This window comes from Parabacteroides sp. (genome assembly GCF_977054455.1).
Genome location: NZ_CDRTCT010000006.1, coordinates 1 through 57,671 on the forward strand (window position 1 = coordinate 1; position 57,671 = coordinate 57,671).

The 57,671-nt window shown below is 48.3% G+C and carries 43 protein-coding genes (1 of these 43 running past the window's edge); 24 read left to right on the forward strand and 19 right to left on the reverse strand.

Going from position 1 to position 57,671, the window contains the following annotated elements; translation table 11 throughout:
- Window positions 1-271: 271 nt before the first annotated feature.
- Together ACW6QF_RS03910 and ACW6QF_RS03915 are read right to left on the reverse strand one after the other, a co-directional pair.
- A complete protein-coding gene (locus ACW6QF_RS03910) occupies window positions 272-553 on the reverse strand; it encodes a Txe/YoeB family addiction module toxin (protein ID WP_298549942.1) in 282 nt (93 codons plus the stop codon).
- Complete coding sequence (locus ACW6QF_RS03915; protein WP_298549943.1) at window positions 535-786, reverse strand: type II toxin-antitoxin system Phd/YefM family antitoxin; 252 nt, start codon at window positions 784-786, stop codon at window positions 535-537. Before ACW6QF_RS03915 ends, ACW6QF_RS03910 begins: the two co-directional genes overlap by 19 nt.
- A 366-nt stretch (window positions 787-1,152) precedes the next feature.
- Between ACW6QF_RS03915 and ACW6QF_RS03920 the strand changes: the two genes are divergently transcribed.
- The 3 genes from ACW6QF_RS03920 to ACW6QF_RS03930 all read left to right on the forward strand — a co-directional run bounded on the left by ACW6QF_RS03920 (window position 1,153) and on the right by ACW6QF_RS03930 (window position 3,631).
- Window positions 1,153-1,710 carry a DUF3575 domain-containing protein gene (locus ACW6QF_RS03920; RefSeq protein WP_008154165.1) on the forward strand — a complete coding sequence of 186 codons (558 nt, stop codon included), beginning with the start codon at window positions 1,153-1,155 and terminating at the stop codon, window positions 1,708-1,710.
- Between the two features lie 8 nt (window positions 1,711-1,718).
- Window positions 1,719-3,185 (forward strand): DUF3868 domain-containing protein, encoded by a 1,467-nt coding sequence (locus ACW6QF_RS03925; RefSeq protein WP_456086897.1) that lies wholly within the window; start codon window positions 1,719-1,721, stop codon window positions 3,183-3,185.
- 101 nt (window positions 3,186-3,286) lie between these two features.
- The gene (locus ACW6QF_RS03930; protein WP_298549945.1) at window positions 3,287-3,631 is read left to right on the forward strand and encodes a hypothetical protein; all 345 of its coding nucleotides are present in this window, start codon (window positions 3,287-3,289) and stop codon (window positions 3,629-3,631) included.
- Window positions 3,632-3,812: 181 nt separating this feature from the next.
- On the opposite strand, the gene ACW6QF_RS03935 is transcribed toward ACW6QF_RS03930, so the two are convergent.
- Genes ACW6QF_RS03935 through ACW6QF_RS03945 form a run of 3 tightly spaced genes read right to left on the reverse strand, consistent with a single transcriptional unit; the run spans window position 3,813 to window position 7,251 of the window.
- On the reverse strand, window positions 3,813-4,442 hold the full coding sequence (locus ACW6QF_RS03935) for a thiamine diphosphokinase (protein WP_456086898.1): 630 nt from the start codon (window positions 4,440-4,442) through the stop codon (window positions 3,813-3,815).
- Window positions 4,426-5,040, reverse strand: a complete 615-nt coding sequence (pnuC, locus tag ACW6QF_RS03940; protein ID WP_298549947.1) for a nicotinamide riboside transporter PnuC — start codon at window positions 5,038-5,040, stop codon at window positions 4,426-4,428. Before pnuC ends, ACW6QF_RS03935 begins: the two co-directional genes overlap by 17 nt.
- A 3-nt stretch (window positions 5,041-5,043) precedes the next feature.
- On the reverse strand, window positions 5,044-7,251 hold the full coding sequence (locus ACW6QF_RS03945; RefSeq protein ID WP_456086899.1) for a TonB-dependent receptor: 2,208 nt from the start codon (window positions 7,249-7,251) through the stop codon (window positions 5,044-5,046).
- A gap of 390 nt (window positions 7,252-7,641) precedes the next feature.
- Here ACW6QF_RS03945 and rimP point away from each other — a divergent pair, with 390 nt between their 5' ends.
- From rimP to ACW6QF_RS03990, 9 genes are all read left to right on the forward strand, one after another.
- Complete coding sequence (rimP, locus tag ACW6QF_RS03950; RefSeq protein ID WP_456086900.1) at window positions 7,642-8,109, forward strand: ribosome assembly cofactor RimP; 468 nt, start codon at window positions 7,642-7,644, stop codon at window positions 8,107-8,109.
- 7 nt (window positions 8,110-8,116) lie between these two features.
- The gene (gene nusA / locus ACW6QF_RS03955; RefSeq protein ID WP_298549950.1) at window positions 8,117-9,415 is read left to right on the forward strand and encodes a transcription termination factor NusA; all 1,299 of its coding nucleotides are present in this window, start codon (window positions 8,117-8,119) and stop codon (window positions 9,413-9,415) included.
- A gap of 20 nt (window positions 9,416-9,435) precedes the next feature.
- A complete protein-coding gene (infB, locus tag ACW6QF_RS03960; protein WP_456086901.1) occupies window positions 9,436-12,426 on the forward strand; it encodes a translation initiation factor IF-2 in 2,991 nt (996 codons plus the stop codon).
- Between the two features lie 2 nt (window positions 12,427-12,428).
- Complete coding sequence (locus ACW6QF_RS03965) at window positions 12,429-12,920, forward strand: CvpA family protein (RefSeq protein WP_298549952.1); 492 nt, start codon at window positions 12,429-12,431, stop codon at window positions 12,918-12,920.
- Between the two features lie 35 nt (window positions 12,921-12,955).
- The gene (sufB, locus tag ACW6QF_RS03970) at window positions 12,956-14,401 is read left to right on the forward strand and encodes a Fe-S cluster assembly protein SufB (RefSeq protein WP_456086902.1); all 1,446 of its coding nucleotides are present in this window, start codon (window positions 12,956-12,958) and stop codon (window positions 14,399-14,401) included.
- Window positions 14,402-14,574: 173 nt separating this feature from the next.
- On the forward strand, window positions 14,575-15,327 hold the full coding sequence (sufC, locus tag ACW6QF_RS03975) for a Fe-S cluster assembly ATPase SufC (RefSeq protein WP_298549954.1): 753 nt from the start codon (window positions 14,575-14,577) through the stop codon (window positions 15,325-15,327).
- 74 nt (window positions 15,328-15,401) lie between these two features.
- A complete protein-coding gene (locus ACW6QF_RS03980) occupies window positions 15,402-15,812 on the forward strand; it encodes a GxxExxY protein (RefSeq protein WP_298549955.1) in 411 nt (136 codons plus the stop codon).
- A gap of 76 nt (window positions 15,813-15,888) precedes the next feature.
- Window positions 15,889-17,232: a Fe-S cluster assembly protein SufD gene (gene sufD / locus ACW6QF_RS03985; protein ID WP_456086903.1), complete on the forward strand. Its 1,344-nt coding sequence runs from the start codon at window positions 15,889-15,891 to the stop codon at window positions 17,230-17,232.
- A gap of 9 nt (window positions 17,233-17,241) precedes the next feature.
- Window positions 17,242-17,622 carry a VOC family protein gene (locus ACW6QF_RS03990; RefSeq protein ID WP_298549957.1) on the forward strand — a complete coding sequence of 127 codons (381 nt, stop codon included), beginning with the start codon at window positions 17,242-17,244 and terminating at the stop codon, window positions 17,620-17,622.
- 34 nt (window positions 17,623-17,656) lie between these two features.
- Here the strand turns inward: ACW6QF_RS03990 and ACW6QF_RS03995 are convergent, their stop codons facing one another.
- The 10 genes from ACW6QF_RS03995 to ACW6QF_RS04040 form a co-directional block, all read right to left on the reverse strand.
- A complete protein-coding gene (locus tag ACW6QF_RS03995; RefSeq protein WP_298549983.1) occupies window positions 17,657-18,223 on the reverse strand; it encodes an RNA polymerase sigma-70 factor in 567 nt (188 codons plus the stop codon).
- Window positions 18,224-18,278: 55 nt separating this feature from the next.
- Entirely contained in the window at window positions 18,279-18,776 is a 498-nt protein-coding gene (locus ACW6QF_RS04000; RefSeq protein ID WP_456086904.1) for a Gfo/Idh/MocA family oxidoreductase, read from the reverse strand.
- 10 nt (window positions 18,777-18,786) lie between these two features.
- A complete protein-coding gene (locus ACW6QF_RS04005; RefSeq protein ID WP_456086905.1) occupies window positions 18,787-21,072 on the reverse strand; it encodes a GH92 family glycosyl hydrolase in 2,286 nt (761 codons plus the stop codon).
- Between the two features lie 180 nt (window positions 21,073-21,252).
- On the reverse strand, window positions 21,253-22,737 hold the full coding sequence (locus ACW6QF_RS04010; protein WP_456086906.1) for a RagB/SusD family nutrient uptake outer membrane protein: 1,485 nt from the start codon (window positions 22,735-22,737) through the stop codon (window positions 21,253-21,255).
- Between the two features lie 14 nt (window positions 22,738-22,751).
- Window positions 22,752-25,952, reverse strand: coding sequence for a SusC/RagA family TonB-linked outer membrane protein (locus ACW6QF_RS04015; protein ID WP_456086907.1), 3,201 nt, complete (start codon window positions 25,950-25,952; stop codon window positions 22,752-22,754).
- A gap of 279 nt (window positions 25,953-26,231) precedes the next feature.
- A complete protein-coding gene (locus tag ACW6QF_RS04020; protein ID WP_456086908.1) occupies window positions 26,232-29,000 on the reverse strand; it encodes a glycoside hydrolase family 2 TIM barrel-domain containing protein in 2,769 nt (922 codons plus the stop codon).
- Window positions 29,001-29,170: 170 nt separating this feature from the next.
- A complete protein-coding gene (locus ACW6QF_RS04025) occupies window positions 29,171-30,643 on the reverse strand; it encodes a RagB/SusD family nutrient uptake outer membrane protein (protein ID WP_456086909.1) in 1,473 nt (490 codons plus the stop codon).
- Between the two features lie 20 nt (window positions 30,644-30,663).
- Complete coding sequence (locus ACW6QF_RS04030) at window positions 30,664-34,029, reverse strand: TonB-dependent receptor (RefSeq protein ID WP_456086910.1); 3,366 nt, start codon at window positions 34,027-34,029, stop codon at window positions 30,664-30,666.
- A 115-nt stretch (window positions 34,030-34,144) separates the two neighbouring features.
- Window positions 34,145-35,359, reverse strand: a complete 1,215-nt coding sequence (locus ACW6QF_RS04035; protein WP_456086911.1) for a FecR family protein — start codon at window positions 35,357-35,359, stop codon at window positions 34,145-34,147.
- Window positions 35,360-35,439: 80 nt separating this feature from the next.
- Window positions 35,440-36,024 (reverse strand): RNA polymerase sigma factor, encoded by a 585-nt coding sequence (locus ACW6QF_RS04040; RefSeq protein ID WP_456086912.1) that lies wholly within the window; start codon window positions 36,022-36,024, stop codon window positions 35,440-35,442.
- A gap of 507 nt (window positions 36,025-36,531) precedes the next feature.
- On the opposite strand from ACW6QF_RS04040, the gene ACW6QF_RS04045 reads away from it, so the two are divergent.
- The 12 genes from ACW6QF_RS04045 (at window position 36,532) to ACW6QF_RS04100 (ending at window position 53,274) form a co-directional block, all read left to right on the forward strand.
- Window positions 36,532-37,479 (forward strand): FecR family protein, encoded by a 948-nt coding sequence (locus ACW6QF_RS04045; protein WP_456086965.1) that lies wholly within the window; start codon window positions 36,532-36,534, stop codon window positions 37,477-37,479.
- 260 nt (window positions 37,480-37,739) lie between these two features.
- Window positions 37,740-41,027 (forward strand): TonB-dependent receptor, encoded by a 3,288-nt coding sequence (locus ACW6QF_RS04050; protein WP_456086913.1) that lies wholly within the window; start codon window positions 37,740-37,742, stop codon window positions 41,025-41,027.
- A gap of 13 nt (window positions 41,028-41,040) precedes the next feature.
- Window positions 41,041-42,588, forward strand: coding sequence for a RagB/SusD family nutrient uptake outer membrane protein (locus ACW6QF_RS04055; RefSeq protein ID WP_456086914.1), 1,548 nt, complete (start codon window positions 41,041-41,043; stop codon window positions 42,586-42,588).
- Window positions 42,589-42,718: 130 nt separating this feature from the next.
- Window positions 42,719-44,215: an arylsulfatase gene (locus ACW6QF_RS04060; RefSeq protein ID WP_456086966.1), complete on the forward strand. Its 1,497-nt coding sequence runs from the start codon at window positions 42,719-42,721 to the stop codon at window positions 44,213-44,215.
- Between the two features lie 20 nt (window positions 44,216-44,235).
- A complete protein-coding gene (locus tag ACW6QF_RS04065; RefSeq protein WP_456086915.1) occupies window positions 44,236-46,290 on the forward strand; it encodes a family 20 glycosylhydrolase in 2,055 nt (684 codons plus the stop codon).
- A gap of 257 nt (window positions 46,291-46,547) precedes the next feature.
- Window positions 46,548-49,208 carry a glycoside hydrolase family 2 TIM barrel-domain containing protein gene (locus ACW6QF_RS04070; RefSeq protein WP_456086916.1) on the forward strand — a complete coding sequence of 887 codons (2,661 nt, stop codon included), beginning with the start codon at window positions 46,548-46,550 and terminating at the stop codon, window positions 49,206-49,208.
- 104 nt (window positions 49,209-49,312) lie between these two features.
- The gene (locus tag ACW6QF_RS04075) at window positions 49,313-50,101 is read left to right on the forward strand and encodes a glycoside hydrolase family 16 protein (protein ID WP_456086917.1); all 789 of its coding nucleotides are present in this window, start codon (window positions 49,313-49,315) and stop codon (window positions 50,099-50,101) included.
- A gap of 300 nt (window positions 50,102-50,401) precedes the next feature.
- Window positions 50,402-51,616 (forward strand): aminotransferase class V-fold PLP-dependent enzyme, encoded by a 1,215-nt coding sequence (locus ACW6QF_RS04080; RefSeq protein WP_456086918.1) that lies wholly within the window; start codon window positions 50,402-50,404, stop codon window positions 51,614-51,616.
- A 23-nt stretch (window positions 51,617-51,639) separates the two neighbouring features.
- Window positions 51,640-52,044: a VanZ family protein gene (locus ACW6QF_RS04085; RefSeq protein WP_298550045.1), complete on the forward strand. Its 405-nt coding sequence runs from the start codon at window positions 51,640-51,642 to the stop codon at window positions 52,042-52,044.
- Between the two features lie 53 nt (window positions 52,045-52,097).
- Window positions 52,098-52,355 carry a hypothetical protein gene (locus ACW6QF_RS04090; RefSeq protein ID WP_298550028.1) on the forward strand — a complete coding sequence of 86 codons (258 nt, stop codon included), beginning with the start codon at window positions 52,098-52,100 and terminating at the stop codon, window positions 52,353-52,355.
- Complete coding sequence (locus ACW6QF_RS04095) at window positions 52,355-52,672, forward strand: type II toxin-antitoxin system RelE/ParE family toxin (protein ID WP_298550026.1); 318 nt, start codon at window positions 52,355-52,357, stop codon at window positions 52,670-52,672. The genes ACW6QF_RS04090 and ACW6QF_RS04095 overlap by 1 nt, the downstream gene beginning before the upstream one ends.
- 2 nt (window positions 52,673-52,674) lie before the next feature.
- On the forward strand, window positions 52,675-53,274 hold the full coding sequence (locus tag ACW6QF_RS04100) for a ribonuclease HII (RefSeq protein ID WP_456086919.1): 600 nt from the start codon (window positions 52,675-52,677) through the stop codon (window positions 53,272-53,274).
- Between the two features lie 13 nt (window positions 53,275-53,287).
- Here ACW6QF_RS04100 and ACW6QF_RS04105 read toward each other — a convergent pair whose 3' ends face one another.
- The 4 genes from ACW6QF_RS04105 to ACW6QF_RS04120 all read right to left on the reverse strand — a co-directional run.
- Window positions 53,288-54,457, reverse strand: coding sequence for a 6-bladed beta-propeller (locus ACW6QF_RS04105; protein WP_456086920.1), 1,170 nt, complete (start codon window positions 54,455-54,457; stop codon window positions 53,288-53,290).
- 20 nt (window positions 54,458-54,477) lie between these two features.
- Window positions 54,478-55,629 carry a 6-bladed beta-propeller gene (locus ACW6QF_RS04110; RefSeq protein WP_456086921.1) on the reverse strand — a complete coding sequence of 384 codons (1,152 nt, stop codon included), beginning with the start codon at window positions 55,627-55,629 and terminating at the stop codon, window positions 54,478-54,480.
- A 162-nt stretch (window positions 55,630-55,791) separates the two neighbouring features.
- Window positions 55,792-56,955: a 6-bladed beta-propeller gene (locus ACW6QF_RS04115; RefSeq protein WP_186929978.1), complete on the reverse strand. Its 1,164-nt coding sequence runs from the start codon at window positions 56,953-56,955 to the stop codon at window positions 55,792-55,794.
- A 513-nt stretch (window positions 56,956-57,468) separates the two neighbouring features.
- Window positions 57,469-57,671, reverse strand: the end of a protein-coding gene (locus ACW6QF_RS04120; RefSeq protein WP_456086922.1) for a SufE family protein. The gene runs 223 nt beyond the window's last position; the window shows 203 of its 426 coding nt (coding positions 224-426); its start codon lies off the right edge, out of view — the gene reads right to left on this strand; the stop codon is at window positions 57,469-57,471.

Below are 57,671 nucleotides of genomic sequence, written 5' to 3' on the forward strand. Positions count from 1 at the left end.
AAATGGGGGGAATACGCCCCATCCTGACCTGTTTATACGTGTATCTCGGATTATATCGTCCGAGAATCGAATATTTTGGAAAATTCCGCAAAAATCGGTCGCCTGAAAATAATCCGACTCTCGGAACTACTAAAACAGAGGCTGCGCCGTAAAACTTAATTACGACACAGCCTCTTGTTCAGTTACAGTTCTTGTTGTTGTAGCCTTTATCATTTAGCCCGGTTGCGTATGCTGATATTATCACTTTGGGATGCGAGAGTATCCAATTCTTCTATTTGTCGTCATAATGACCTATGGCGGAGACGATGTAGATGGTAATGGTTTCTTCTTTTACTCTATAGATAAGCCTGTCTTTTTTATTTATTTGTCTTGACCAATATCCGGAAAGTTCATATTTAAGGGGTTCGGGCGAACCTATGCCGTCATAAGGCGTTTCCGCTAACTCCTTAAATATCCTCTCAATTCGTTTGATCGTTTTCCGGTCTCCCGATTTGTAATGGGCTGCAAGTTCTTTCTTGGCTTCGTTTTCAATTTCTATAGAATACTTTCCCATATATTATCAATATCGTTGATTTTTGTCGTATTTCCTTCGCGAATGGCTCTTTCGGCATCTCTGATCTTGTTTATCAGAGCAGAACTTGTCGACAATCTATCTGACTCGGTAATGGGGATAAGCATATAAGCCTTGTCTTTTCCTCTTTGGACAATAATTTGTTCATTCTGATCTGCCAAGTCAAAGTACAACTTTTGATTGTCATTAAATTCACGACTGCTAATAATCCTCATAAAAACCTCTCTTTCGTTTTAATCATATATCAAACTTTTGCGAATATACGGAAAAGTTTTAATCATACATCAAACTTTTGGCTGCTTTTTGTCTTCTTGATCCTTTTTATGGTGAAGCCTGTTGGATGATTTTATCGGCATGATAATATTTCCGTGTGTTAATCGGTATTTCTATCGTCCCGCCCCTTTTTCATCGGTATTTATATCAAACGCCTTGTTCTTGGTAGCTTTGCCTGTGAAACTTGAAACGTGCACCTACCGCGTGGGGTAAAGACTTATTATATTTTTGTGTCGGGATAAACTGTATTATCTCCTTTGTTGTTTAATATAGGATAGAAAAATAAAAGATAATTAAAAATGAAGTGTATGAAAAAAGTACTTTTCCTCTTTTTGCTTCTGGCCGGAATGACGAATGTCTATGGGCAGAAGTTTGCGGTAAAGTCAAACTTGCTGTACGACGCGACTGCGACGATCAACCTCGGTGTTGAGATGGGATTGAGCAAGAAGTGGACGCTGGACTTGTCCGGTAACTACAACGGGTGGAAGTTCGGCGACGACATGCGTTGGAAACATTGGATGGTCCAGCCGGAAGCACGTTATTGGCTATGTGAGAAGTTTAACGGCCATTTTCTCGGGGTGCATGCCCATTATGCCGATTATAATGTCGGCGGGATCAAGTTCCTGAGTAAAAATATGGAGAATTACCGGTACCAGGGCAACCTCTACGGAGCCGGACTGTCCTATGGCTACCAGTGGCTGCTGAGCAACCGTTGGAGCATGGAGGCGGTGATCGGTATCGGATGGGCGCACCTGGACTATGATAAATATCCGTGTGCATCGTGCGGTACGGTTCAGAAGAGCGAGACGAAAGATTATTTCGGGGTGACGAAGGCTGCTCTTTCTATCATTTACTTTATTAAATAATCGGCGCTATGAAGAAAACAATGAAATTATATATGGCGGCAGCTCTGTTGGCTGTCGTTTCGCCGGCTATCCTGGCTCAGGCTCCGGTAAAAGTGGTTTGTAACGAATTGAAGCAAAAAGGAAACGAATTGCTGATCGATGCCGTGATCACGGTCGATGGCAGCCGGATCAAATCCCGTGAGAATCTCTCCCTGACACCGGTCTTGGAATCGGCTTCGCAGAAAGAGGGCTTGCCTTCCATCTTGCTGAACGGGCGGATCAGCCAGAAGGTGTATGACCGCGAGATCGCGTTGAACAATTTGCAGGATGAGCCTCGCTTCCTGGTCGTGCAGGCCGGAAAGAGCGAAAGCGTCATCAACTATAAGACGGTAATCCCGTTTGAAGCGTGGATGAAAGACGCCCGTTTCGTGCTGGTCCCGAACATGTGCGGTTGCGGCAAAGAGGCGCAGGGCACGCCGCTCGTGATAGCCGACAAGGTCCTGACCCGTCCCGACAAACGGTATGAGGTACAGCCTACCCTGGCTTATATCTCTCCGGAAGCGGAAACGGTAAAACATCGTGCCGAGGTGGGGACTGCTTATCTGGATTTCCAGGTGGGCAAATATGCGATCCTGCCGGACTTCCGTAACAATGCGGTGGAACTGGCGAAGATCGACAATACGATCAGTACGGTCGTAAACGATAAGAACATCACGCTCGAAGGCATTATCCTGAAAGGTTTTGCTTCGCCCGAAGGCAGCTACAAGTCCAATACGGTCCTGGCCGGCAATCGTGTGAAAGCGCTTTCCGAATATATAAGGAAGAAACATGACTTCAAACCGGAGCTTTTCACGCTGGAAAACGGTTCCGAAGATTGGGAAGGCCTGAAAGCGAAAGTGGAGGCCGACCGGAGCGTCCCTTCGCGGGAGGCTGTGCTGGCTATCATCGACAGCAATGACGACCCGGACAAGAAAGACGCCAAGCTGGCAGCTCTGGACGGAGGGGCTCCTTACCGGTATATGTTGAAGAATATCTATCCTTCGTTGCGCCGTTCCGACTACCGTGTCGCTTACCAGGTGCGTTTCTTTACGGTTGAGGAAGGCCGCGAGATTATCAAGACGCGTCCGCAGCAGCTGAGCTTGAGCGAAATGTTCGCGGTGGCCAACAGCTACGAGATCGGCAGCAAGGACTATAACGAGGTGTTCGAGATTGCGGTCCGCATGTACGGCGATGATCCTGTCGCCAACCTGAACGCAGCCAATATCGCCTTGTCGAAGCATGACCTGGAGGCAGCCCGTACGTATCTGGCTAAGGCTGGCAACAGTCCCGAAGCGGTACATGCCCGCGGCGTGTTGAATCTGCTGGAAGGAAACCTGGATGAGGCAGGAAAGTTGTTGGAACAGGCAAAAGCTGCCGGAGTGAAGGGAGCAGCGGCCAATTTGGACGAATTACGTAAGAAAGAGGCGGATAATCAACTATTTGATAGTTTTGAGTAGCATAATTGATACTTTTGCATGGTAGCGGATATATAGTTAGCCTGTATCTTTGCGATAAAAGTTTGCATATAAAAGATTGAGTATTTTAAAGAATTAAGATTATGGAACGTATAGCAGATGTCGAAAATGTTTTGATGAATGAGATAGACAACCAGCATGGTGTCTACTTATATCTCGAAGGTAATGCATGGTGCGCGTATGAACGTTCTGCTTATTATCTGGCCAGACTGAATGTGCCGGTGGTATTACAGAAAGAAGTAATCCGCGAGGGGTACGATGTGGTTTTGTTAAAAGCACTGTTTGCGGTGGATGACATGTGTTTGCCGCTTGCTCCCAAAACGGAGTTGAAAAGGGTGGCAGATGACAAGTTGCAGTTCCACATCTATGACAGTATTGATGGTTTTCCCGAATGGAAAGCTTCTCAATTGAATAAGTTGCCTGCGTGACAGGTGGTTGATTCGCATTTTTATTAAACAGCCGTGAGGCTTGAATAAATACTAAGTTGTAAAATTGAGGGTGTATTTTGTCCCGAAGGCTGATCGCAAGATCCCCTTCGGGACTTTTTTATTCTAAGAATATTTGAAACATACAAATGATGATTTATCTGCCGAAATTGAACTGCATTATTTAGAGGGTGCGGTAAACTATGATCCGGGCGTCCGGTGAGAGGGTGACGGTGAAGTTGTTGCCTGTCGCCTCGTTTAATGTGCCTTGCCACCAGGCGGTCAGTTGGCGATTGTGGATGGGCCAGCGCAGCCCGGATGTCGAGATCCTGCCGGATGGGGCAAGGGAGAAAAGGGACACTTGGGTTCCGGGCTCGCTGTCCAGTGTTGTCGTTTGCTGGATAGGGGTGAAGATTCCATAATCCGATAGCATCTCTACCCGGCGGAACAGCGGGGCGTAGTCCATCAGCAGGGAGATATTGCCTAACGTATGGTCTTCGCGCAGCCCGGTAGCCCCTAAGATCAGGACTTCCTGTTGCCCGGACCGGCGGGCGAAGCGGACGGATTTTGTCAGGTCGTTTATTTCCTGGTCTTCCACGATATGGATGCGGTCGGCATAGCGTTGGCGGAAGCGGGACGGGATGCTGTCCAAGTCGCCGACAATCGCTGTCGGAATGATGCCTGCTTTATCCAACGCCTCGACGGCTCCGTCACAGGCGATGACAACAGAGGCTTCGTGCAGGAGACGAAGCGGTAAAGCTGTTTGCGGAAAGCTGCCGTTTGCCACGACTACGCAATTATAAGGTGCTATCATTTGTTCTTATTCCTTTCTTTTTCCATGTGTATAATCCGACTGCCGCCAATATGGCGTAGCAAATATAGAGAAACATTGTGGGATAAAGTCCACGCAGGCAATAAAGATAGACGGAGACGCAGTTAACGATGATCCAGAATATCCAGTGTTCGACGATCCGGCGTGCCAGCATCCAGGTGGCGACGATCCCGACAGCAGTGGTAAAAGCATCGCCTGCCGGGATCGGCGAATCGGTGAAATGATGCAGGGCATAATAGAGCAACGCAAACAGGACGACAATGGAAAAACTGATCCCGGCAAAAAGACGGGGCGTCATGTCGCGGTAGAGGATCACCTCCTGGGGAGCTGCTTCTACGGCTTCCGCTGTTTGTTCTTGCCCGCCCCTGCGGCGTGTCCATTGCCAGAAACCGTATATGCTGATGGCTACATAATAGATGTTCAATCCCATATCCGCATATATCTTTGAAAAGAAAAAGACAAAAACATAGACAAGGGAAGTCAGGAAGCCGACGACCCACATGGCGCGATGCTGCCTTATCTCCAGAAAGAGATAGAGCAGACCGGTCAGTACTCCGAAATATTCCAGCAGTTGTTCCATCGTTTAAAACCTGAATGTTACCCGTGCCATTGCGTTAGTTCCCGCCTGGGTGAAATAACCGTCCTCTTTATAGCGTTCGCCGTCGACCATTGCCGAGTAGACCCAGGCGTTGGTCTCATATTGCTCGTTGAACAGGTTGTTAACCGTGACATCGAGTGCGATCTCCTTCATGAACTTCGGCTTGAAAACATATCCGACACGCAGGTTGCTTACGAAATAAGGATCGATGGAGCGGTCTTTGCAAGAGGTGTTGTCGATATACTGGCGGCCGACAAACTGGGAGTTGAAACTTGCACTGAATTGTTTCCAACTGAAATTGAACATGCTGTTGGCGATGATGTCCGGCGAAAAGGCGATAGTGGTCGTCCCTAAGTTGTTGCGGTCCTCACGCAGGTAGTTCCAGTCGGCATCGTAGACCTCGATGCTTTCGGTGAACTTCTTGATCTTGTTCCGGCTTAAAGTCAGGTTCCCGTTCCAGTCCAGCCAGCGGGCTATTTCTACGCCTCCGGTCAATTCGATTCCCATCCGGTAACTGTCTTTGATATTGGAGGTGAGCGCTTCGCCGATTTCGCTGATCTTGCCGGTCAGGACCAGCTGGTTGCTGTAGTCCATGAAGTAGAGGTTGGCTCCGATGTGGAAGCGGGAATTGCCGAAACCGTAGCCGGCTTCGTAATCGTAGAGTGTCTCATGTTGCGGACGTTCGTCCGGGCCGGCTTCGGTGAAATTGTCGCGGTTCGGTTCGCGGTTGGCTACCGAGAAAGATACGAATGCGTTGTGGCCTCCCTTCTGGAAGTTAATGCCTGCCTTGGGGTTGAAGAAGTTCCAGTGTTTGTCGACATCCACGTGGTCGCCGGCTTTGTCGTCGCTGCCTTTGATGGTGTAGTGGATGCCCCGGTATTGCATGTCCAGATATCCGTTCAGGTTGGGATGGAACTGGTAATTGGCTTTGGCGTACATATTATAGTCCAGTTTGTCGCCCGTGTTCCGGTAATATTCGTAGTCCGGTTCGGGAAGGCTGTTTGATTGCTTCGCCCATATGACACGTCCGAAGTGGTCGCCGTCGTAGCGGTTGATGGCGGCTCCGGCGGAGAATTGCAAGCGCTCTCCCCGGTAGTTGGCACTGTAGATGGCTCCGTAGAAGTCGTTTTCCAGCCATTTGCGGCGGACAAGGTCTGTCTTGGCGAGGGTGTCTCCCTCGCTGTTTATATAAGGAGGCAGTTTGTAGCTTTTGAATTTGGCTCCGCTTTTATAATCTTCGTAGTAACCGGCTCCATGCGTGTAATGGAGTGTCAGGTTCATGTTCCAGAGGTCGCTCAGGCGTTGGCTGGCGGTCAGATGGTAGTTCTGCTGTCGGTAGTTGTCCGTCTGGTTTTTGTAATATTTGGTGACGCCGTTTTCCTCATATTCCCCGCAAGGGTTGTAGGTGCGGTCTGCATTCAGCAGATAGGAGGGGACACCGGTCCACGCCTGGTAGGTCTTCTCGATGCTGCCGAAGGTCTGGAGGCGGATCAGGGTATTATCCCCGTAATAAGCCGCTGAGGCAAAGTAGGAGTGCATGTTGGCATCGGCCCGGTCGATGTATCCGTCGCTTTGGATATTGGAATAGCGGGCATCGAAAACGAAATGGTCCTGTAGAAGTCCGGTTCCGAGCTTGACCATGTTTTTGACTGTTCCGAACGAACCGGCCGAGACTGAATATTCGGCATAAGGTTTCAACTCCGATTTCTGTGTCTGCATGGCGACGGTGGCCCCGAAGGCGGCTGCTCCGTTGGTCGAGGTCCCGGCTCCACGCTGTATCTGGATGTTATCGACCGAGGAGGCGAAGTCCGGCATGTTTACCCAGAAGACCGTGTGAGACTCGGAGTCGTTTACCGGTACGCCGTTGACAGTGATGTTGATACGGTTGGCATCCGTCCCGCGGATCCGGAATCCGGAATACCCTATACCTGTTCCGGCATCCGATGTCATGATCACGGATGGCGATTGGAGGATCAGGAAAGGGATTCCCTGCCCGTCGTTCCGGCGGTTCAGCTCGTCCTTTGTCAATTCACTGTAGGCGACAGGCGTACCTTTGGCTACTTTGGTTGCGGTCACGACCACTTCGTCCAGCGAGATGTCTTTTGAGATTTTCAGCGAGTCGGCAGGCCCGATCGTTTTGCCTTGTGCTGACAATGCCACTAATGATGAGGCGATAATAAGAACATTTTTCATCCTTTTTTCTTTTTGATAACCTGAATTTTAAAAGGAATAGCAGAGGTGAGCTGTTTTTACTGAAGATACACTTTTCTCCCTTCGTCGGCATTACCCGTGCAGGTTCAATGGGTATAATCTCAGCCTGCCTTCCTGTTCCTGGGCGTCATTTCGGCAAGCACCCCTTATATTCGGGGGCAAAGGAACGAAAAAAACGGGTAATGACCAAATGTTCTGACATACGCTTGCTTTTGAGACATATGTGCAATATGTACGCGATAAATCCCATAACATGCAGAAAAAATATATATTTATTTGAAAACTCACTGATTATTTGTATATTTGCAGGCGATTAAGCGAAGATGAGGAGGGGGCGGGCAGTCCCCTTCTTTTGTTCTTAACTGTATGTATATGATTGAAAAGGACGTGATAAGTCAGTTGGTAGAAGAAAAATTAGCTTCTTCCGGCAATTATTTAGTAGATGTAGTAATTAAACCAGGTAACCTGATTATCATAGAAATAGATAATGATGAGGGTGTTTGTATCGACGACTGCGCGGAGTTGAGCCGCTATGTGGAAGGTCACCTGGACCGGGATGTGGAAGACTTCGAGCTGGAAGTCGGTTCCGCAGGGATAACATCTCCGTTTAAAGTGCTTCGCCAGTATGTGAAAAATATAGGCAATGAAGTGGAAATGCTGCTTAAAAACGGCACGAAGCTGACCGGCGTATTGAAGTCGGCCGACGAAAACGGGGTGGTAGTCACTGTTGAAAAACAAGTGAAGCCCGAAGGAGCCAAGCGTAAAGTGACTGTCCGGGAAGACCAGTCATATACATTCGATGAAATAAAATATACAAAATACCTAATAAGATTCAAGTAAAAAGATTATGGCCAAGAAAGAGGAAACAATCAGTATGATTGACACACTTGCTGAGTTCAAGGAGTTGAAAAATATAGATAAAGATACGATGATCAGCGTGTTGGAAGACTCATTCCGCAACGTGATCGCTAAAATGTTCGGTACGGATGAAAATTACGACGTAATTATCAACCCGGAAAAAGGGGACTTCGAAATCTGGAGAAACCGTACGGTTGTCGCCGATGACGAACTGGAAGACGAGAATCTTCAGCTGACATTGACCGAGGCCCGTAAGATCGATGCCGACTGTGAAGTGGGCGAAGAGGTGACCGACGAAGTGCATTTTGCCGATTTCGGACGTCGCGCCATCCTGAACCTGCGCCAGACGCTGGCTTCAAAGATACTTGAATTGCAAAAAGACAGCTTGTTTGCTAAATATAAGGATAAAATCGGCAACATCATCGCAGCCGATGTTTACCAGGTATGGAAGAAAGAGATCTTGTTGTTGGACGACGAGGGTAATGAGTTGCTGCTCCCGAAAACAGAACAGATCCCGACAGATTTTTACCGCAAAGGTGAAACCGTACGTGCTATCGTACAGCGGGTGGATAACTACAACAACAATCCGAAGATCATTCTTTCCCGTATAGACAAATTATTCCTGCAGCGTTTGTTCGAACTTGAAGTACCGGAAATCAACGATGGCCTGATTACCATCAAGGCGATCGCACGTATTCCGGGAGAGAGGGCAAAAGTGGCCGTAGAGTCGTACGATGACCGTATCGACCCGGTCGGCGCCTGCGTCGGAATGAAAGGTTCCCGTATTCACGGTATCGTTCGCGAGCTGAGAAACGAGAATATCGATGTTATTAATTATACATCCAATGTATCGCTGTTTATCCAGCGTGCATTAAGCCCGGCAAAAATTTCCTCTATACGAGTGAACGAAGAAGAACGTAAGGCAGAGGTTTATCTTCGTCCTGAAGAAGTTTCATTGGCTATCGGTAAAGGCGGTCTGAATATCAAACTTGCCTGTATGCTGACCGAATATGCCATCGATGTCTTCCGTGATGTGGAAGGTGCAGATGAAGAGGACATCTATCTGGATGAATTCTCGGATGAAATTGACAGCTGGGTAATCGAAGCACTGAAGAATATCGGGTGCTATACGGCGAAGAGCGTATTGGCTATGAGCCGCGAAGAGATAATAGAACGTGCCGACCTCGAAGAACAGACTGTTGACGAGGTACTTGCTATCTTATCTGCCGAATTTGAAGAGGAACAGGAGGAAATCCAAGAACAGGATGAAACCCAGGAACAGGAATAAGTATTACGACAAAGTTTGATATGCCCATAAAATTAATACAAGTACAAAGGAAATTAAATGTAGGAATCAACACGGTGGTTGAGTTTCTACGCAAGAAAGGGTTCGAGGTGGAGGACAACAATCCCAACACGCGAATCGGTGATGAACAGTATGCTTTGCTCGTAAAAGAGTTTGGAAAAGATTTACCGAACGGCGGACGTGAGCGTGAGCGGGTTGTGCCCGAACGTCCTCACAGGGAGGCTTCTTCTGTGAAAGAAGAAAAGGGTTCGGAAATAAAGACTGTAATACCGGAAGAATTCAAGCCTAAAATCGTGACGAAGGGCCGGATCGATCTGGACAGACCGCATAAAAAAGCGCAGGAGGCACAGCAACAGCCTGTTTCCGCTCCTGTGGAAAAGAAAGCGGAGAAGCCTGTGGAGGCGACCTCTGCTGCAAAAACTGCTGAAGCTCCGGTTCAGGAGGTGAAAGCCCCTGAAGTAAAAGCTCCCGAAGTAGAGGCACCAGAGGCGAAAGTGCCTGAGGTGAAAATCCCGGAAGTGAAACAGCAGCCTGAGGAGATAAAAGAAGAAAAAGTTATAGTTGTGGAAAAGGAACCAGCAGAAGTGATCAAACCGGAGCCTGTACAGGAGCCGGAAGCTGCAAATGTAGAGTCAACGACCGCGAAATCCGAGGAACCGGCGGCATCTGCCGGCAACGGTTCTGAAGAGGAATTATTCCGGTTGAATACTCCGAAGTTCGAGTCGAAAATCAAGGTGACCGGGAAGATTGACCTGAACGCGTTGAATCAGTCTACCCGTCCGAAGAAAAAGACGAAGGAGGAACGCAAGAAAGAGCGTGAAGACAAGCGTGAGAAGTTCGCCGGTAACAAGCCGGGACAACAGTCGGGTAACGGGCCTTTCAACAAGGGACCGAAAGATGCGACGTCAAGGCCCGGCGCTCCCGTCAAACCGGGAGAAGGCGGTGCAGACGGAAAGAAAAAGCGTAATCGTATCAAAAAAGATCGCGTAGACGTAAATAATACGCCGGGAACCAATGCACGTCCGTCACGTCCGAACGACGATCGTAAGCCGCGCCTGCGCAAGCCGGTGAAGGCGGAGATCAGCGAAGAAGATGTACAGAAGCAGGTAAAGGAAACCCTGGCCCGCCTGACCAACAAGGGCAATAAGAATAATAAAGGCGCCAAGTACCGTCGTGACAAACGCGATGCTTTCCAGAAGCGTGAACACGAACTGATGGAACAGGAAGAAATGGAAAGCAAGGTATTGAAGCTGACGGAATTCGTGACAGCCAACGACCTCGCCAACATGATGGATGTTCCTGTGACGCAGGTTATCGGTACTTGCATGAGTATCGGCATCATGGTTTCCATCAATCAGCGCCTGGATGCGGAAACAATTAATATCGTAGCCGAAGAATTCGGTTTCCAGACCGAATATGTAAGTGCCGAAGTGGTGGAAGCCATCAAGGCCGATGAAGAAAACGACAACGAAGAAGACTGGGTTGCCCGTCCGCCTATCGTTACGGTGATGGGACACGTTGACCACGGTAAGACTTCTTTGCTGGATAACATCCGTAATGCAAACGTAATTGCCGGTGAAGCCGGAGGTATCACGCAGCACATCGGTGCTTACAACGTGAAGTTGCAGAGCGGACGCCGTATCACGTTCCTGGATACGCCGGGTCACGAGGCCTTTACCGCCATGCGTGCCCGTGGCGCCAAGGTGACGGATATCGCGATTATCATTGTGGCTGCCGACGATAATGTCATGCCGCAGACCGTTGAAGCGATCAACCATGCTTCGGCTGCCGGCGTACCTATCGTATTTGCCATCAATAAGATCGACAAGCCGCATGCCAATCCTGACAAGATCAAGGAGGAGCTGGCTAACATGAATTACCTGGTTGAAGACTGGGGGGGTAAGTACCAGAGCCAGGAAATTTCAGCCAAGAAGGGTATCGGGGTAGAAGACCTGCTGGAAAAAGTATTGCTGGAAGCCGACTTGCTCGACTTGAAGGCGAATCCGAAGAGACGTGCCGTTGGTTCCATCATCGAGTCTTCACTCGACAAAGGACGTGGATATGTTTCTACCGTGTTGGTTGAAAACGGGACGCTGAAAGTCGGTGACATCGTACTGGCCGGAACCCATTTCGGTCGTGTAAAAGCGATGTTCAACGAACGTAACCAACGTATCGAACAGGCCGGTCCTTCCGAACCGGCTCTGATCCTCGGTCTGAACGGGGCTCCGCAAGCCGGCGATACGTTCAACGTACTGGAAACAGACCAGGAAGCCCGCGAAATCGCCAACCGTCGCGAACAGTTGCAGCGTGAGTTGGGTCTGCGTACGCAGAAGATGCTTACGCTGGATGATATAGGTCGCCGTATCGCAGTCGGCAACTTCCAGGAACTGAACGTGATTGTGAAGGGTGACGTGGACGGTTCCGTTGAAGCGTTGTCAGACTCCCTGATCCGTCTGTCTACAGAGGAAATCCAGGTGAACGTGATCCACAAGGCTGTCGGCCAGATCTCCGAATCGGATGTCGTACTGGCTGCCGCTTCCGATGCGATCATCATCGGGTTCCAGGTGCGTCCGGCATTGCCCGCGCGTCGTCTGGCAGAGAAAGAAGGAGTCGAAATCCGTCTGTACTCGATCATCTACGATGCGATCGAAGAAGTGAAGAGCGCAATGGAAGGTATGCTTTCGCCGGAAATCAAGGAAGAGATCACGGCCAACGTGGAAGTGCAGCAGGTATTCAAGATCACGAAAGTGGGTACGATTGCCGGATGTATGGTACGTGAAGGCAAGATCAAGCGTTCGAACAAGGTGCGCGTGATCCGTGACGGCATCGTGGTTCACTCCGGTGAGTTGGAATCTTTGAAACGTTTCAAGGACGATGTGAAGGAAGTGGTTGCCGGTTTGGATTGTGGTTTGAACATTGTGAACTACAATGATATCCAGGTTGGCGATATCATCGAGGCATACGAAGAAACGGAAATCAAGAAGACATTGTAAACATGAACTGGTTGGACATTACATTGCTATGTCTGGCAGGAATAGGATTTGTGAAAGGCCTGTTTGATGGAGTCATCAAACAGGTTGTTTCGCTTATAGCCCTTTTGGTCGGGATCTTTTTTTGTACGAAGGCGGCACTCTGGCTACGTGGATATATATTGGCATTGGGCTGGTTCCCCGAACAAGGGGTGACGGTGCTCAGCTACGTGGCGGGGTTTCTGCTGATCGTGGGTGTCATATTGTTGGCGGGTGAGATTCTGACCCGTGTCGTGGGGGCGACGCCGCTGAGCGTCCTGAACCATCTGGCAGGCGGTGTCTTGGGGCTTTGCTTTATGATGGCGTTTGTCAGTCTCCTGCTGAACGGCATGGAGATGATAGACCGCGGATCGGTCCTGATCCCGCGCGAGGCAAAGGTTGAATCCCGTTTTTACAATCCAGTCAAAGAAATAATCCCAACTATTTACTTCCGTAATTTGTTTTTTAAGGAGGAATAGGTTTCATAAATTGAACAATATATATATAATGTATAATGGAAGATTCGAACGACATACTAAATGAGGTAACGACCGGTGATTACAAATACGGATTCGTTACCGATATAGATACGGAGGTGATTCATCGCGGATTGGATGAAGAGACCGTCCGTATTATTTCTGCCAAGAAGAATGAACCGGAATGGCTGCTTGAGTTCCGCTTGAAAGCTTTCCGCCACTGGCAGACACTGGAGATGCCCACCTGGCCTCACCTCACGATCCCGCCGATCGACTATCAGGATATCATCTACTATGCCGCCCCGAAGAAGAAGGAAGGCCCGAAGAGCCTGGACGAGGTCGATCCGGAACTGATGAAGACGTTCGACAAACTGGGTATCCCCCTGCACGAACGTGCTCAGCTCAGCGGGATGGCGGTCGATGCCGTGATGGACAGTGTCTCCGTAAAGACGACATTCAAGGAAACGCTCGCCGAGAAAGGCATTATCTTCTGCTCTTTCAGCGAAGCCGTCCAGCATCATCCCGATCTGGTCCAGAAATATCTGGGAAGCGTGGTCAGCTATCGCGATAACTTCTTTGCTGCTTTGAACTCGGCGGTATTCTCGGACGGTTCGTTTGTCTATATCCCGAAAGGCGTGCGTTGCCCGATGGAGCTATCCACCTATTTCCGTATCAATGCCGCCAACACCGGACAATTCGAACGTACCCTGATCGTGGCGGACGATGAAGCCTACGTCAGTTACCTCGAAGGTTGTACCGCACCGATGCGCGACGAGAACCAGCTTCACGCCGCCATTGTCGAAATCGTGGCGCATGAACGTGCCGAAGTGAAATATTCTACCGTCCAGAACTGGTATCCGGGCGATAAGGAAGGAAAAGGGGGAATCTATAACTTCGTGACCAAGCGCGGACTGTGCAAGGGCGAAGGAAGCAAGATTTCCTGGACACAGGTAGAGACCGGTTCCGCCATCACTTGGAAATATCCGAGCTGCATCTTGACCGGCGATAATTCGGTAGGCGAGTTCTACTCGGTGGCTGTCACCAACAACTACCAGCAGGCCGATACCGGCACGAAGATGATCCACCTCGGGCGGAACACCCGCAGCACGATCGTTTCGAAAGGCATCTCCGCCGGACATAGCCAGAACAGCTATCGCGGCTTGGTGAAAGTCTCTCCCCGTGCCGAAGGCGCCCGCAACCATAGCCAGTGCGACAGCCTGCTGCTCAGTTCGACTTGCGGCGCCCATACCTTCCCCTATGCCGATATCCAGAACGAAACGGCGGTAGTGGAACACGAGGCGACGACAAGCAAGATCAGCGAGGAGCAGTTGTTCTATTGCCGGCAGCGCGGTATCTCGGTCGAAGAAGCTGTCGGCCTGATCGTAAACGGATATGCCCGCGAGGTGATGAACAAGCTCCCGATGGAGTTTGCCGTAGAAGCACAGAAGCTGCTGACCATCTCCCTGGAGGGGAGCGTGGGGTGATGCACCGTTGTATCGAGGTTGCCGCGAAGCTATGCGGTGTGATACCGCAAACGTATGCGGTGAAGTGCCGCATAGCTATGCAGTAAGATGCCGCACAGCTATGCGGCATCCTCGATACAGCCCGGAAGGGGCATGAAGAGAAAGGAAGCGTTTAACAAGTAATCAGTATAGATATGTTAGAGATAAAGAACTTGCATGCCAATGTCAATGGCAAAGAGATATTGAAAGGGATCAACCTTTCTGTCAAGGCGGGTGAGGTACACGCCATCATGGGACCGAACGGTTCCGGGAAAAGTACCTTGAGCAGTGTATTGGTCGGTAATCCGGCATTCGAGGTGACGGAAGGGGAGGTGATCTTCAACGGCAAGAACCTGCTGGATCTTGAACCGGAAGACCGAAGCCGCGAAGGGATTTTCCTGAGCTTTCAGTATCCGGTGGAGATTCCGGGTGTCAGCATGGTGAACTTCATGCGTGCCGCCTTGAACGAACATCGTAAATATAAAGGGCTGGAACCTGTTTCGGCTACCGACTTCCTGAAACTGATGCGTGAGAAGCGTGCGATTGTCGAACTGGACAATAAACTGGCGAGCCGCAGCGTGAACGAAGGTTTTTCGGGCGGTGAGAAGAAGCGGAACGAAATCTTCCAGATGGCCATGCTCGAACCGAAGCTGGCGATCCTCGACGAAACGGACAGCGGCCTGGATATCGACGCCCTCCGGATCGTGGCGAACGGTGTCAACCAACTCCGTACGCCTGAGAATGCGGCTATCGTCATCACGCACTACCAGCGCCTGCTGGATTATATCAAGCCTGACGTAGTCCATGTCCTCTACAAGGGCCGCATCGTCAAGACCGCCGGTCCCGAACTGGCCCTCGAACTCGAAGAAAAAGGCTACGACTGGATCAAGAAAGAGATGGGAGATTAAGAATTTGGATTGTATGAAGAACCAGGTTCGCGGATGACGCGGATCGGGCGGATTTTAACGGATTATTATTGTTTATGAAATTGCTTTGTAAAGAGATTACGGATCAGGTATTATCGGCATTTTATGCCGTGTATAATGAGCTTGGTTTCGGTTTTCTGGAAAGTGTTTATCAGAATGCTCTTTATAAGGAACTTTGTTCGATGGGACTGAAGTGTGAGCCTCTGAAAATTATAGAGGTCTATTATAAAGGTGAAGTTGTAGGTAAATACATTGCAGATATGGTTGTGGAAGATGAAGTAATATTGGAACTAAAGGCCTCAAGTGTGCTTACCGAAGCACATGAAATGCAGTTGCAAAATTATTTGAAGGCTACCCGCATCGAAGTGGGGCTGCTACTGAACTTTGGAGCACATCCGGAATTTAGGCGGAAAGTCTTTGCCAATAATCTGCACGATAGATATAAACAAAGGAATCAAATTAAATAGTAATCCGTTAAAATCCGCCCAATCCGCGTCATCCGCGAACCTGGTTCTTCTATTACAGGTAATAATTAAATAGCACATGAAAGCAGAACAACAATATATAGACCTCTTTACGCAGTGTGAATCGCTGATATGTAAGCATGCGGCAAGCGTGATGAATGCACCGCGTGCGAAGGCTTTGGCTGATTTGGAGCGGCTGGGGTTTCCGCAGGTGAAGAGTGAAGATTATAAATATACGGATGTGGCGCAGGCTTTTGCCCCGGACTATGGGGTGAATATCAATCGCCTCGACATACCGGTCAACCCCTATGACGTGTTCCGTTGCGATGTTCCCAATCTGAGTACCTCGCTTTATTTTGTGGTGAACGACACTTTCTACGACAAGGTGTTGCCCAAAGCCCATCTTCCTGAAGGTGTTTATGCCGGTGGAATGCGTACTTTCATGGAGAAATACCCTGAAGTGGCTTCCCGCTATTACGGTAAGGCGGCTCCGAGCGGTAAGGATGGCATCATCGCCTTGAACACGATGCTGGCTCAGGACGGCTTTGTGCTCTACGTGCCGGAAGGTGTCGTCGTGGAGCGTCCGATCCAGTTGGTGAATATCTTCCGCAGCGATGTGGACACGATGGCGAACCGCCGTATCCTGGTGATTATGGAGCCTCGTTCGGAAGCCAAGCTGCTGGTGTGTGACCATAGCATCGACGATGTCAAGTTCCTGGCTACGCAGGTGGTCGAGATCTTTGCGGGCGAAGGCGCCTTCTTCGATTATTACGACCTCGAAGAGAGCAGTGTGTCGACTACCCGTTTTGCCTCCGTGCATGTGAAGCAGGAAGCGGGAAGTAACGTCTTGGTGAACGGCATTACGCTGAATAACGGCCTTACCCGCAACAACTATTATATCGAACTGAACGGTGAACAGGCTGAAGCGACCTTGTGCGGTATGTCCATCCTGGACAAGGAACAGCAACTGGACACATACAGCCATATTACGCATGCCGTACCTCATTGCACCAGCAACGAACTGTTCAAGAATGTCTTGGACGACCATGCGACCGGTGCGTTCAGCGGCCGTATCTTAGTGAAAGAAGACGCACAGAAGACAGCAGCCTATCAGACGAACCGCAATCTTTGTGCGACCCGTGAAGCCCGCATGTACAGCAAGCCCCAGTTGGAAATCTATGCCGACGATGTGAAATGCTCGCATGGCATGACCACCGGGCAGTTGGACGAAAACGCCTTGTTCTATATGCAGAGCCGTGGCATTCCCCGCGACGAGGCACGCATGTTGTTGAGCGTAGCTTTCACTTCGGACGTGATCGACTATGTACGTCTGGATGCCTTGAAAGACCGCCTGCACAAATTAGTAGAAAAACGTTTCCGCGGAGAACTGGCGAGATGCGCCGGTTGCCGGATTTGCAAATAAGAATAACATATGCAATTGACTCATATCGCTATCTGGACGAACGAACTGGAACGTTCGCGTGATTTCTATATCAAGTATTTCAACGGGAAAAGCAACGAGAAGTATGTGAATCCGAAGAAAGGCTTTGCCTCTTATTTCGTCACCTTCGAGGGAGGGACATCGCTTGAAATCATGCAGCGGACCGATATAACGAGGGAAACGGCAGACGTGTTCATCGGTCTTGCCCATTTTGCCTTTTCTACCGGATCGAAAGAGAAGGTGGATGCCATGATCGAACGGTTCCGTTCGGACGGTTACAAGATCGCAGGCGAGCCGCGTACCACGGGTGACGGCTACTATGAAGGGGCAGTCTTGGATCCGGACGGCAACCTCATCGAGGTGATTCGATAAAACCCGGTTGTCGCGTGTGGGTGGAAAGCCCGGATCAATCCATGTAGGATAAGAATACTAACAGCGGCATGTAATCTTTCAGGTTGTCGTGTAGCTTTTTCAGGGCCTGGGTGATATGGTATTCCACGCCTTTGGTTGTCATGCCGAGCGTTTCTGCTATTTCTTTGTAGGGTTTGTTCTCGTAACGGCTCATGATGAAGATACGGCGGGTCTGTTCGGGCAGGGTGGCCAATGTCTTGTTCACGATCTCCTGCGCCTCGGCTGTAAACAGTTCTTCCGGGTTGCAGGCTTCGAGGGTGGAGATACGGGTGTTCAGTTCCCATTCGGCATGGTTCTTCAGGTGTTCGCTGGCATCTTCCCTGACTTGTAAATGTTGCAGGTAGTTGAGGCATTTGTTTTTGATGATCGTGAGTATATAGGCCGGGACATTGGAACCGGCCTTCAGCGTGTTCCGGTTTTCCCAGTATTGCATCAATGCCTCTATGGTGAAATCTTCGGCTACGGCCATATCCCTCACATACATATTAGCAAAGCGGATGAACCGTCCTTGATAATCTGCGAATAATTGATTGAAAGCCTTTAAATCTTCTGAATATTCCATCATACCCTATCGATTAGAGCGTAAATATAGTAAAAATTTAAAGGATTAGATCTATTTATTTCAGATAGATTATTTTTCCGGTACTTGCTGATTCTTTCGCTGCATCGAGAATTTCCATCACGATCAGATTATTCTGTAAGGTGGATTGGGGATCTTCTTCTGCGATCCCTTTTACCACTGCGCAGAAATAGGAGAACGGTTTCTCGACCATGATGTGAATCTTTTTGGGTGCGAAGAACCGGACGACGTCCTGGTGATAGTAAGTTGCGTTGAAGCAGGCGACGGCTTCTGGATGTTGTTGGTCGTAAAGTTCCTGCATAGTGGGATATACGATTTCCATGCTGAAGCCGAACCGTTTTGACATACGTTCCGCCAATTGCTTGTCAGGTTCGACAATGCCGACTATGACATAAGGTTTGTTTTGATTGTTTAAAACACCTCCCACATGCGAGTGGGTTAGCCCGATGATTCCTAATCTGACGGGTGCATCCTGCTCTGCCTTTGCCGACAGGACGGCAAGGCAGAGCAGGAGTATGTGAATGATTCTTTTCATATGTCGTTCGTTATAAGCCAAGTGAAGGAGGAAGCGATCCGGTGGAAGAGGCCCATTCTTTGTTGGGAGTATCGCCCATGACAAACGAGAGTTTGCCTCCGTTCATGATGTCCGTGTGGAGGATATAGCTCTTGTCGTATGGCTGGCCGTTGAGTGTGGCGGACTGGATATAGATATTCCTGTCCGATGCCCCTTGGGCTTCGATCGTGAACTTCTTGCCGTTTTCGAGTGTGATCACGCTTTCTTCAAATGACGGGCTGCCGATCACGTAATAGGGCATGCCCGGACAGACCGGATAGAAGCCGACCATGCTGAAGACCAACCAGGATGACATCTGCCCGGCATCGTCGTTGCCGGAAAGCCCGTCGGGGGTCGTGAAATACTCTCGGTTGATGATGTCATGCACCCATTTTTGCGTCTTCCAGGGTTCGCCGGCATAAGCGAAAAGATAGGCGATATGGTGTCCCGGCTCGTTGCCGTGCCAGTAATACTCTCCTTCGAAGAAGGTATCCAAGCGGTTGATGAAGCGTTCTTTTCCGCCCATGTGCCGGATCAGCCCGGCTATGTCCTGAGGCGCATACCAGGTGTAGTGGTAAGGCGTCCCTTCACAGATAAACGAAGTGGAGGCAAACGGGTCGAACGGTTCGATCCAGGTTCCGTCGGCATGGCGTCCACGGGCATAGCCTGTTTCGGGGTCGATTACGTTCCGGTAGTTTTCCGCCCGTTTGATGAGCGCATTATAATCGTCTGTCTTGCCTAATTTCTTGGCAACCTCGGCAAGGACGAAATCGTCATAGGCATATTCCAGCGTGCGGGAAACCTGTTCACGGCGGTGGAATGCTTCCATTACGGGATCTTCTAACGGCACGTAGTTGTATTTCAGGTAAGATTCCATTGCCCGGCGGCCTTTCCCGTCCCGGTAGCTGTCGGGATCCGGATTGGCCTCGAAAGCATTTTTGCGCATCAGCGTGTAAGCCTCTTCATAGTCGAAGCCCGGAGCATCTTTGACGATGGCGTCTCCGATCATGGCGATGCAATGGTCACCGATCATGGCTGCCGTGTAGCTGTTCCAGGACGGGAAGATGGGCAACCAGCCCCCCTGCTGTCCTTTTAATACGAGCGAATGCGCCATGTCCCCGTTGCGGGAAGGGTTGAGGATGGAGAACAGAGGATGAACAGCCCGATAAGTATCCCATTGCGAGAAGTCGCAATAGTAGGTCCCGGGGTCCATCTTCATAATCTGTCCGCCGCCATCGAATTTCGGATAGGAGCCGTCCACGTCGCTGAACGTGCGGGGCAGGAAATGCGCGTTGTAGAGAGCCGAATAGAATTTGACCTTTTCTTCTTCGTTGTTCCCTTTTACTGCGATCTGGCCCAGTGCCTGGTTCCAGGTGTCGGATGAAGTCTGCCGTACCTCGTCGAAGTTCCATCCCGGAATTTCGGCAGCCAGGTTCTTGCGGGCATTGTCGATGCTCGTAAAAGAAGTGGCAACCTTGACCAGTGTCTTCCCCGGCTTGTCGGAGGCCAGCTTTACCCAGGCTCCGACAGCGTGTTTTTGTCCTTTTGCCGATTTCCGTCCGGGCGTGATCGTGGTGCTGTCCCAGACGCCATAGTCGGCAATCTCTTCATTCAGCCGGATCACGAAATGTCCGCTGAATCCGGCTTCTTTGCCGTAACCCTGATAGATGCGGTGTACGGGGTTATAGCCGGTAATTTCTTTCTTTTCCGGATCGATCTCGACGAAGGCGACCCCTTCGTCGCTGTTGGGCTCGATCACGATATAGTGGTCGCCATCCTGCTCGAAGCTGAATTGCATGATGCCGGCGCGGGAGAGTCCGGTCAGTTCGGCATGGATCGCGTAGTCATTCAGTTTGACTGAATAATAGGAGGGAGTGGCACTCTCGTGGGCGTGGTCGAAAGAGGAGGCGCGTTTGACCGGGTCTGTTTCGAGCTTGTTGCTCAGCGGCATGATCGTGACGCTGCCGTAGTCTTGTGTGCAGGAACCGTTCATCCAGTGACTGGCCCGGAATCCCTGGATCGCGTCCTGGAAATAATAATAGGGGGGATGGCATTTCTGTTCGGTCGCCTGTGTCTGTGCTACCCAGTTGGTCATACCGTGCGGAACCCCGACAGCCGGCATGATTTGTCCGCGCTCTTCCGTCGAGTTCTTGTCTTTTCCCTGTACGATGCGGATATCCGTACCGATCAGCGGGTTAACATACTTTTCGTATTTGTTTTCCTGTTGGTTACATGAGAATAAACACAACGTACTTAATAAAATTGTCCAGGTCTTCATGTCATTAGAATTATTGATGGTGCAAAGATAATAAAAAGGAGAGCTTGGCAGCCTTAAAACGACATCTTGATGCCGGTGGCAGAGACATCAAGATGCCGACAGTGGGAGACACCAAGATGCCATAGCCGGTGACATCTTGGTGTCGTTTTGAGCATCTGTCAGGATGCGTTGTCATGTCTGTCAGTTTCGTGATTCGATCTTGTAATCGTTCTGCGTCAGCTTCGGATTGACATCGATCTGTTTCTGCGGAATCGGGCAAATCAGGTTTGTCTCGTTCAGGGAGAATCCTTTACTTTTCATTACTTCGACTGCGCGTCCGGTGCGGATCAGGTCAAACCAGCGATGGTTTTCGAAAGCCAGTTCCACGCGGCGTTCCTGTTCTACCATCAGGGCGAACTGAGCCTTGTCGGTTGTCTGCAGGTCGACCGGGCTGGTCTCTGTCGTCTGATAACCGAAACCACGGCGGCGCGTCATATTCAGATACTTGCAGGCTTCTGCCGTCTTTCCGTTCTGGTTCAGGGCTTCGGCATACATCAGGATCACATCGGCGTAACGGATCACCGGATAGTTGTTGCTGGCATCATTGTTCTGATAAGGAACGTCCATGAACTTGCAAACATAGCGGGATTCCACCCATTCGTTGTTCTTGCGGTTATCGTAATATCCGAGAGACATGGAGAAATCACGGCGCAGGTCGCCTTCTTCGTAAGCATTGTAGATATCCATTTCCGGAATATTATTACCACCCGTACCGCCGACTGCCACGACGTTCGTCCCCGAATTTTCAGGTGCGAAGTTATTGGTATAGTTGGAACCTTCTTCATAACCGCCTTTCAGGAACTGGATTTCAAAGATCCCTTCCTTGCTGTTATGGTTAATCGGGCTGAATACATCTTTGTAGCCGTCGATGTTCAGGCTGCCCGGCGTGTTTTCCAACAAGCTGTATCGTCCGCTGTTGATGATTTCGGCCAGGATGGTTTCCGCCTCTGCATATTTATGCAAAGTCATATAGACCTCCGCCAATAATGCTTTGGCTGCTCCCTGGGTGGCACGCCCGTCTTCGGCTGTCGAATAGGAAACGGGAAGAGCTTGCGCTTCTTTCAGGTCGGAGATGATCTGGTTGTAAACATTCTCTTTCGGTTCGCGCAGGATGTCGTAAGATTCCGAGATGCCGATTTCTTTCAGGACCAGGGGAACATCGCCGTAGACGCGGACCAGGTTGAAGTACATCAGGGCGCGGATGAACTTGCATTCCAATTTGTAGCGGTTTGCCAGTTCGGCATTGATCTCGATACCGTCGATGCGTCCTAAGACCGTATTGGTACGGTTGATCGTCTTGTAGGCGGCTTTCCAGAAATTGGCGATCATGCTGTTCTGCGTGTCGATGTAGAACTGGTCGAACTCGTTCTGGGTGGTTACCGAACCGGAGAGCTGGTTGCGGGTATTGTCGGAGGGAATTTCTCCGAAAACATACCAGTTACCGTATATGTCATTCTCCTGTAGAGAAGAGTAGGCTCCGTTTACAGCCGAAAGAATGTCGTCGGCCGTTTTGTAGAAATCGTTTTCACTTAAATCCGTTTGCGGATTCTGTTCCAGGAAGTCGCTGCAGGATGCGAAGCTGAATCCTAAAAGAGCGATTGCGATCAGATTATATTTTAGTTTCATAATTCGTCTGCTATTTAAAAGGTTACGTTAATACCGAAAGTACAGGTGCGATACAGCGGGTACATACCGTAGTCGGTACCGGGAGCTGTCACCTCGTCTTCCTTGAAACTTGTTTCCGGGTTGTAGCCGCTATAACTTGTGATCGTCAGCAGGTTCTGCGTGGAAACATATACGCGTGCACGTTGGAGGCTGCATTTCTTGGTGAATGCTTCAGGCAATGTGTAACCGACAGTCAGGTTGTTGACGCGCAGGAAAGAACCGTCTTCCACCCAGCGGGAAGAAATGGCATTGTTCTGTCCGGTCGGCTGCGAGTTGGCTCTCGGAATCCATCCGTTGCCAGGATTGGCTTCTGACTGCCAGCGTCCCATCATCTCCTTCAACTGATTCTGGTTACCTTCTCCCTGTGTGTAGAAACGTCTTCCCAAGTGTAGCACTTCATTTCCGACGACCCCTTGCAGGGAGATGCTGGCATCGAAGTTCTTGAAGGTAAAGGTGTGTGTCATACCCCAGGTGAAGTCCGGCATATTGTTACCGATGATCGTACGGTCGTCGGCATCGATTTTATGATCTCCGTTGACGTCTTCGAACATGACGTCACCTACCTGCGTGTCGGCCAGGTGAGGATATCCATCCAGTTCTTCTTTCGTTTTGAAGATTCCCAGCATCTTATACCCGTAGAATGCGCCGATCGGTTGGCCCACCATCGTGACGTGGGTCGTTCCGGCGCCGCCATCACTGAAGATCGGGTCGCCTGTCGGTCCTAACGCCAGTACCTTGTTGCGGTTGACGGAGATATTTCCGGTTGCATCCCAAGTAAAGTCTTTACCTCTGAAGGGAGTACCGCTAAGAGTGATTTCAAGACCTTTGTTACGCATTTTCCCGATATTCTGCATGGCTTTATCAAACCCGGTGATTGTCGGGATGTCTACATCCATCAACAGGTCGGTAGTCTTGCGGTAGTACAGGTCCAGAGATAGGGACAGACGGCTGTCCAAAACGGAGATTTCGAAACCGAGGTCGGTCTGGCGTGTCTTTTCCCAAGTCAGGTCGGCGTTGGAGAAGCTCTTCTGTGCTGCACCGTTTACGATGTTGCCCGTACCTGTTCCCAATACATAGTTGGCATTTTCCATGATACCGATGGAAGCATAGTCGCCGATGTTGTTGTTACCCGTGATACCGTAACTTGCGCGGATCTTCATGTCCGACAACCATTTCAAATCCTTCAGGAAGTCTTCCTGGGACAGACGCCATGCTACCGATCCGGAAGGGAAGTAACCATAGCGGTTATTCTTGCCGAAGCGGGAAGAACCGTCCGCACGAATGGATGCGGTCAGGTAGTACTTGTTGTTATAACGATAGTTCACACGTGCCAGATAAGAGAGCAACGTCCAGGTCTTCCGTTCCGACTCGCTGCTTTTTACCGTCGCATTGTTGAGGGTCTGGATTTTGTCGTTCGGGAAATCGGAACCTGTCGATTTTGTGTAGCGGTAGATATTTTTCTGTGCAGTGACACCGGCAACAGCGTCGAGTTCATGTTTGTCCCATGATCCGAAGTAGGTGACGGTGTTTTCGTTTAGCCAGTTAATGATCTCGATGGACTTTTCCGTTGCTTTTCTTTCCGTTGAGGGAAGAGGTGCCACGTTACCGTTGTTCGGAATGGTTGCCGGGCGGAAGTATTCGCCTCTGTATTCGCGGATGTCGGCACCGATTGTGGATTTCAGTTTCAGGTTTTTCAACAAGGAAAGTTCGATGTAGCCGTTGCTGAACAGACGGAGGTCTGTGTCGTAGTTGTGGATATGTGTCAGGGCCACAGCATTCGGTACACCGGTCAACCCGTCGCTGGCGACGGCGTACATGGACTGTGAAGCCCATGTACCGTCTTCATTATATACCGGTACTACGGGAGATGTCGCCAGAGCCGCATTGATGACACCGTCACTTGCCCAGTGTCCCTGGGTGGTCTTGTTCGAATTCATATAGGTCGGAGCCAGGTTGACACCCATCTTCAGCCAGCTGTTCAGTTCGCTGTCGATTTTGGCCCTTGCCGAGAACCGTTCGTAGTCGCTGTTGATCACGACACCCTGCTGGTTGAAATAGCCGGCCGAGAACATATATTTAGTCTTTTCGTCGCCGCCTGTTACTGTCAACTGGTAGTTCTGTACGGGTGAAGTGCGGAAAATTTCGTCCTGCCAATCCGTACCGGCCCCTAAGGAGGCGATATAGGCGTCGTCGTCGTAGATAGCCGGATAACGATAACGGTTTCCGGACGGACGCATACTCAACGGGTCGCTGGCGGATGCTCCCGGAACCTTGTTGATGTAGTTGTTATTGAAGGCTTCCCGGCTGAATTCGACAAATTCCTGTGCGTTCATCAGATCCATCTTCTTGGTTACGTTCTGGAAACCGGCATAGATATCCAGGCTCACGCTGACCTTACCGCTCTTTCCCGATTTGGTTGTGACCAATACGACACCGTTGGCTGCACGAGAACCGTAGATGGCGGCTGCCGAAGCGTCTTTCAATACTTCGATCGATTCGATATCGTTCGGGTTGATGGCATTCAGGTTTTGTTCCCCCAGCGGATATCCGTCGACAACATACAACGGGGCGCTGGATGCCGTGATAGAGCCGGACCCGCGTACTCGGATTGTGGCCGCTTGTCCCGGTTGCCCTCCGACTTGTTGTACCTGTACGCCGGCCAGTTTTCCGGCCATCGCTTCTGTCGGGTGCGACACTTTGAGGTCTTTCATCGAACCGCTGTTCAGTTGTGAAACTGCTCCTGTCAGGTCTTTTTTCTTCATGACACCGTAGCCGACTACCACTACTTCGTCCAGAGCTTCGGAGTCTTCCTGGAGAGTAATGTTGAAAGTGGTCTGGTTTCCTACGCGTATTTCCTGTGGAGTAAATCCGATGTAGGAAATAACGAGGGTAGCGTTTGCGGGCACATTCTCAAGCGTGAATTTACCGTCCATGTCTGTAATATTCCCGTTTGTCGTTCCTTTTACGATAATGTTGGCACCGGCTATAGGACCGAGTGCGTCTTGTACGACTCCTGTGATGGTCTTTCCATTTTGTTGCAAACGTGCAGGGATTGCCGAGTCCGATTTTCCCCGTAGGCTCGTTGCAGGATCCGTGATGGAGTTCTCACTTGCCAGAACGCTGATGCTGGGCAAAAGAGAAAGCAGGCAAATTTTTGCCATTTTGTTATTTTTCATGTCTACATGGTAATTTAAGTGATTACTCAATAAGTTAACTGAATGAATACGGAGAATATACGTAGCTATTCTCTACATAGGAAAGTTCCTTCGATTTCATGGTCCCATTGGATAATTGATTTAAGTTTATATTTATAAAACACAATTTATTTACGTTCTCTGATCTCGTTGAAGACTCTGCAAATATAGATAAAGTTGTTGTTAATCAAAACAAATTAACGGTTATTCCAGCGCATCCCAGATATAACCGTTAATTACTTTTAATTGTATTTACTTCTGTCAGAAGCGGAAATATAATTTTCCACTGACATTATTTTCCGGTCCGTTTCCTCTTGCCCGGTGGGGCTGCGATTGAGGTCCGAAATCTTCCGCTTTTCCGAATTTGGTCCCGACAGCCGGGATCGCATTCATGAAAGAGATGTTTCCTTCCGGATAATCGACGATCGTATTGTTACGTTTCGGGTCGTATTGACTTTGTATGGCAGGCGTGAAGAGGTGCAAAGTGACGTCCTCTTTCCCGCTATAAACTTCAAAAGGAGTGGGACAGTCGAGTTTCATCCCGTAGAAAAGAGAATAGTATCCTTTGAATTCCGGATAATCCCAACTTTCGCCGGTGATGGTGTTATTATATTTCTTTTCCCAGATATTCAGGGATCCGCCTTTCATCCGGTTGTTGTACACGCGGTAGGGGCCGTTGGCGAGCAGGGTGGCCCCGGCAATCTCTTTTTCCGGAAAATCGAACGTGATACCTGCCATCTTGACATTGTCTTGGGGACGGTAGTTGTAATCCAGTTCCACAATACCCGAAGGGAGCATGGTCCAGGTAAACGTATAGACTGTGTTTTTCCCGTTCCGGGACGTATAGGAGGCAATCAGTTGAGGCTTTTCCCCGGCTTGCTTAAATTCTACTGATTTACAAACAAGGTCCTGGCCGGATATCAACACCGGACCGTTATTCAACGGGATTACTTTACCCCCGGAAGTGACTGACCGGAGCAGGCCGTTCTCTTTGTCGAACGATACCTCCGTACCGGCGGCCGAAAAGCACCAGTTATCGGTGTTTTCTTTCACTTGCGGTGCGCTGCCTTCCTGTGGCAGCAGGCGGTTGGCAAGACGGCCGGGTGTGCCGATCTCGTAGCTCCAGGTAAATAACACCTGGTTGTAACGGTCTTTTACCGTGACATATAGAAAGTCGTAGTCCTGCCAGCCGGAGGGAAGTTCGAGCTGTAAATATCCTCTTTCTCCCGGACGGATATCGGGGGCTTCGATCTTGCCGGAAACAGATTGTATGTCTTTTCCCTGAAGCGAGTTGATTTTAGCCAGCCGGTATGTGTAGCTACAAGCGTTTGCGTTTGTGAAGGCATATCTATTTTCTATATCGAAACGCCCGTCCCATCCCGGTGTGAGATAACGTTCCGGCAGATGGATCGGCGACCATATTTCTTTGATTGTAAAGAAGCTGCCTTCTTTTTCGCGATATGGGCCTACGATACCGTCGGCTCCGTGATCCTTGTCGGTGTCGTAGAATCCGTTTTTATCTTCGCGGAGAACTGCCTGGTCTGCAAAATCCCAAAGGAACATTCCGGCGGATAGAGGATTGGAGAGCATCAGGTTCCAGTAGTCGTCGAGTCCGGCCCCGTGGCCTCCGTCGTATAATCCGTGCAGGATTTCCGTCGGCATAAAGATATCCCTTCCGTGGAACATATTACCGATACCGGAATTATATTTGATGTAATGTACCGTATTGATATTTCCCGATAATGCCCAGGGATGCAGGACCGCCCGCTTTTGCGGGTCATATTGCGGAAACAGCGGATCGAGGTCGAGATTGAAACCTCCCTCATTCCCGTTTGCCCAGAATACGATAGACGGACGGTTGAGATCCCGTTTCAGCATTTCACCGACCAACAGGGCTCCGACTTCCGTGTCATAAGGCGGATATTGCCAGGCGCATAATTCATCTATCACGTACATTCCCAGCGAATCGCAAACTTCGAGGAAATGTTTGTCAGGCGGGTAGTGCGACATACGGACTGCATTCATATTCATCTCTTTCATCAGTTTGACGTCATTGATGCTAAGCTGTTTGTTTGTCGTTCGTCCGGTCGTGGGCCAGTGGGAGTGGCGGTTCACGCCTTTGAAACGCATTTTCACGCCGTTTATATAAACGCCGTCTTTGGGCTTTACTTCAATGGTGCGGAAACCGATCCGGTCTGTCAGGGTATGTAATATCTTGTCCTTTTGTCGAAGCGTGATTATGGCCGTGTATAGTTGAGGATCTTCAGCCGACCAGGGTTGGATGTTATCGATCTTACCTGAAAGGGATATCTTGCCGGTCTTTGCGTTTACAGGGACAGATGCGATTTTACCCATCGTCCGGTCCTGTGCGTCTCTGACCTCTATTTCCGCTTTTATGCCGGAAAGTTTCTTGTCTATAAATATATCTGCGTTCAGTTCGCCGTCTTGCCGGGCGTCGATCGCCGTATATTCGATGAAGTTTTCGGGAACAGCTTCCAGATAAACCGGACGGAAGATGCCTCCGAACACCCAGAAGTCACATTGCCGTTCCGCTTCGTTGATGCTGGAGTTGGACGACATCTTATTGACCTTGACCTCCAACAGATTTTCCTTGTTCGAACGGACCAGCTTGGTTATTTCCCGTTTGAAGCGATAGAAAGCTCCCTGATGGATGGGCCCTGCCTGTTTACCGTTTACCTTAATCTCCGTATCGGTCATGGAACCTTCGAAGACGATAAAGATACGTTTCCCTTTCCATGCCGCCGGCACTTCGAATGTCGTTTTATACAATCCGGATTCGTCGGCTTTCGGCTTGTCGTGCCCGTAATTGAAGGTTCCGTATCCTTCCATTTCCCAGCAAGACGGAACTTTTATCTTGTTCCATTCCCCGCTTTTCCTGCCTCCGGTGCAGAAGAAATCCCATTCGACCGCATCGTCCGAACCTTGTCCGGATAAATATTTTACATCAGTGGTTTGCCCATTCATAAAGAGGCTACCCAATAAGAATAAAAAAGAATAAAAACATTTCATATAGTAAGTATTAAAAAGGTTTTCTGAATAAATAGGAATTGTAAATGATGATTTATTTTAGGCACGGATTACACGGATTAACACGGTTTTTGTTTTAAATCAATAATATTATCCGCGAAATCCGTGTAATCCGTGCCTAATTATTGTATGATAAATCTACATTTATCGAATTACCACAGCGGATGCTGTTTCAGATTCGGATTCTTGTCCGTTTCGTCCTGAGGCAAAGGTAATGAATAATATTTATCATCTACAACTCTGCCCAAGCGTTCTGCCATGCAATGCTGCCGTTTCATGTCGAACAAGGAATGTCCTTCGGCTGCAAACTCCCAGGTACGTTCCTGTATGATCGCTTTCCGCAAATCCGCTTGCGAAATGGATGAAGGGATCGGATCGAGTCCGGCTCTTGCCCGTACCCGGTTGATACCCGCCAGTGCATCTCCGATACGGTTCATTTCGCAAAAGGCTTCGGACTGCATCATCAGGACATCGGCATAACGGACAACTTTCCAATTGCAACCGTAGTCGCCGGCTTTTGTAGACTGGTTGTCGTTCGGGTCCAGATATTTGGCAAAATGGCAAAGCGGGAAAGACGGTTCCGTTACATTGTCCGGATCGTAGACATACTGTTTCCCGTTCTTCATATCCGTGAATTCCGTTACGAACGTAGTGGATAAACGCTTATCACCCACTTCGTAGCTCTTATAAAATTCAGGAGTGGATATAAAGGAAGACCAACCGTCCGTTTTCTTGATGTTGTAACCGCGCATGCCTGATAAAGCCGGAATATCCTGTCCGTTGATGTTGGTCTGAAATTCGACATCGAAGATATACTCTTTACCATGTTCGTTGGTCACATCGAAAATGCGTCTGAAGTTATCCTCCAACCCATAGCCGAAAGCCCCTTCGTTGCTGATGATCTCGGTCGCTTTTGATGCCGCTTTTTCCCAGAAGCCCGCTTTGTTCCAAGGCCATCCGGCTTGTGTCAGATATACTTTCGTCAGCATTGCCATGGCGGCTCCTTTGGTAGCCCGACCGCCATCTGAGTCTCCCCATCTTACCGGCAGAACGGATTCCGCGTACTGCAAATCTTCTTCGATCAAAGCCCATGCGGCATCGTCTGTCCCTTGATTGGACGGAGTCTCTTCGTTTAGATTGTCGGTTTCCCGAATAACGACGATATGGTCATAAAAACGTATCAGTACAAAATAGTAGAGAGCACGCAGGAACTTTGCCTGTCCGATAACTTGTTTTTTCGTATCTTCCGATTTGAATGAAATCTTGTCTATATTCAGCAACAGGTTGTTGGAACGTCGGATGGCAGAATAAGAAATTTGCCAGATGTTCTTACAAAAGTCCGTAGTGGTTGTCCAGGTCAGGTTGTCCATTTCCACACGTGATGGAGCGCTGGCATTGGCATAAGCTGCTTCGCCTGGAAAATCGGCGCCCATCCAGATGTAGCGTCTGTAGCTTTTTTCGTCGCTGAATGTGTTATAGACGGCTGTCAGCGCAGCATTTGCATCAGCTTCCGTTTTATAGAAGTTGTCGGGTGTGATAAACTCGTACGCTTCTTCATCCAGGAAGTTACAAGAGGAAGAGGACACCAGTAATGCTAATCCGATTATATAGTTATATAGTTTCATATTCTGTTCGTTTTAAATGATTAAAAACCAATGTTTACACCAAGAATGAAAGAGCGGGCAGTCGGGTAGGCGTTATAGTCCACACCCATCTGGAGATTACTTTGTCCCTGGCTGTTCACTTCCGGATTGAAACCGGAGTAGCCGGTAATCGTCAACAAGTTCTGTGCGGTGGCATAAACACGCAGTGACCTGAGGAATGAAACTTTCGGGAACGTATAGCCTAACGTCACGTTTTGTACGCGCAGGAATGAACCGTCTTCGATCAGGAAGTCTGATTGTAGCAAATTCTGGTTGACCAGCACGTGGGCACGCGGGTACTTTCCGTTCGGGTTGTCGGCCGTCCAGCGGTTCATCACTTCTGCACGCTGGTTACCCCAGGTACTGACGATATTTGTCTCGGCGCGTAATACATTATATATATCGTTGCCGACAGAACCGTTGATATAGATAGACAGGTCGAAATTCTTATAAGAGAAATTGTTGGTCCAGCCGAAGATGAAATCCGGGTTCGGGTCACCTACGATCTGGCGGTCTTCCCCGAAACTGATCTTGCCGTCTCCGTTTTTGTCCACAAAACTCATGTCACCCACTTTGTCGAAGTTTGTGTCTGCAACACGCGCGGCGTCTTGCCATTCCTTTTCCGTACGCATCACGCCGTTTGTTTTCAGCAAGTTCCATACGCCGACAGGCAAACCCGGTTCGAGCCAGCTGCCGTTCACCTTCAGGTGGCCGGAGATCGTCCCTTGCTGGGTCGGGATGTAACCCGGAATTTCCAACACCTTATTTTTGTTGGTAGACCAGTTGATCATGGTGTTCCATTTGAACTGCCCGGTCAGCACATCCGCAGACACGCTCAGTTCAAGCCCTTTATTTTCCAGGCTACCGATGTTTTTCAGAACTGTTCCGAAACCGGTCGTCAACGGAACGGAGATGTTCCACAACAAGTCGGTTGTCTTCTTGTAATAATAATCGGCTGTGAAGTTGATGCGGTTGTTAAGCACGCCGAAGTCAAGGCCGATATCGGTGATAGCGGTCGTTTCCCATTTCAGGTCCGGGTTCGGCATATTGCCTGCACCGATACCCACACTGGTCACGCCCCCGACCGGATATACGTACGTGTTCATCTTTTCCTGTGAAGAATAGCTTGAGATGTTCTGATTACCGGTTACACCCCAGCTGCCTCTGATCTTCAGGTTGCTGATCCAGTCGATTTCTTTCATGAACTTTTCCTGGTTGATACGCCAGGCGGCTGCGAAGGAAGGGAAGAACGCCCATTTGTTGTTCGTCCCGAATTTGGAACTGCCGTCGGCACGTCCCGTTACGGTGAAAAGATATTTGTCCATCAGGACGTAGTTGACACGTCCGAAGCCGGATAACAGCGTGCTTTTGCTTCTTCCTGTATTCGGTTTGTCCCATTGTGCGCCGGCATCCAGATTGTTATATCCATAAACGTCGCTGATGAAGTCGCGGGCCGTCATCGAACTGGTCTTGTTTTCTTCGTACAGAAGGGAAGAACCGACCATCACGTTCAGCGAGTGCACACCGAACTTCTTGATATAAGTCAGGATATTTTCATTCGAGTAAGAACTGCTGCGGCGGTTCTGCTGCTGTGCGATACCGTTCGCATTATAGCCGGTGTTGGTCTCTTTCGGTTCGTACACTTCGCGCAATGCGCTCGACATATCGGCGCCTCCGCTGACTTTCAGCGTCAGTCCGTCGATGATGTGGAACGTCAGGTCTGCCGATGCCAATATACGGTCGATCGTCCCTTTGTCCTGGAGGTATTCCACATACGGGACCGGGTTGGGGACGGCCGAAGAGCCGGACAGGTAGTTCATGCGGATAAAGTCGCCTGTTTCGGGGTCACGTACCGGGACGGTCGGCGGCAATACGAGTGCGGCGTTAATAACGGAAGTGTTACCGCCGCCGTCTCCGTTCTCACGGCCGATATTGGCAAATACGCGGCTGATCGTGAAGCTGGTCGACAGGTCGACGACTTTGGAGATCTTGGTGTCGATGTTGTTTCGCAACGAAACGCGGTTGAAGTCCTGGTTCTTCACGACGCCGTCCTGTGCGAAATAGCTGGCAACCACCGAGAACTTCGTGTTTTCGCTACCGCCGTTGACCGAAACATTATGGCTGTGTATCGGGGCGGAACGGAAAATGAGGTCCTGATAGTTTGTCCCTTCTCCCAACTGGTCGACTGCCGGATATAGCGGGTTGGGCGAGGCACTCGGATAATAGAGGGGGCGGCCGTCTGTCGTGGCGCCTTCGTTGGCCATTTCGGCCCATTCGGTAGCGTTCATCATATCCAGTTTCTTGGCTACATGCTGGAAACCTGCATACCCGTCATAAGTGACCGTTGTCTTTCCCTGTTTGCCTCTCTTGGTCGTGATCAGGATGACACCGTTGGCTCCGCGTGAACCGTAGATGGAAGTGGCGGAAGCGTCTTTCAGGATTTCCATGCTTTCGATATCGCCGGGATTCAAAGTCGCCAGCGGGTTTTGTCCCGCACCGGAACCTCCCGCCGAACCGCCAGCCGTGACGGGATAGCCGTCGATGACATACAAAGGCTGGTTACCCGACGTCAGTGAGTTGCCGCCGCGAATACGGATATCGACCACACCGCCCGGAGAACCGGAAGTCGCCATGACCTGTACGCCGGCCACCTTGCCTTGCAAGCCCTGGTCGAAAGAAGAGATCGCCTGTTTCTGGATCACGTCGGACTTTACGGAACCGACGGAACCCGTCAGGTCGCTCTTGCGCATCACACCGTAGCCCACGACGACCACTTCGTCCAATGCTTTTGTGTCTTCCGTCAGCTTGATCGTCAGCGATGATTTGTTTCCTACCGGCATATCCAGCGTGTTGAAGCCGATGTAGGAAATCTGCAGTACGGCTTTCGGACTGACGGTGAGGGTAAACCGGCCGTTCATATCGGTAATCGTGCCGTTGGTCGTTCCTTTTTCTACGATATTGGCTCCGATGACCGGTTCGCCTGTCGCATCTTTTACGATACCGGTGACGGTTTGTCCCTTTTGTTGTAAACGGATCGGAGCGGCTTTTTCGTCTTTCGAGATGATGATCTGCCGGTCGGAGATGTAATAATGTGTGTCGGTCCCTTCAAATATCTGATCGAGAATCTTGCTTACTTGCTCTTTCCGTGCCTTGACGGATACTTTCCGGTTCAGGTCGACCGAGTTGTCCAGATAGAAAAAGATATATTCGCTCTCTTTCTCGATCTTATTCAATACTTCTTTCACCGTGAGGTTGTTCGATTCGATGGTGAAGAATGTCTCCTGCGAGTAGGTTTCCGCTGCCAGGCAGAAACTCATACTCATCCATAAAAAAAGCAGGCAAATACTAAACCTTGTGTTATTTTTCATATTGCTTGTAATGATTTAAGTTGGTAAAGATTTTTAATACTTCTCATCTTTATACGGGAAGGAGATTGTTTCCTCCCTGTGTTGTTGCGATTTAAGGACCCATACTGTACGGTTTTTAATGTTTGACTTTTATTTCTACACTCTCATATTTGTTTTCTATTTGAATCGGAGCCGCTTCTTTCAAGGCCTTCATCACTTCGTCCAGACTCTCTTTCAGGTCCAGTTTGCCGCTGCAAGACAACTTGTCGGCCGGCTCTTCGCAATAGATACGGACACCGTAATAACGGGAAAGCTTTTTCACGATTTCTCTGAGCGGTTGTTGGCGGAACTGGTAATATCCGTCTTTCCAAGCCACATAATCGTCGGTGTCGACCGTGCTGATCTTGCCTCTGTGCATATCGCTGTCGTAAGAGAACATCTGATTGGGAGCCAGGATATTCGTGCTCTTGTTGTTGAGGTTCACTTCTACCTTTCCACTGACGAGAACCACTTGCATGTTCGCCTCGTTTTCATAGGCCGTGACATTGAATTGCGTCCCTAACACCTTTATATCCATCTGATGTGTCTTGACGATGAAGGGTTTTTGTTCGTCCCGGCTGACGTGCAGGTATATTTCTCCTTCTACGAATATCTCCCTTTTCTCTTTTGCGAACTTGACCGGATACACGACTTTCGAACCGGAGTTTACCCAGAGCCGGGTCCCGTCGGCGAATGTGATGGACGAACGCCGGCCGACAGGTACGATCAGTTGGTTAAATTCCTGTGCCTGCTCCGGATTGCCTTTCGGGCTGAGGTCCACTTGTTCCGAGTTGACGTTTACCTTTCCTTCCTTTTTATATTCGAGTTGGGTTTCCGTCCCGTCGATGGTCAGCTTCTCGTTGTTCGAAAGGACCAGTTGCACTTTTTCGTTTGTACTGTCCGGCGCCGGATTGGCTTGGAGGATTGCCGTATAGTCTGTTTCGGTATCTTCCGGCCGCAGGGTTGCATACCAGCCGATTGCCGATAACAAAAGAAGGGAGGCCGCCGTCCCGATGGCGAAACGGATGAATTGTCTGCGCTTCGCCCTTCTCTCCGTTTCTTTGTTTTCAAATTCGATGCGTTGCCATAACGCATGTTCATCCTTGTCTGACAAGGATGAACAATTTCTGTCTATTTTAATGGTATGCAGGAAGAGACGGGCATTTTCGATCTCCCCGGACAATGCGGCATCCTTCGTCTGAAGGCCGCTCCAGAAGGCCCGGCTTTCTTCTGTCGGGTGCAATTCCGACTGTATGAAAAAGTCGTCGTTCAGCAGTTGGTCTGCGGTGTATGTTATATAGTTTTTATCCATTTTTCCGGTAAACATTATTATATAAAGGACAAGGCTGTTTCCTTTTTATACTCACCGGAAGTGGATTTTTTTTATTTTTCTTACTGGACGGAAACGGATAGGAGCAGGAGGAATACTTCCATCGGCCCGTATGTGTCGCGGATCTTCTTCAGGGAGCGCTGGATCAGGTTTTGTGCGGATTGGTAATTCATGTCCATCATGATGCAGATTTCATCGAAGCTGAGTTCTTGGATATAGCGGTAGTAGATAATCTCTTTTTGACGCGGAGTCAGTACGTTCAGGATTTCCTGTATCTTTCTTTGCTGGTTGGTGTACTGTTCGTCCGTGACATATTGTTCTTCGACCGTCAGTCCGAGGGTAAAGGAAACGGTTTCATGATCGTAAGGCGTGTAGCGGTCTTCCCGGTAAAGTGCATTGATCAGGCTGTTCTTGAGGGAGACAAGCAGGTAGACTTTTATATTTTTGGGTGTGACCAGTTGTTTCCTGTTTTTGTATAATCCGGTAAAGACATCCTGGATGCAATCTTTTATAAGCTCCGTATCGGAAGTAAAGCGCTGCCCGTAACGGAACAGCATTTGTATGTAGACTTTATATATCCAACAATAAGCTTCATTATCACCGGCTAAGAACTGACTCCATTTTATTTTGCTTTCATCTTCCTGCATAATTGTGTTGTATGGTCGCAAATATAATATTTTTATCAGAATAACGGAAGTTCGCCACAACTTCGTTCAGTGCTTCGGAATCTTCCTGGAGAGTAATTTTAAAATATCCCCAATAGTTTCAGCCGAAAAAAAGTTTGAAACTAAAGTTTCATATAGTCGCTCACCTTGAAACTTTAGTTTCACTTGCGGGAAACTTTAGTTTCATCGGTTGAAACTAAAGTTTCAACTGCGGAGACTTTTGTGTCCCTTCTCGGATTATTTCCTAAATCCCCCTTAGTTATTTTATTTAATTAGAGTTCACACAGCTTGGAAACTCTGTAGATCAGTACAAGTCACTATTGGGCAACCGATGCCTACCTTTTAGGGAAGCGATGAGCATCTGAAAAGTGGATTCCCGGAGGAAGCCATACGCCTGTTATAAAAAAAGAAAATATTTTTTTTATTTTCAACTAGGGATATAAATTTGTGAACTGTTAGTATTATGTAAGTGTAAGTAAAAAGATGAAAATGGACAGGGAAACGTTATATAAGTTCTTTGAAGGAGCCGCTTCTTATGAAGAAGAAGTCCGGATCCGGCAATGGATGGAACATTCCCCGGAAAACAGACGCGAATTCTTGAAAGAGAGAAAGATATTCGACTCGATGTTGCTTCTTGGTGACGAAAAAACGATCGAAGCGAAGAAACGGAACAAGTCATGGAGCCTGAATCCTCTCGGAACTGAGTTAATCAAGATCGCGGCAGTTGTCGCTGTGACATTGGGACTTAGCTTCTTATATCAATTTGTTTCGGATAAGGGCGGAGCAATGCCGATGCAGTCCATTTATGTTCCTGCCGGACAACGGGTGAACATCACGTTGGCAGACGGGACGAATGTCTGGCTGAATGCCCGGACGAAGATCGTTTATCCGGCTGTGTTCGACAAGTCCGTACGCCGGGTCACGGTCGACGGGGAAGCCTATTTCGATGTAGCCAAAGATACGAAAAGGCCTTTTATCGTGGAAACGGGCAAGTGCAATATGGAAGTATTGGGCACAAAGTTCAACGTGGAAGGCTATTCCGGCAAAGACGATTTTGAGGTCACGTTGATGGAAGGAAGCGTGCGGGTCGCTTCGCGGATCGGTCTGGGAGATACGTTGACGCTGAAACCGGACAGCAAGGCTTGCCTGCAAAAGGACGGCAGACTGAAAGTCATTCCGGTCGACGATTATAACCCTTATCGTTGGAAAGAAGGGTTGATATGCTTCCGGAACGGATCGTTCCTCTCGATCATGAATGATCTGGAGAAATATTTCGGAGTCAGCATAGTGGTGGAGAATAAAGAGGTACTGAAATATTTCTTCACGGGAAAGTTCAGGCAAGCAGACGGTATCGACTACGCGTTGAGGGTCTTGCAGAAGGATATACGCTTCAAATATGAGCGGGATGATGAAAATCAGATTATTTATATCAGATAAACACGAGTAATATATAAAGAACAAAAATAAAAAACACGATAATTAGTATTAACCTTATAAAAGAATAGGAGGCATGAAAACAAACAAGGAATAACAAAAAATGCCGGCAAGCGCTGGGGGGCATTTACCGGCATTCCAATCAACACAATTTTTTTAATTCATTGTATTAACTTCAAATCATTTACAAAGGTATGAAAAAAAACTTTTTGTCGGGGGGATATTATCCGAAAACCCCGTCAGGTAAAAAAATCTTGAGAACTATGCGAATATCCACATTCCTTTTGGGGGCCTGTGTATTCTGCTCGTATGCTGAAAATTCGCATTCGCAGAACGCCCGGGTAAGTATAAACAAGAGCAATACTCAGTTAGAAAAGATTCTGGATGAGATCGAAAGCCAGACAGATTACTTGTTTATCTATAATAATCAAGTAGATGTTAACCGTAAGGTTTCGGTGAAAGCGAAAACGAAACCTGTCTCAGAGGTATTGGATAACCTGTTCAAGAATGCAGGTATCGAATACGAAATGGAAGGTACGCATATCGTATTGTCTTCAAAAGATGTCGATGCTGTAGCTGCCGTTAAACAACAAACACATACCGTAACCGGCCGGATCGTCGATAATAACGGAGAAGCGATCATCGGAGCTAATGTTGTTGTAAAAGGGACGACAAACGGAACCGTTACCGATATAGATGGCAACTTCTCCATTGAGGCTGATCCCAAATCTGTTTTGAATATTTCTTATATCGGTTACTTGTCAAAGGAAATTGTCGTCGGTAACCAGAAAACAATCAATGTCGTATTATTGGAAGATACGAAAACGTTGGACGAAGTGGTCGTGATCGGGTATGGTACGCAGAAGAAAGCCGACTTGACCGGTTCGGTAGCCAATGTCAGTACGGAAAAGCTGAATACACAGAGTAACACGAATATCGGGCAGGCTCTGCAAGGTAAGATTGCCGGTGTGGATATCGTTTCGCAAGGCGGTGCGCCGGGGTCAGGTTCGCGTATAATGGTGCGTGGTATCGGAACTCTGAACAATGCGGCTCCACTGTATATCGTCGATGGAATGTATATGACCGGGATTGACCATATCAACCCGAACGATATTGCCAGTATTGACGTACTGAAAGATGCTTCTTCGGCTGCTATTTACGGTTCGCGTGCAGCAAATGGCGTTATCATCGTTACTACCAAAGAAGGAAGTAATACGGAAGGTAAACCGATTGTTGACTTTTCTGTTAACATAGGTGTCCAGTCTCCCTCCAAATATCTGGATATGTTAGATGCTGCCGGTTGGGCTGAAGTGACGACTATCGCTCGCGAGGCTGTGAACAAGCCCGCTTTGGATATGGCTTTGGATCTGGCTAACAAACCCGATAACGACTGGCAGGATATCATGTTCGGTCCGGCTCTGATGCAAAACTACAATGCTTCGATAAAGGGAGGCGGCAAGTATTCTACTTTCTATACCGGTCTGGGTTATTTCAACCAGGATGGTATTGTGAAAGGAACGAATTATGAACGGTACACCCTTCAGAGTAAAAACGATTATAAAAAAGGTATTTTCTCTGCCGGCACAAATATATTGCTAACATTCAACCATGACAAGCCATTGCACGAAGAATCGCGTGGCGGTATGGTCGGTACGGTTTTGCAGACAGCTCCTACGCTTGCAAAATACGACGAAAACAATGTGGGCGGTTATGGCGGCATGTATGGAGATATGGTGAACATCCCGAATCCGCTGGGTATGGTGGACGATAAATTGATGAACCGCTATAGCGAAGACATGAAGGTCTATGCTAATTTTTATGCTCAATTGGAATTGTTCAAAGGCTTGAAATATAAATTGAACTTCACACCGGATTTCGATTTCTACCGTTATAAGAAATATTTGAATAAATATGAGTTCGGATTAACAACCAATTCTGTCACTCAGTTGACCGAACAGCAGACACGCAGACGTAATATACTGGTTGAAAATTTGTTGACTTACGATCAGACTTTTGGAGATCATAAAGTCTCTGCTTTGGTCGGTTACACTTATCAGGACAACCGCTATCGTTATTTGCAGGCTTATGGTGAAAATTTGCCGGACGGGTTGGAAGAAATCGATGCTACTACTACAAGCCGCAGCAATGCCGGTTATTCTAACCGTAGCGTCCTGACTTCTATCCTCGGTCGTGTATTCTATTCTTATAAAAATAAATATTTGATTACGGCAACTATCCGTCGTGACGGTTCTTCAAAATTTGCATCGGGCAACCGATATGGAAACTTCCCTTCTGCATCTGTCGGATGGAATATGGCAGAAGAACAATTTATGGATAAGTTCGACTGGCTCGACCAGTTAAAGATTCGTGGAGGTTACGGCGTGTTGGGTAACCAGGAAATTGAGAACTATCAGTATGCCTCTGTTATTACAACCGGCATCAACTATCCGGATGGAAATGGCGGTCTGATTCAAGGGGCGTTCCCGAAAGATTTTGCCAACCCTGATATCAAATGGGAATCTACGGCAATGACGAACATCGGTATTGATGTTGTGGCTTTGAACAACCGATTAAGCTTGACAGCCGATTGGTATGTGAAGAATACGAAAGATATTTTGCTACAGGTTCCAATTCCGATCTCTACCGGTGGTGCAAATGTCCCGTATCGTAATTCCGGCAAGATACGCAATAAAGGTTTCGAATTCAATTTGGCTTGGAATGCGCAGGCAAATAAAGACGTGGCTTATGGGGTCAGTTTACTCGGCAGCTTCAATAAAAATGAAGTGACAGAAGTGGATTCCGGTGCACAGGGGCTGACTGGCGGACAGACTAACCAGGGTATTTGGACGAGCAAAACCGTGAAAGGGTATCCTATCGGAGGGTATTGGTTGATCCCGTCGGATGGCTATTTCAATAGTGACGCAGAGGTAGCCGCTTATTCGAAAAACGGTGAACTGATACAGCCGGCAGCCAAGCCGGGCGATGTCCGTTTTGTCGATAGTGACGGCGATGGCTCGATTACGGACAATGATCGCGTTTATTGCGGTAGCCCGTTCCCTGATTTCACGTTCTCCGTCAGTGGTAATGTCACTTGGAAGAACTTCGATGCTTCCATCAGTTTCCAGGGAGTCGTCGGCAATAAGATTTACAATGCGACCCGCCAGACATTGGAAGACGTGACGAAAGGAACTAACTTCTTGGCTACTTGCCTGGATTATTGGACACCGGACAACTTGAACGCAGCCCATCCGCGCCTGACTTGGGACGACCCGAACCGAAACACGCGTGCCGAATCTGACCGTTATTTGGAAAATGGTTCTTATTTGCGTTTGCGTAACCTGCAAGTGGGATATACATTCCCGCAACAGTGGTTTGGCGGCTATATCCAGAAAGCTCGTATTTATGCGAATGCTGAAAATTTATTTACCATTACCGGTTATACCGGATATACTCCTGACGTAAATACCTCTTCTGCTATTGCTCGTGGTTTTGATAACTTTGTTTATCCTACGAACCGTGTATTCATGTTAGGCTTAAATGTAACATTTTAATTGAGAAAAAATTATGAAGACATATATGAGAACAATATTAGCTGTGCTCTTTGCAGGACTGTTGCTATTCCCTTCTTGTGATAGCCAGTTGGAGCAAACTAATCCCAATAAAGCGACAGACGATACTTTTTGGAAAGATGAGGCCGATTTCAACCTGGCGCTTACTTCCTGTTATACTCCGTTGAAGAACGCCCTGAACGGCGGCTATTACGGGACACGTGGAGTGATGCTCCGTATTGCTCGTTCCGACGAAGTCGCTTTCCGTAATGACATTTCGCATGTTTATACGGCCAACCGCTTTACGAATACGAATACCAATGCTTTGACAAGAGGTATGTTTTATCAATTCTACAACGCTTTGTACCGTACGAACTCCATTATGCAGAAGCTGGAAGAGATGCAAGGTCAGTTCTCTGCGGAATTTCAAAACTCGGTGACTGCGGAATGTTTGTTTATCCGTGGCTTCTATTTGTTCCAGCTGGCAAAAGAGTTCAAGGATGTGCCTTTGCGCCTGACGGCATCGCAATCACCTGCCACTTTCCCGTTGGCCAAATCTACACAACGCGAAGTATGGGATCAGGCGGAAAAAGATTTGCTTAAGGCTGCCGAACTGCTTCCTTTGACAAATAAAATTGGTAAACCGACGCGTGGCTCTGCTTATGCCGCTTTGGGTAAATTGTATATCTACGAAGAAGAATGGCAGAAAGCGATCGATGTGATGGAACCGCTGACGAAAAGCCCGTACACGTATCGGTTGGTTGAAGATTTCGATTGGAATTTCGATGATACGCACGAGAATAATGCGGAAAGTATTTTTGAACTGCTGATCGAAGATGTCGGAGGTTCGGACTTGTGGGGAGATGGTGAAAACATAAATTCGACCCAGTCTAATACGCGTCCGAAAGAATACGCTTCATCCGATGTTGGCGGATGGTACGAAGCGACGGTGACTCAGGAGATGATGGACATATTCCTGAAAGAAAAGGATAAGGAGGGCAATAGCGATTATCGTGCGCGTTGTTCCGTAGCTTGGGATTATGAAGGATGTATGTATTATATGCGTCCGTTCCGTGAAGTGTTGAAACCGGATAATTGGAAATTGAACTGGATCCTGAAATATCAGAATTGGAAAACATTGACCGAAGAGATCGCGCCTCCCAAATCGTTCATCAACGAACGGGCGATCCGTTATGCGGATGTCCTCTTGTTACTGGCCGAAGCCAATATGAATACAGGGAACCTCAATGCTGCTGTCGGTTATTTGAACCAGATTCGCAGGCGTGCAAACCTGAATGACTATAGCGGAGCCATGACGAAAGATGCTATATTCGAAGATGTGATCCACCAGCGTGCCGTGGAATTTTTCGTCGAAGGTGAACGTTTTTACGACCTGCGCCGTTGGGGGCTTTTGGACGAAGTGCTGAGCAAGGCTTCTGATAAAGACCGTTATGAAAACTTCAAGGCTGGAAAGACCGGTAATACGAATAAGTTCTATTACTATCCGATACCTTCCGACGAGCTGACTTCAAACCCGTTGTGTACACCGAACGAAGGTTGGTGATCTTTTTATAGGTTTTAGTTAGATAGTCTTCTTTTATCAGGCCGGCTGTAATGGTGTATCACATATTATAGCCGGCTTTTTTCATAATTTAAAAGATAAAAATTCTGATATGAATAAAATCGATATATTAATGGCATCTGCCTGTATGTTTGCATGCTTGTCTTGTAGCAAGGACGACAACCGAAAACCGAACGTGATTTACATCCTGATGGATGACATGGGATACGGGGATTTGCAATGTTATGGACAGAAGAAAATCGAAACGCCTCATATAGACCGGCTAAGGGAAACCGGTATGAGATTCACGCAGCATTACACCGGGTCGCCTGTTTCGGCTCCGGCACGGTGTGTTTTGCTGACCGGAGTCCATTCCGGACATGCACAGATACGGGCAAACGACGAGATGCCCGAAAGGGGAGCTGTCAACAGCCATGATTCGATGTTTGTACATCCGCAGTTGGAAGGGCAATTCCCGCTGAAGGCCGGAACAATGACAATCGGGCGTATGATGCAATCGGCCGGTTACAGGACGGGATGTTTCGGAAAATGGGGGTTGGGTTATCCTGGCTCTGATGGAACTCCGAACAAGCAGGGCTTTGATGAATTCTTCGGTTATAATTGCCAACGGCAGGCTCATACATATTATCCTCCTTTCCTATGGAAGAACGAAGAACGGATTTATTTGGATAATAAAGTGCTCGATCCGCACCTGACGAAGTTGGACGTGGATGCGGACCCCTATGCCGAAGACAGTTATGCCAAATATACCCAAAAGGTATATGCCAATGATACAATCTTCGGCGGATTGTTACAGTTCGTGAATCAAAATAAAGAACGCCCGTTTTTCCTGATGTGGACTACCCCTCTTCCGCATGTCTCTTTGCAGGCTCCGGAACGTTGGGTAAAATATTATGTTGATAAATTCGGTGATGAAGACCCTTATACAGGTGAAAAAGGATATATGCCGTGCCGTTATCCGCATGCGACCTATGCCGCTATGATCAGTTATTTCGATGAGCAGGTGGGCCGGCTTGTCGAAGTTTTAAAACAAAACGGGATATATGACAATACGGTAATTATTTTCACTTCCGATAATGGGCCGACTTTTAATGGTGGTAGCGATTCTCCCTGGTTCGATAGCGGAGGTCCTTTTAAGTCAGAGTATGGCTGGGGAAAATGTTTTGTTCATGAAGGGGGAATACGGGTTCCGGCAATCGTTAGCTGGCCGGGACAGATTTGTGCCGGCAGTGAAACGGATCATATCTCTTCGTTTCAGGATGTGATGCCGACTTTGGCCGATATTGCCGGCGTCGCTTGTCCGCCGACTGATGGCATTAGCTTTCTGCCTGTATTGAAAGGTGATTTGGACAATCAGAAAGAACACGAATATCTGTATTGGGAATATCCGGATCCAAACATAGGCTTGCAGGCTGTCCGCTGGGGAAAGTGGAAAGGCATCCTTACGGATATAAGGAAAGGAAATAAAACGATGCAACTTTATGATTTGGAAAACGATTTGCAGGAATTACAGGATTTGGCAGCCGAATATCCCGAAATTGTTGATAAATTGCAGCATTATATGGATATCTCGCATAAGTCGCCTGAAAATCCTAAATTTGATTTTTAACCGAGTAATTTGATAATAGGATGAGAAAAGCATTGATAGTATTAGCATGTTTTCTGTTTGTTACGAATATTCTTTGTGCCCGTAGCCTGGACAAAGCGTTCCAGCTCCTGCCCCGGCCTCAATCTATAGAGGTGCTTTCGGGAAAGGGGGTGATGCATACCGATCTTAAGTTTGTCTCGGCCGCACCCGGCACGCCTGTCCCTGTATTGGGGGCGTTGACGGATGTCCTTCCCCGTGCCGGACGTGCGGGAAAGGGATTGTACCTGCAACTGTCCGGACAGAACGTTCCCGACTCGCCCGAAGGATATGTTTTGGAGGTGAATGATAAAGGGGTGACGGTGACGGCACGTACCGAAGCAGGCCTTTTCTATGGTTGCCAGACGCTGGAGCAACTGTTGGAAGACAGCCGTGATTTCGGACGGGAGATCCCGCGGATGAGGATCACCGATTATCCGGCCATCGCCTATCGCGCCGTCCATCTCGACACGAAACATCATCTGGACCGGATGGACTATTATTACCGGATGGTCGATCGGCTGGCACGCTATAAGGTGAATGCGGTTATCTGGGAACTGGAAGACAAATTGCGCTTTACCCGCCGTCCGGAAGTCGCAGCCCCGAATGCGATCAGCAAGCAGGAGATGCAGGCGCTCTGCCGGTATGCGAAGGAGCGGAATGTCGAGATCAGCCCGCTTGTGCAGGGACTCGGCCATGCCGGTTTTATCCTGAAGCATCATTGGGAATTGCGTGAGAACCCGGCCAGTGACTGGGAGTTCTGTCCGTCCGATCCGCGTACCTACGAGGTGCAGTTCGACCTTTACTTGGATGCGCTCGAAGCGATGCCGTACGGGAAGTACCTGCATGTCGGAGGGGACGAGATCACGGCGATCGGGATCGACGACCGTTGCAAGGCGACCGGCAAGACGGCTTTCGAGTTGCAGATGATCTGGTTGAAAAAGGTGTGCCGATTTGCGGTCGAGCATGGGCGCACACCGATCTTCTGGGACGATATGCCGTTGAAATATGCCGGTATCTGGGAACTTGCGCTGAGCGATAAATCCGAAGAGGAAGTGGCGGAGGTCTGGAACACCGGCAAACTGGATAAGGCGATCGATCTTTTCCCGAAAGAATGCGTGTATATGCGCTGGAAATATGAGGATGCGACGACGCCTGCCCATCGGCGCCTCCTGAAATGGTATCACGATAAAGGGTTGAAGGTGATGGGAGCGACGGCTGCTTCTGCCGGTGATTCGCCTTTCCTGCCGCGCCGGAATACCCGTTCGGAATATGTGAAAGGATTCAGCCGGTTGGTTGCCGACAACCAGTTGGAAGGAATATTGGCGACTGCCTGGGATGACGGTTCGCCGCATCTGGAAACGGTTTGGAGGGGGTTCATCGCACAGGGTGAGTTCGGCTGGAATCCGTCGGCACGAGACATCGAAGCGTTTAAAAAAGCACATGCACAGCGAGAATATGGTTTCCGCCCGGAGGATAACCGGATGGAATTTCTGGATGAACTGGAAAAGGCGATCTTTTTCTTCGACGGCGCGTTGGTGACTTCCGGACGCCGTAACCCGGCGTGGGGTGCGACTGCTTTCACATTGTTGGAGTTGCCGGACAAGACGAAACCGGGGGCTTGGAGCGAACTGTACAAGGATAAGATAGCGCAGGCGAAGATCGAGGCCGACCGTTACAAGAAGATTTCCGAAGGAATCCGGACGGCGGAGGCGGAGGCATTGCGCAATCGCTATACGCTGCGGGTCTATGAAAAGACGAACAACCTGCAGAACTATCCGGTACGCCTCATCCTGGCCTTGAACGCTTATGATACGGCCGTGGACGATGCAACCCGGAAAGCAGCGTTGGCGGAAGTCGCGGAGGTCTGCGATTATTTCGATGTCATGCGTTCCAACCTGGAATCGGTCTATTCCGAAACCCGTTTCATGGAGCAGCCCGAAGGTTTCATCTCCGACCTGAACCATCACAACCATCTGGCTTCAAAAACGAACAACAGCGATTGGTGGTATTATTACGAGATCCCGATGGTGAAGAAAGTACGCGCGTGGATGAAATAGTCCGGCAAAATGGCCAAAAAAATAATTTGGACACTTTGCCGGTCGGAAAAGCTTTCAAAAAAAAAATTTGGACGTTTCGTAGACGGCGAAATGACCAAAAAAATAATTTGGACACTTTGTATTGCTTCAAAACGTCCAAAAAAATATTTTGGGCTCGTTGAAGTGCTTCAATGGCCTTACTGGAGATTTTGGGTTCGTTGAAGTACTACGACGAAAACGAATCATCCGTTTAATGAGAAATTATAAATATTCATATCATGAAGAAAATTATATTCAGTTTCGTATTTATATGGCTTAGCCTCTCTTTATGGGCGGCCCGGCAGCCGGAGTTTTCGACAGCCGGTTTCTTCCGGCTGGACAACAGCGGGCGTGAAGTGTTTTCGTTGAATCCGGCTTGGCGCTTTTATAAAGGCGCTGCCGATGGTGCGGAAACGAAAGAGTTTAATGATAAAGACTGGACGGTCGTCTCTTTGCCGAACGGCATCGAGTATCTGCCGACCGAGGCGAGCGGTTGCATCAATTACCAGGGGGAAGTCTGGTACCGCAAGCATTTCACGCCCGATGCCGCTCTGAAAGGGAAAAAGCTTTTCCTGCATTTCGAGGCCATAATGGGTAAAAGCAAGGTGTTCGTGAACGGCAAACTGTTGACGGAACATTTCGGCGGTTACCTGCCTGTCGTGGTCGATGTGACGGACGCGCTGGATTGGAACGGCGACAATGTGATTGCCGTCTGGGCCGATAACAGCGACGACCCTTCCTATCCTCCCGGAAAGGCGCAGGATGTGTTGGACTATACCTATTTCGGCGGCATCTACCGGGATTGCTGGCTGGTCGCCCATAACAATGTGTTTATCACCGATCCCAATTATGAAAACGAGATAGCGGGAGGTGGCTTGTTTGTCGCTTTCGGGAACGTGTCGGATGAGTTGGCTGAGGTCCAACTGAAGATACAGGTACGCAACGCGACGAAGCGGTCTTTCTCCGGCGTAGTGGAATATACCTTGCTGCAACCGGATGGTACGCAGGTGGCTTATCTGAATGACAAAATCCAGGTGAAAGCCGGCAAAGCCACTACCTCTTCCGATAAGATGCTGGTGAAGCAGCCGATGCTCTGGACCCCTTCGACGCCGACCTTGTATAACCTGCTGGTGCGGGTACTCGATAAGGAGGGAAATGTGATCGACGGGTATCGTCGCCGCGTCGGAATCCGCAGTATCGAGTTTAAAGGAAAAGAGGGGTTCTACCTGAACGGCAAACCGTATGAAAAGCCGTTGATCGGAGCCAACCGCCACCAGGACTTTGCGGTTGTCGGAAACGCAGTCGCCAACAGCATCCATTGGCGGGATGCCAAGAAGCTGAAAGATGTCGGGATGGAGATTATCCGTAATGCCCACTGCCCGCAGGACCCGGCCTTTATGGATGCCTGCGACGAGTTGGGCTTGTTCGTGATCGTCAATACGCCCGGCTGGCAGTTCTGGAACGATGCGCCCGAATTTGCGCAGCGCGTGTATAGCGATATCCGCAATGTCGTGCGCCGCGACCGCAACCATCCTTGTGTCTGGTTGTGGGAACCGATCCTGAACGAGACCTGGTATCCGGCTGATTTCGCCAAGAACACCCGTGATATCGTGGATGCCGAATATCCGTATCCTTATTGCTACAGTGGAAGTGACAGCGAAGCACGCGGGCATGAGAATTTCCCGGTCTATTTTGCCCATCCTGCCAATATGCAGGATGCTTCGAAGGAGATCGATCCGTCGAAGACCTATTTCACCCGTGAGTGGGGCGACAATGTGGACGACTGGAGTTCCCACAATTCGCCGAGCCGTGTAGCCCGTAACTGGGGCGAACAGCCGATGCGTGTGCAGGCACAGCATTATGCAAGCCCTTCTTATCCGGTGACCAGCTACGATGTGCTTTACAAGCAGTCCCCGCAGCATGTCGGCGGTTGTCTCTGGCATTCGTTCGACCACCAGCGCGGCTACCATCCCGATCCGTTCTACGGTGGCTTGATGGACGTCTTCCGCCAGCCGAAATATTCTTATTATATGTTTATGGCGCAACGCCCTGCAGTGAAGGACGACCAGCTTGCCGGAAGCGGGCCGATGGTGTATATCGCCCATGAGATGACGCCCTTCTCCGGCAAGGATGTGACGGTCTATTCCAATTGCGACGAGGTGCGCCTCACGTTCAACAAGGGCGGAAAGACTTATACTTATAAGAAAGACAAGAACCGTCCGGGAATGCCTTCGCCGGTTATCACCTTCCCGGACGTTTATGATTTTATGGTCGACAAAGCTCTTTCAAGAGCTAAAAAACAGGACGATGTCTATCTGCTTGCCGAAGGTCTGGTCGATGGCAAGGTGGTGGCTACGCACAAGGTCGTGCCTGCCCGCCGCCCCGAAAAGATCCTGTTGTGGGTGGACAACGAGGGTACGGACCTGAAAGCCGATGGTTCCGATTTCGTGACGGTAGTGGCGGCCGTTGCGGATAAGAATGGGAATATCAAACGGCTGAATAACTACAACATCCGTTTCTCCATTGAGGGTGAAGGACGTTTGTTGGGTGGTTCCGGGGTACTGGCAAATCCGGCTCCCGTAAAGTGGGGGACGGCGCCTGTCCTGGTTCAGTCTACCTTGAAACCGGGTAAGATACGGATCACGGCGAGCGTCCTGTTCGAAGGCTCGCAAATGCCGGTAAGCGGTGAGTTGGTGCTCGAATCGAAGCCGGCTGCTTTCCCTCTGGTCTATGATGCTGCGGATGCCGCCCGCATCCCCATGAGCAGTGTCTCCGCCGGACAATCCGCTGTCTCCAAAACGGATGCCGAGCGGGAGGTGGAGCGTCTGCGCAAGGAACTGAACACTTTAAAACTGAAAGAGGTGGAACGGCAGCAGTCGGAGTTTGGAGAAAAAGAATAGTTTAAAATGCGGAGGTACGGAGTTAGGGGTTAAAATGAACTGGATTCTCTGTACCTTTGCGTTGAAAAGAAGTTCTTTGTGTAAAAAACGAAAATAGGTTAATAATGAAGCAAGGATTATTCGCATTAGGTATGTCGGTCGTTCTGTCGATCATGGCAGGTTGCCGGCCACAACAGGAGGAATGGAAATTGGTTTGGGAGGAGAACTTCGACCAAGAGGATCATTTCGATGAGGCTTCGTGGAGTAAGATACCGCGTGGAAAGTCGGACTGGAATAATTATATGTCGGACTTCGATTCCTGTTATGCCATGCGCGATGGCAATTTGGTTTTGCGTGGATTAGTCAATTACAGTTTGCCGGCCGACACCGCTCCGTTTATCACGGGGGGCGTCTATTCGAAGGGCAAGGTCGGCTTTTCCGACGGGCGCCTGGATATCCGTGCCAAGCTGTACGGTGCTGCCGGAGCATGGCCTGCTTTCTGGCTGTTGCCTGAAAATGAAGGTTGGCCGGATGGAGGGGAAATCGATATTATGGAACGCTTGAATAATGATACGATCGCCTACCAGACCGTTCATTCTGCCTATACCCACGTCTTGGGGATCAAAGATAATCCGAAACAGGGTAGCATCGGGCTGATCGATCGTGACGATTATAATACCTATAGTGTCGAAATGTATCGGGACAGCCTTGTTTTCTTTATCAACAATACCCGTACATTCGCCTATCCGCGTATTGAAACGGACAAAGAAGGACAGTTCCCGTTCACAGACAAAAAGTTCTATCTGCTGCTCGATATGCAGCTGGGAGGAAGCTGGGTAGGAGAAGTTGATCCCTCTGATCTGCCTGTCGAGATGGAGATCGACTGGGTGCGTTTCTATCAGAAGAAGAAATGAAAGGCATCAAGCATGGCCATTCCGAATGAAGTTTCCTTATGCTGTTGGTTTCTGGCAACAGACCCAAATATTCTTAAAGAACGAACACCGAAATCCTGAATCAATTTCTGGCTGCAAGATCTTATCAATTCAATATATTCAGTTCTTGTCTTCATTCTTTATGATTATTATCAATTGAAACAAAAGTATAAATTTGATTAGTACAAACAAAACTTTTAGCTTATAATCTGTGCGAATAGCATATTTTACTATTAAACATACTATCTTTGACGCTTGTTATTAAGTTAAATAGTTACAGTCATGTTAGATGTACAATCTATCCGGAAGGATTTCCCGATTCTGGATCATAAGATATACGATAAGCCGCTTATTTACTTCGACAACGGGGCGACAACCCAGAAGCCACGCTGTGTGGTGGAAAAGATCGAGAGCGGTTACTATAATGTGAATGCCAATATTCACCGTGGCGTTCATTTTCTGAGCCAGGCGGCGACGGAAGCCCATGAAGAAGCACGCAAGACCGTGCAACAATTCCTGAACGCCCGCTCTTCCAACGAGATTATTTTCACGCGTGGGACGACAGAGGCGATCAACCTGATCGCTTCCAGTTTTACCGACGAATGTATGTCGGCCGGCGACGAGGTGATCGTTTCGGTGATGGAACATCATTCCAATATCGTTCCCTGGCAGATACAGGCTGCCCGCAAAGGGATCACGCTAAAGGTGATCCCGATGAACGAAAAGGGCGAATTGTGTATGGATACGTTCCGCAACCTTTTTTCTGAACGGACGAAACTTGTCTCGGTTACACACGTGTCGAATGTGCTCGGTACGATCAATCCGGTAAAGGAGATCGTCGAGGAAGCCCATAATCATGAGGTCCCGGTACTGATCGACGGAGCGCAGGCCGTTCCCCATCTGAAAGTGGATGTGCAGGATCTGGATGCCGAGTTCTATGTGTTCTCCGGTCATAAGGTGTACGGCCCTACCGGTATCGGCGTCCTGTATGGCAAGGAAGAATGGCTGGACAGGCTGCCTCCATATCAGGGGGGAGGGGAGATGATTGCTTCCGTTTCCTTCGAAAAGACGACTTTCAACGAACTGCCTTTCAAGTTCGAGGCCGGAACGCCTGATTATATAGGTAGTACGGCTTTGGCGGAAGCCTTGCGTTATGTGGACCGTTTGGGGATGGATAATATCGCGGCCTATGAAGACGGGTTGCTTCGTTACGCGACCGATAAGCTGAATGCGATCGACGGCATGCGTATTTTCGGGCAGGCGGCGCATAAAGGGGCGGTACTCTCTTTCCTGGTGGGCAATATCCATCATTATGATATGGGGATGTTGTTGGACCGTTTGGGTATTGCTGTCCGCACCGGACATCATTGCGCCCAGCCGTTGATGCAGGATTTGGGAATCGAGGGAACGGTTCGGGCCTCTTTCTCGTTCTACAATACAAAAGAAGAAATAGACACTTTTGCAGCTGGTATCGAACGGGTGCGGAAGATGTTCTGAATATATTTGATGGAGTAATTGTGATGTTGTATTACCTGAAGAAATATCCGGTCTCGCTGGCGATTATCGCAGTGGTGATCTATCTCTCTTTCTTTAAACCGCCTTCTTTGGAGGTGGGCAAGATCGTGGGCATAGACAAGGTGGCTCATGTCTGCATGTATGCCGGCCTGTCCGGTATGCTGTGGATCGAGTTTCTGCGCAACCATTGCAAATACGACGATGTGTTGTGGCATGCCTGGATCGGAGCCGTCTTATGCCCGATATTGATGAGCGGGGCAATCGAACTTTTGCAGGAATACTGTACGACATATCGTGGTGGCGACTGGTTCGATTTCCTCGCGAATATTTGCGGCGTCATCCTTGCGACACTTTTCTCTTACTTTATCCTTCGTCCCCGGATGATGAAAAGAAAGGCTGGATTTCGTTAGTTTATGTGCCGTAAGAGTGTTACTTTTGTATAGTATCAAAATTCAGATGTCTCATGACTGCATTAGAATTACAAGAACGTAAAAACCGGGTGTTGGATATTTTGCAAACTTTCAACAGCGAGGAAGCTATATCTTATATGGAAGCTCTTGCCCGTAAATTAATTAAGATAGAAAAGCAGGAACAGAAGCGTCCGAATTGTTTCACTTTGGAAGAGGTAAAAGAGATGTTGAAGGAGACAAACCGGGATAAGGAAAATGGAATTTACGTTTCCGAACAGGAAATGCGTGATTTTTTTCAATCTTTTCGTTAATGGAAATCCGATCGAGCAGGCTTTTCAAGCAGCAAGTGGCTGACTTGGTCTATTATTTAAAAGTGACTTTTGGTAAACGAATTGCTTTTCGCGTTAAAAATGAGATTGAGAAAAAAGTATTCCTTTTGAAATTATTTCCTAATATGGGAGCTGTGGAGTTGCTTTTGGAAGAAGAGCCTTTAGTTTACCGTTACCTTGTTATTAAGCATAATAAGATACTTTATACGGTCGAAGAAAATTATATATTTATCCATCTGTTATGGGACTGTAGACAAGATCCTTATCATTTGATGGATTTGATAAAAGAAGTTGATTGACAATGTTACTACCCTACTTAGAAGCAAATCGTATAGAGGCCGGTTGTGATGAGGCCGGCCGTGGATGTTTGGCGGGTTCGGTCTATGCCGCAGCAGTCATCCTCCCGCCGGATTTTCATAATGAAGATTTGAATGACAGTAAGCAATTGAGCGAAAAGAAACGGTATGCGCTCCGTCCGATTATCGAGCGGGAGGCGATTGCCTGGGCTGTCGGTATTGTCACTGCTGAAGAAATCGACAAGATCAATATCCTGAAAGCCTCTTTCCTTGCCATGCACCGGGCTATCGAGCAGCTAAAGGTAAAACCGGATCATTTGCTGATCGACGGCAACCGTTTCACGCCTTATCCCGATATCAAACATACGACCGTCGTAAAAGGGGATGGCAAATATCTGAGTATCGCCGCCGCTTCCATCCTGGCGAAAACCTATCGTGACGATTATATGAACAGCCTCGATCTGGAATACCCCGCCTATCATTGGAAGGAAAACAAAGGCTATCCCACAAAAGCCCATCGCATGGCCATCCGGGAATGCGGGATAACCCCCTATCATCGCAAAACATTTACTTTACTGCCGGAACAGTTGGAATTGCAGTTCTGAACAGGGCGAAATATTATTTCTTGTATTTTATCAACATCAGAACCGGATTCGAATCTTCTTCCAATCCGGCAGCGATTTCTTTCAATTTGCCTTTCAGTTTTCCTTTTTGGTATGCTTCTACAAGTTCGTATGCCTCTAATTTCTGCACAAGTGCGATTTCATCGTTTCCGAATGTGACTTCCGATACCATCATGCTGACAGGTTGTTCAGTGGGGAAATCGGCATTGTGTACCACATATTCAAATAGAGCATTTTCTTGTTTATCATACATCAGATCGGTTCGTTTATGTCCGGTGTTGGCTACCCAATCCCATTCCGCTTTTACGGTTTGCATGAAGTAATAACGGTCTGTTATGACTGCCGGATACAGGAATATCCCAGGCTTCATCGAGCTTATGGGAGGAGTTCTGGCAATAAGGGGAACCAAGCTGAAATCTGTCCGGAGTTCATATATCTTGTCGGAAGAATCATCCATAAGTATCCAGGCATTATTGCTATGAGGAACCAATGTGCGGTTACGGATCGGCATCACAAGATTACCGCCTTTTAAAAAGACTAATGACGATACTTTCTTTTCGTATGGTAACGAAATTTCTTTCGTTATGCTTCCATCCTGTTTGGATATGACTAAAAATGGACTTACGTTTTCCTTGTCATCGATGCCGTTAATACGGCAAATAAGATTATTCCGGTCAAAATTGTATATATCCATTCCATACCACCCTTGTTGATGGTTGAAGCTTCGTTTGAAATTTCCGGACAGGTCATACACCATGATCTTTCTTCTCCAATGGTCATTGACGAAAATTTCATTGTTGTCTTCATCTAAAGTGATTCCCAAAAGGAATTGATATTCTTCGTCACCTTGACCTAAGCGATTGATCTTTTTCACGCTTTTCCCGTTTCTGTCAAAGATAAAGATATCTCCATCCGTATTGCGGTTCCTGTTTCGGACTATAATGACCTTCTTACCGACAGCATGCAACCATCCCATTGTAATAAATTCGCTACTTGTTTCCAACGGAATGTATTCGACATCCATAAAGTCCTGAAGAACCAGTTCTTTTTTCGGGTAATTGGCGGTGACATCGACAGTGATAAGATCATCTGTCGGCGGCTTGCTCTCTCCGCACCCTGCCGCCACGAGCAGAAGCATGATTAAAATGGAATATACGTTTTTCATATCTCATGGATTTAAGAAGTTTATTTTTGCTTGTGTTTCATCAGCATGATGACCGGATTGTCGTCTTCACTCAATTGGGAGGCGATTTCTTTCAACTTGCCTTTTAGCCGTCCTCTCTTGTAATCTCGGGCGAGGTCTGCCGCTTCTAAATATTGCCAGGAGGGGATGTCGCCGTTTATAGGTCTCCTTGAGTTCAGATAGGCTTGTTCCTTGTGGGTGTAGTCGCCATTGTGGACATTGCATTTATATAAAGCTCTTTCCTGTTTGTCATACATTAAATTGACGGTTGAAAATTCCATTGTCTTTTCAATTGCGACCATGAAATAGTAGCGATCGGTGAACAAGCTTGGCAAAAGAAATACTTCTGGGTTCATGGATTGGATGGAAGGGGTTCTTGCGATAAGCGGTTTCATCGTGTGGTCCGGCAAATACCGGTATAAGGTGTCTGCCGAATGTTCTGTCAAGATATACTCGTCGAAATAAGGCACGATCGGGTGTTGGGCTTGAGGAGAATAAACCATATATTGCCCCTTTACATTTTTGTCATCAATTTTGATATAGATGTTTTTCTTCTCTTTAAAAGGAATGGTGATTTCTTGGGTGATGCTGCCATCCTGTTTGGAAATGAGCATGAACGATTGTCCGTTATTACCCCGAAATGTATCATGGCAAATTAAATTGTCTTGATCGAAGTTGTACATTTCATAAAGCTCGAAATCGGTTTTGGTTGGAAGGACCCGCTTGAAGTTCCCTTCCAGGTCATAGACGTGTATTTTTTTAGCATAGCAGCTGTTCACGAATATTTCGCCTCTTTCATCGTCTAAAACGATCCTTGAGTTGGCACTGTATTCTTCGTTGCCTTGTCCTTTCCTGTTTATCTTTTTCAAGGCTTTCCCTTTTCGGTCGAAGATAAAAATGTTGCCATCGTTATTGAAGTTTGTCGCGACGATGACATTCTTGCCGACTCCCCAAAGGCTGCCCATGCAAAGAAACTCGTCCGTTGTCTCCAGAGGAATATATTCCACGTCCATGATGTCTTGCAAGATCAGTTCCTTGTAAGGATATTTAGCTGTGACATCTACTGTGATTAATTCATCTGCCGATTGCTTGTTGTCTTCGCACCCTGTCATCACGAGCAGAAGCATGATTAAAATGAAATATACGTTTTTCATACATATAGATTTAAGATGTTTATAAGACTTTAGATAGGAAGATCGTTTTTATTTTATTGAATAACAATCTACTATTTGTACACAAATCTATTTAAATTAAGTAGAAGCGAGGCATTTCTCTGGTTAAACGTTGTTAATAGACGAAAGATTGTGGGCTTGGAGTTACTTTTTCCTGTATTTTACCAACATGATTACGGCATTCGATTCTTCGTCCAGTCCGGCGGCGATTTCTTTCAGCCTGCCTTTTAGTTGCCCTTTCTCATGGGCTTCGATAAGGCTTGCAGCTTCTAAAGACTGGCAGGTAGCGATTTCATGATTGACAATGCCATTAAAACTTAATCCCAACGATACTTGTTGCTTGTTCGAGTAATCGGCATTGTAAAGGGTATATTCGAATAAAGCCTTTTCTTGCTTGTCGTAAACTAAATCCGTACTTGGAAATCCTTTGAACGTTTTGAAGTCCACCTCTTTCTTCATGGTCCGCATAAAATAATAACGGTCGGCCATGACGGTTGGGAAAAGGAATACTTTCGTTTCCATTGCATGTATGGAAGGAGTTCTTACGACAGAGGGGCTTATGCTGCCATCCGCCGAATAACGGTATATGGTATCGGAAGACGTGTTCACAAGCAACCAATCCGTATGATCCGGATAGGTCTGGTGAAACTCCGGCGACACAATGAATTCATCCTTTGTTACAATAGGTGTTTCCAGTTCTTTGAAAGGTGTGCGGATTTCACGGGCGACGCTGCCGTCTTGCTTGGAAATAAGTATATGACATGCCTTATCGTTCTCTTGAAGTGCCGGATAATTTTTATAAGTGATCAAGTGGTCCCGGTCATAATCGAACAGGTCGTTGTAGTAGCTGGTGTCCGTATATTTGAAACTTCTCTTAAAGTTTCCCGACAGGTCGTACACCAGTATTTTCCGGGTTGCATAGTCTGCGACAAACATTTCCTTTTTATCTTCATCCAAAGTAATGTAGTAGGGATATGAATATTCTTCGCCGCCCTGTCCCTTACGGTTGATTTTCCTTATGCCTTTACCTGTCTTCCTGTCAAAGACAAGAATATCCCCGTCGTTGCCTTGATTTGTAATTAGCAGGATTTCTTTGCCGATAGCTTTTACTACGCCTTTTGTGATAAATTCGTCGGTGGTTTCCAATGGGACATATTCCACATCCATAATATCCTGAAGGATCAACTCTTTTTCGGGATAGTTGGCGCTTACGTCTACCGTGATGATTTCTGTTGCTTGTTTGTTACCTTCTCCGCAGGCAGCCATCATAAGCAGGAGGATTGCTAAAAATGTATTTGTTTTTTTCATGGTATGATCATTATTTTGAATTTCTGTTTATTCTTGCATGTTCGCAAATCTACTAAAGATTCGTAAGCGCATTAGGAATCTTCCAGTTAAATGTTATTAATGGAAAGAAGGTTGTTTTTATAATTTGGGTTTCACGCTGTATAAGTCATACGGTATCAGTGTGTTATTGTGAACCCTGTGAATGCTGGGCTTCTTTTCCGGGTAAGCTGTTCAAAAAGAAGCCAGCATTCACAGGGTTCACAGTAAGTCGCTGGTGTTTATTGCGTTACAAGAGGTGTGAACCCTGTTTGTCTTTTTTTAAAAGTGGGTGAGGGGCGGTAATTATCGGCTCCTTTCCTATAAAATATAGCCTTAGGGCTAAAAATTATAGCCTATATCCTATTGGTGAAAAGGGTATAGGCTGTCTCTCGAAAGGTGCTTACTTTTTTCGAAAGCGGTGCTTACCTTTTTGGAAAGCGATGCCTGCCTTTTTGGAAAGAGGCAGGCATCGCTTTTTAAACATATATGATTCGATTATCCTTGTTCCTTGGTGCGGAATGCCAGTGCATACATGCGCATCTGCTTGACCATAGCCACCAGGCCGTTCGAGCGGGTAGGGCTGAGGTGTTCCTTCAGGCCGATCTTTTCAATGAAGTAAAGTTCGGCATCGAGTATCTCCTGCGGGGTATGGCCGGAGAGTATGCTGATCAGCAAAGAGACGATGCCCTTTACAATCA

Coding starts and splice junctions, on each gene's coding strand:
- ACW6QF_RS03965 (WP_298549952.1), top strand. CDS start 12,429: ATGAACTGGTTGGACATTACATTGCTATGTCTGGCAGGAATAGGATTT.
- ACW6QF_RS04070 (WP_456086916.1), top strand. CDS start 46,548: ATGAAGAAAATTATATTCAGTTTCGTATTTATATGGCTTAGCCTCTCT.
- ACW6QF_RS03945 (WP_456086899.1), bottom strand. CDS start 7,251: ATGAAAAATGTTCTTATTATCGCCTCATCATTAGTGGCATTGTCAGCA.
- ACW6QF_RS03925 (WP_456086897.1), top strand. CDS start 1,719: ATGAAGAAAACAATGAAATTATATATGGCGGCAGCTCTGTTGGCTGTC.
- ACW6QF_RS03920 (WP_008154165.1), top strand. CDS start 1,153: ATGAAAAAAGTACTTTTCCTCTTTTTGCTTCTGGCCGGAATGACGAAT.
- ACW6QF_RS04105 (WP_456086920.1), bottom strand. CDS start 54,457: ATGAAAAACGTATATTCCATTTTAATCATGCTTCTGCTCGTGGCGGCA.
- ACW6QF_RS04055 (WP_456086914.1), top strand. CDS start 41,041: ATGAAGACATATATGAGAACAATATTAGCTGTGCTCTTTGCAGGACTG.
- ACW6QF_RS03930 (WP_298549945.1), top strand. CDS start 3,287: ATGGAACGTATAGCAGATGTCGAAAATGTTTTGATGAATGAGATAGAC.
- ACW6QF_RS04010 (WP_456086906.1), bottom strand. CDS start 22,737: ATGAAACTAAAATATAATCTGATCGCAATCGCTCTTTTAGGATTCAGC.
- ACW6QF_RS04110 (WP_456086921.1), bottom strand. CDS start 55,629: ATGAAAAACGTATATTTCATTTTAATCATGCTTCTGCTCGTGATGACA.
- ACW6QF_RS04015 (WP_456086907.1), bottom strand. CDS start 25,952: ATGAAAAATAACAAAATGGCAAAAATTTGCCTGCTTTCTCTTTTGCCC.
- ACW6QF_RS04075 (WP_456086917.1), top strand. CDS start 49,313: ATGAAGCAAGGATTATTCGCATTAGGTATGTCGGTCGTTCTGTCGATC.
- ACW6QF_RS04035 (WP_456086911.1), bottom strand. CDS start 35,359: ATGGATAAAAACTATATAACATACACCGCAGACCAACTGCTGAACGAC.
- ACW6QF_RS03915 (WP_298549943.1), bottom strand. CDS start 786: ATGAGGATTATTAGCAGTCGTGAATTTAATGACAATCAAAAGTTGTAC.
- ACW6QF_RS04100 (WP_456086919.1), top strand. CDS start 52,675: ATGTTACTACCCTACTTAGAAGCAAATCGTATAGAGGCCGGTTGTGAT.
- ACW6QF_RS04060 (WP_456086966.1), top strand. CDS start 42,719: ATGGCATCTGCCTGTATGTTTGCATGCTTGTCTTGTAGCAAGGACGAC.
- ACW6QF_RS04095 (WP_298550026.1), top strand. CDS start 52,355: ATGGAAATCCGATCGAGCAGGCTTTTCAAGCAGCAAGTGGCTGACTTG.
- ACW6QF_RS04085 (WP_298550045.1), top strand. CDS start 51,640: ATGTTGTATTACCTGAAGAAATATCCGGTCTCGCTGGCGATTATCGCA.
- ACW6QF_RS04025 (WP_456086909.1), bottom strand. CDS start 30,643: ATGAAACTATATAACTATATAATCGGATTAGCATTACTGGTGTCCTCT.
- pnuC (WP_298549947.1), bottom strand. CDS start 5,040: ATGGAACAACTGCTGGAATATTTCGGAGTACTGACCGGTCTGCTCTAT.
- ACW6QF_RS03910 (WP_298549942.1), bottom strand. CDS start 553: ATGGGAAAGTATTCTATAGAAATTGAAAACGAAGCCAAGAAAGAACTT.
- ACW6QF_RS04005 (WP_456086905.1), bottom strand. CDS start 21,072: ATGAAGACCTGGACAATTTTATTAAGTACGTTGTGTTTATTCTCATGT.
- rimP (WP_456086900.1), top strand. CDS start 7,642: ATGATTGAAAAGGACGTGATAAGTCAGTTGGTAGAAGAAAAATTAGCT.
- ACW6QF_RS04030 (WP_456086910.1), bottom strand. CDS start 34,029: ATGAAAAATAACACAAGGTTTAGTATTTGCCTGCTTTTTTTATGGATG.
- ACW6QF_RS04045 (WP_456086965.1), top strand. CDS start 36,532: ATGGACAGGGAAACGTTATATAAGTTCTTTGAAGGAGCCGCTTCTTAT.
- ACW6QF_RS04040 (WP_456086912.1), bottom strand. CDS start 36,024: ATGCAGGAAGATGAAAGCAAAATAAAATGGAGTCAGTTCTTAGCCGGT.
- ACW6QF_RS04000 (WP_456086904.1), bottom strand. CDS start 18,776: ATGAAAAGAATCATTCACATACTCCTGCTCTGCCTTGCCGTCCTGTCG.
- ACW6QF_RS04065 (WP_456086915.1), top strand. CDS start 44,236: ATGAGAAAAGCATTGATAGTATTAGCATGTTTTCTGTTTGTTACGAAT.
- ACW6QF_RS03995 (WP_298549983.1), bottom strand. CDS start 18,223: ATGGAATATTCAGAAGATTTAAAGGCTTTCAATCAATTATTCGCAGAT.
- ACW6QF_RS03980 (WP_298549955.1), top strand. CDS start 15,402: ATGAAATTGCTTTGTAAAGAGATTACGGATCAGGTATTATCGGCATTT.
- ACW6QF_RS03990 (WP_298549957.1), top strand. CDS start 17,242: ATGCAATTGACTCATATCGCTATCTGGACGAACGAACTGGAACGTTCG.
- ACW6QF_RS04020 (WP_456086908.1), bottom strand. CDS start 29,000: ATGAAATGTTTTTATTCTTTTTTATTCTTATTGGGTAGCCTCTTTATG.
- ACW6QF_RS04090 (WP_298550028.1), top strand. CDS start 52,098: ATGACTGCATTAGAATTACAAGAACGTAAAAACCGGGTGTTGGATATT.
- ACW6QF_RS04080 (WP_456086918.1), top strand. CDS start 50,402: ATGTTAGATGTACAATCTATCCGGAAGGATTTCCCGATTCTGGATCAT.
- nusA (WP_298549950.1), top strand. CDS start 8,117: ATGGCCAAGAAAGAGGAAACAATCAGTATGATTGACACACTTGCTGAG.
- sufC (WP_298549954.1), top strand. CDS start 14,575: ATGTTAGAGATAAAGAACTTGCATGCCAATGTCAATGGCAAAGAGATA.
- sufD (WP_456086903.1), top strand. CDS start 15,889: ATGAAAGCAGAACAACAATATATAGACCTCTTTACGCAGTGTGAATCG.
- ACW6QF_RS04050 (WP_456086913.1), top strand. CDS start 37,740: ATGCGAATATCCACATTCCTTTTGGGGGCCTGTGTATTCTGCTCGTAT.
- infB (WP_456086901.1), top strand. CDS start 9,436: ATGCCCATAAAATTAATACAAGTACAAAGGAAATTAAATGTAGGAATC.
- ACW6QF_RS04115 (WP_186929978.1), bottom strand. CDS start 56,955: ATGAAAAAAACAAATACATTTTTAGCAATCCTCCTGCTTATGATGGCT.
- ACW6QF_RS03935 (WP_456086898.1), bottom strand. CDS start 4,442: ATGATAGCACCTTATAATTGCGTAGTCGTGGCAAACGGCAGCTTTCCG.
- sufB (WP_456086902.1), top strand. CDS start 12,956: ATGGAAGATTCGAACGACATACTAAATGAGGTAACGACCGGTGATTAC.